This is a genomic window from Candidatus Bathyarchaeota archaeon (assembly GCA_026014465.1).
Classification (GTDB): domain Archaea; phylum Thermoproteota; class Bathyarchaeia; order Bathyarchaeales; family Bathycorpusculaceae; genus JADGNF01.
Genome location: JAOZID010000010.1, coordinates 216,288 through 273,958 on the forward strand (window position 1 = coordinate 216,288; position 57,671 = coordinate 273,958).

Below are 57,671 nucleotides of genomic sequence, written 5' to 3' on the forward strand. Positions count from 1 at the left end.
TTGGTCTCCTGTGGTTTTGGTCTCCTGTGGTTTTGGTCTCCTGTGGTTTTGGTCTCCTGTGGTTTTGGTCTGGTCAGGTTTTTTTGCGGCGCTGTTATGCCCAGTTTTTCGAAGTTGTTCGAACTTTAAATATGCGTGCTTTTGGTGTGGTTGCTGTTGAGTTGTTGTACTGAAATTATGTTTTTAGGGGCGTATTTTTTGCTGAATTTTGGCGTTTTAGCTGCCTTTTTTGCCTGGTTGGCGCGTGTTTTTTGGGGAAACCGTTTTGTGTTGAGTGTGGCTTTGCTTTTTGCTGATTTTTTGGTTCAATTTGTGCCTGGTGAGGGTGGTTCCTAAGCGGTTTTTGGCTGATTTTTCTGTTTTTTGGGTGGCTATGCCTTTCGAAATCGTGGCGTATGAAGATTTTTTACAGTAATCAGTCAAAAAGTTCTTGATGTGATGGTTGTATGTGACAAGCAAATCTAAATTTTCAGGGTATTTTGGGGTCCATTGGCAAAATTTGAGGAAATCGAATGTCGAAGTGGCATTTTTGGCGTTTGCTGTGGCTGGGGGAAGAGAAAGGCTATTGAAGGGGGTTGTATCATCAAAAAAGGGCAGTTGACGTTGCTAAAAGTTCGGGGTAGACCACAAAAACTGTGTTTGGGCGATGCTTTTGTATACGGCTTCGCCTGTAGGGGTTATCAGGGGGCTTTTTTAGCATGAAAGCGGCTGTTTATGGGGTGCAATGAGGTGTCTGTTGAGGTAAAGTTGTTTTCTTCGCTTCTGAAGTTGACCAAGGAGGGTCTGATTTTGCCTGAAGAGGTGGCTAAAGATGCCATTTTGCCTCAGTCAGTTGTGGAAGAATTGCTGGATATGCTGCAGTTGGAGGGACTGGTTTATTACGAGAGCACTCAGGTTGGCGTTACTAGCCAAAACAGGTTGCAGTTGGCGGTTCGGGCGGTGGAGTTAGGTGCTGATGTGGAGCGCGTTAGCGCTTGTTTGCGGTGGCAGGAGTTTGAGGATATGGCGGCGTTGGCTTTGGCTCGAAACGGGTATGCTGTTCGGACGAACGTTCGGTTTAAACATGTGAGTAAACGTTGGGAGATAGATGTAGTAGGTTGCAGAAAACCACTAGTGTTATGTATCGATTGCAAGCATTGGCACAGGGGGATACGGTTTAGCGCACTAAAGCAAATTGTCGCGTTGCAAGTGGAGCGTGCAAAAGTATTAGCAGAATCTTTGCCCAATCAGGCATTGCAGCTGGACTGCACTTTATGGAAACATGCACGATTTGTCCCCGTTATCGTGTCTCTTGTCCAGTCTGGTTCGCTGTTTCATAACGCCGTGCCCATTGTTCCCGTTCTCAGGCTGCAGGATTTTATACATCAACTGCCCGCACATATTGAAGCAGTACAAAGTTTTACGCGCGAATTTGCGCATTTACGATAAGATTTTCAGAAGTGGTTGCTTGGAGAATTTGACGGCGGGGTACAGGCTTAACAGGAACATAGCAGCCAAGGCTCCAAACAGCCAGCCCGTTATAGCTAAGGCAGTGAAAGCTGAAATCACGGGCGCAGTGGTTAGTATGAGTATAGTTATTATGGTTCCAAATGAGACGCCGATGCCAAAGCTGGAGAGCAGAACGGTAGCACTTTGAACCGCCAGTATCGTCAGGATTGTTCGTGGTTTTGCGCCTGTTGCTCGTAGGATGGCGAATTCTTGGTGTTGTTCGTCTATTGCAAGCATGAGGAAGCTTATCAGGCAAAGTGATGCGGAGACTACGGCGAAAGCTGGCAAAAACATGATAACCGACCACAACGAGCTTAGAAAATCGGCGTTTTGTGCGGTAACTTCGTTGAGGCTGATAACGGTTAAGTCTGGGTCTATGCTGGAGAGCATGTTTTGTATCTGGGCTGCTGCTTCGTCAACGTTGGCTTTTTCAGAGAGCTTAACTATCAAGATGTTTGGGTTTGTAAGCCCCGTGATTTTTTGCATTTGAGTTAGGGGAATATAGGTAACGTTTCCGTTGTTTAAGGGGTCTAGGCAGATGCCTGTTATCTTGAATTTGATGTCTTGGACGCTTACTCCTTGCCGCAGGGCATCAGCTTGGCGTGTTTCGACACCAACTATGGTTTGAACCTTTATGGGTTTGTAGATTGTTTGGGCTATTGAGTCGCCGACTACGGCTTGTAACTCTGAAGAATTCAAAAACTCGCCTGTTGTGAAAGGCATACTGCTCATTTTTTGCGTGTCTACCCCAATTACTATGGATTCGCATTCTCGGTTTGACCCTAACCCGATGGTGCTTCCTGTTTCAGGGTCCACACGGTAACCCGTTAGTTCTTGTATGGTTTCGTACCACATTATGCGGGGGTCGAGGTTTTCGATTTGGGGCATGGCACTTAGTTCGGCGAGGGCTGTGTCGGGTATGCCGAGTTGGGGGTTGGTGTAGTTGAAGTCTGGGGTTGCTTGGTTGCCTGAAAATGTCAGCATGAGCTGAGTGTAGTGATTTGCCAAGTTGGTATCTGCAATGAGGAGGCTGTTTTTTTCTGTGGCTTGGTATAGCCAGGATGTGGAGGTGTCGTTTGCGATTATGCCGCCTGCGATTGAAACGGTGAGCAGTAAAAAGACTGCGGACAGGAACGCTACGATGCGTGTTGTGGTGGATTTTCGGCGAAATAGGCTTCGGGTGGCGATGTGGATGGTTATGCCTGTTTTGGAGAGGGGCTGCATTTTGTTGCCTTTTCCTAATCCAAAGTACTGTACAGGTGAGAGGGCTTGGATGGGGGAGAGGCGAGCAGCGTTATACAGGGGTTTTGCCCCGAAAAACAATGCAAAAGCAAAAAACACCACAAAAACCAGCGGCACAAACCACAAATTCGGTGCACTATTGTAAACTTGAAAACCGCCAAGGTTAATCACGGCGAAATCGGTTGCCAAACCCAAAATCACGCCTAAAACACAGCCAACAAGCGTCACCGTAAGCAACTCTGTCATGAAATACCCAAAAACCAAGCCGTTACGACACCCCGTTGCCTTCATCAAACCAAAATCTTTGATGCGCTGCGCCATGGTCAAGTAAACAATAAAAGAAGTTATGACGGCTCCGACGGCGAAAATCAAAATGCCCAGCAGCCAAAGGAACTGGGAGAAAACAACTGAAGTGCCTGCGGTTAGGGTGTTTTGGGCTATAGATGAGATTCCTATGCCCATTTGTCCGCTAAAAAGCAGTAGAAAAAGGGTGGAGGCAACGCAGGTTGTTAGGCTGATGATTGTTAGGGTGGTTTGGAGTTTTCGGCGTCGTAGGTCGTTTATGGAGAAAGCTGTGTCACTCATGGGTGCTCGCCAGGTTTCCTTCATCCAAATACAGCTGCAGGTCGGCTAAAGGCAAGATTTTCTCGTCATGAGTGGAGACAATTATGGTTTTTCCCGCCGCTTTAAGGTCCTGAAGAAGTTGGATGATACGCTGCCCGTTTTTCGTATCCAAATTCCCCGTGGGTTCATCCGCCAAAAGCAGGGGCGGGTCGTTGGCTAAGGCACGTGCAAACGCTACGCGTTGCTGTTCACCCCCGCTAAGCTGCGCAGGAAAATGATTCACTCGATGCTGCAGACCCAACGTTTCCACCAGCTCTGAGACACGCTGCGTAATCTCTTCGGAGGCGGCGCCCTTCCACTCCATCGGAAAAGCCACATTCTCAGCCACCGTCAACGTCGAAACCAGATTATACGCCTGAAAAACAAAACCCACCTGGTTACAACGGTACTGCGACAACGAATCCTCATCTTGCTCGCCAAGATCCAAACCAAAAACGGCAATTTTGCCTGACGTGGCTTTGTCGATACCGCTAATTATGTTAAGCAACGTAGTTTTTCCTGCGCCCGAGGGACCATAGATGGCTATGAATTGGCCTTCCTGTACGGTTAAGTCAATGTTTTTTAGAACCGCAACGGTGAGGTCGTCGATTTGGTAGGCTTTACACAGGTTTTGGGCGCAAACTACAGCTTTGGGTTTGGGCAGCATAGTGTAAGGATGAAGTAGGGCAATTATATGCGTTGAGGTACAATCCCTTACGGCGCGGCTTCTGCTTCGGGGAGCTGTTTTTTGGCTTTAGCTGCAGCGGTTTTGGATTTGGGGTGTTTGTCGATGCTCATGTTTCCGCGGTCACGCTTAGTTATGCGCATCTTATCAGGAATTTTGTTTTTCTCCCAGTCCGCCCAGCTAATTTCCTTAAACGTCCACTTCTTGCCCAAATGCGCCACAATCACCGCGTGCTTAACCTCCTTAGGCGTTGGGATAAGCTCGTTAAGAAACCTAAACAACTTGTCAATCTGCGACCTAGGAAAATACGCGTAATACGACGCATTCTTCACCTCAAACGCATACGAATGCTCATCCTTACGCGCCATAAGATCTGGCAACGGACTCAAACTAGGATTACTAACCGGAATACGCACCGCATTGTACCCGTTCTTCTGAAGCAACTTCACCAAAACCGTCTCACTATAAAACCCCCGCTTACGCCACCTACGCAAAGCAATCTTATCAACCTCCTTCAAACCCGCTTCACCCCATACACCCCCAATTTAGCCGCCCCCCTACAAAACTATTACGCACACAGCCATGCCAAAAAACTGTGCCTTGGCGATGCTTTCGTAGACAAAGGCGCCATTTGGACTCTCTGGAGCAAGCTAGTGAACAACATTTCCAAAAGTATTACATGACCAACCAACACCACTAAACAAGAAAACGGCTTTGAACACAACCACAAAGAAACGCAAGATACAAGCCTCATAACCCAAACCAAAACAACCAGACAGACCAACCACTCCAGCAACACCAAATACAAACACAAAAAACAGCCAGCCGCACTCAAGCAGCAAACAAGTAAAACCCACAGAAAGCCCGCCATTGCAGCCCAACAAAACACGCACAAAAAACCCGAGCACAAGTCAAGTGCCCCAAAAAGGCAAAAAACACAAACACCGCATTGGCTAGCAGGTTTTGCCAAAGTTTTCTGTCGCGCGCTGATTTGACGGTTTTTTGGTCGAAGGTTTTGCGAAGGGGGGCGTGTTTTGCTTCGCATGGAGTTTTTCGTAGGTACTTATATGAGGCGTTGGTTTTTACCATGACTTGCCCCTATAGGGAGCACTAACACGCCCAAAATGAGCTTCTTTTCGGGGTTAAGGCGTTTTCAGCGGTTTTCATTTTTTGTTTTGCAGCAAAAAACCAGCGGCTTTTTTGAGCTTTTCCAGTTCGATCCGCAACCACCATGATTATGGCAGTTTAGACACAAAACGCCTTGAATTGCAGCGTTTTTTGCCTTTCCTGTGTTTTGAGGGCTCGTTTATTTGCCGTGTAAAAATCAGCAAATTTTCCTCTGTGCATCGCATTCGCTTTTTCCAAAACACCAAAGTTTTTGCCTGCCAACCCGCCGCAACCGCCATACTTGCGTACGCCCCAAAAGCAACTCTGTCTACACAAAAGAAAAAAGCAAGCCCAACACCCACACGACATATTCCCGCAGATAAAGACCCATTTTTCACCGCCAAAATGACCGCTACACAGGCCCAAAAAATGCTGCCAAACCCTAACATCACCGGACCCCACGAAAACACCCCTGCAAACTCTAGCAAATAAACAAGGTTAGCAGCGTCAATTGTCTATGGCTGTTCTTGCCCCACATCCTTGCTAAACAGTTGGTGGCCGTGGCGTATACAAAAGCATCGCCCAAACACACTTTTCAAGACCCAATCATCAACCAAAAGAAGGCTGTTTAAACAGATAATACAGAAGGTCTCCTTTTTGTCTGCAGGTTTTTTGTGCTAAATAGGGGGGTATTTACTAGTTAAAGTAGTGGGTGTGGGAGCGGGCAGTTGTGGAAGGCTGTGTTGGTGTGACGTTTAGCGTTGGTTGTGGAAGCCAGGTAGAGCGGATAAAGGTTTGTCGGCTAGTTTTTGGAGCTGTAGGGTTTGGGGCAATTGCTGCTGAGGTGAGCGGTTGAGGAAAAACATAGCCCGAAAGTCGTGAATCTTTGGTGTTTGCGTTTTCGATTTTCTGGGGTGTTGGTTGGGGGTTTGTGGGAAAAGGTTTTGTTGTTCTTTGAGGTATTGTAGTTGGGTTGATGTTATGTCTGTGTTCAAGGTGGTTAATTGGCGGTTACAGTTTTCGACCAAGTATGACTTGGAGATTATAGACCTTAACGGTCAAGTTCAAGATGCAGTGGATAAAACAGGCATCAAAAACGGCATCGTCCACGTGTTTGCGCCCCATGCCACCGGAATTTTGGTCCTAACCGAAAACGACCCCGCCCTCCTGCAAGATATCAAAGATTTCCTCGAAAGACTCATACCCAAACACGGCACCTACCACCACCCCGCAAACGCCTATTCCCACCTACGCTCCATGCTCCTGCCCCCAGACAAAACCCTCCCCGTGCAAAATGGCAAAATCCAGTTTGGCACCTGGCAATCCCTAATGTTCATAGAAACTGACGTCCACCCCCGAAACCGAACCCTCATCATCCAAATCATCGGAGAAACCACCTAACCTGACCTTCTAAACAGATTTGTTCGTAGCTCAAACGCCACGGCAAAACCAAACTGCAGAGCCCTTTAGGGAAAACCTCGATTCTTTGCGTCCCAAAATTGGGTTTTTAACGTTTTAGTGTAAAAAATAACCATACGAAAAAACTTCGCAACTTCACCGCAAATCACCCACCCCAAGCAGTCCACATGCCCTTCGGAACATCCACATTTAACCAGCAGAGACCCAAAAAACAAGAAAGTGCACCCCAACACGAAAGCAAAGACCACGCATAACTTTGAGAAAACAAATAACCATGCCAAAAAGTCCCCGTACTTGCACCTACAACAACCAAAAACCAACCCATCTTATGCTATATCAACCCAAAACCCATTTTTTACCAGCTTACCCCCCTTAGTACCCGCACTTTTAACTAACGTGGATGTCGAATTTTTACCCTAAAGTTCTTTGAGGCAACGTCCAACTCGAGGGTATATAACCTTCGCTTAGCTTCGCAAAAAGCCATCTAAATCAACGCAAACAGGCGGTCTTGACGGGGTATCCTCACCCTGCTTGATTCTTTTTGGCGGCATTCCATTGCCTCGCACTTTTTTTTGGTCGATTCGCTCAAAAAACGCTGCAAAAACGGCCAAAACTTCGACGATTTAACCTAAAACCGATAAACCCTCCTGTATGCACACAAATTTTTAACTGTTTACTGTAAAAAAGTAACATGCTAGAGTTATTCGAACTATCGAACAGGACAACCAGCAGGAAAAAATTTTATTCAGCAGGCTAAATCGCATAAAAGACTGTCTCTCGAGAACCATTTTGCCTTGCCTAACAAAGTTTTTGAAGCGGGTTAGAACCTGCAGTTGTGCATTTTTTGGACAAAACCTGTTGTGGCTGGTTGGTCGCTGAGTGTTAACGCAAATGAAAGGGGCAAAGAGGTGTTGTATGAGGGGACTTTCAAGCCAAAAGCAGGTTTTATGGAGCACATTTTGGCGGAGAATGTGGTTTTGGCGGGGCTGGCAAAGTGATTGCTGCTGGCGGCTAATTAGCGCGTTTGATGATTATATAAGGGACAGCCGTATTCGGTGTACTTCGAAGATTCGCAGGGAGAAAGCGGGAAGCGAAGGGGCGAAAGAAGACGAAAAAGTGTGTTTGGGCGATGCTTTTGTATACGAAAAGAAGATGGGGGATGAAGGTTAGCTGCGTTCTCTGCGTATGCGGTTGTGTGGACCTTTGGGTCGCATGCGGGCTTTCTTTTTTGCGTCTGTTTTGAGCAGGGTTTTGTCTGTGGTGTCTTCGGTGGTTGTGGGTTGGAGTTGTTGGGGTTCGGGGAAGTCGGCTAGGGTTGCTTGTAGGGCGCCGTTTTTGGTCATTTGGGTTAGGGCTTTGTCTACGTCGCCTTCTTTGACGTTTATGCCGCGTATGGCGTCAAGCAAAACTATGACGGTGAAGCCTTCTTTTAGTGCATCTAAGACTGAGTACATGACGCAGTAATCAGTGGCTAAACCGCCTATGAATAGCCGTTTTACGTTTTTTTCGTGTAGGGTTTGGGCTAGCTGCGTGTCGTCGAAGACCGAGTATGCTTCTTTTGCGGGGTCAGTGGCTTTGGATATAATTAGGGTGTTTTGGCGGAGTTTGAGGTCAAAGCTTAGTTCGGCGCCGTATGTGCCTTGTACGCAGTGGGGAGGCCAAGGGCCGCCCTGGCTTTTGAAGGACATATGGTCAGGAGGGTGCCAGTCTCTGGACGCACAGATTAAGGCATTGGCGTTGTGAAACAGTTTGCTATACTCGTTTAGCACGGGAATTACTTGGTCGCCATCAGGAACAGGCAGTGCGCCACCGGGGAGAAAATCGTTTTGCACGTCAGCCATTAAAAGCGCGTCGTTGCTGTTTGGGGTTACATCAAGGTTTTTCTTCAATAGATTTCACCTCGATAAGGAGCGCCCAACAGGGTCAAGCTGTTAGGCTACCTAGTATCAAGGGGTTCTGGGTGGGATAAAGTTTTGCCAAAACAAAAGGTGTTATGAAAAAAGTAATTAGCTTGGGTGTGAATGTAGTTTTGGTGAAAGCTTGTGGCATCTGTGTTGGCGTATGTTATGTTTAAGGTGAGTTCTGGCACGGAGCGTGAAGTGGCGCAGAAGCTTGCAGATTTTGATGAAGTTATACATGCCGACGTGGTGTTTGGCGAATATGATGTGCTGGCAAAGGTTTTAACGTCGGATCTTGCGGCTTTGGAGGATTTTATATCAACGCAGGTAAGAAGCGTGCCGAACGTGCTTGTAACATCTACGATTATCGTATCGCGTGAATACAAAAACCCAAATCACCCCCAAAACCAGCATTAACCCTGCAAAACCAAAAACGCAACAGGGGTTTTTGACGCAATTAGGTAGGCTTATCTCTTATCAAAACCAACACTTAGACATGGTAAAGGAGCACAAAAAATGCCTTTAGAAACCATTACCAGCCAGCAAATGCGCGCCCTAGAAACTAACGCCGAATACTACGGCATCACCCTGCTTCAGCTCATGGAAAACGCAGGGCAAAACCTCGCCAAAGAAATCAGCACCCGATTTGGCAAAAACCAGAAAGTCACAATGTTTTGCGGTTTAGGCGGCAACGGCGGGGACGGATTTGTGGCAGCACGACACCTGCTCTCTATGGGCTTCACAAACATCCAAGTATTCATAGCAGGGAAAGGCAAAAACATCAGCCACAGCGCAACCCTGCAAAACTACCAAGCCCTCCAAACGTTAAACAGCCTTATCCAAATCACCGAAATCACCGACAGCACCACCATACCCCCAATCCAAGCCGACGTTGTAGTTGACGCATTGCTTGGAACTGGAACCAAAGGCAAACTAAAAGCCCCCATCGCCCAAATCGTCGCCTGCATAAACGCCGCCCAAGCCTGCAAGATAGCAGTGGATGTTCCCACGGGCGTGGATTCCGATACGGGCGAGGTTCTGGGGGAAGCGGTTAAAGCAGATTTTACGGTGACGTTTCATAGGGCAAAGCAGGGTCTGCAAGCCGCGCAAAAGTACGCAGGTGAAGTGGTAGTCTGCAACATCGGATTGCCCGAGGTGTTGAGCGAATTTGCGGGTCCAGGAGAGGTACTTTTAGCAGTAAAAAAGCGGGGTAAAACAGCGCATAAAGGGGACTCAGGAAGGCTCTTAGTTATCGGCGGTAGTGAAACGTTTTCGGGGGCTCCTGCGTTAGCGTCTTTGGCGGCGCTGCGAACAGGAGTAGATATTGTTTACACGGCAGTTCCCCAAACAACGGGTCACGACGTCGCTGCGCTTTCGCCCGATTTGATAACCCTGAAGCTGGAGGGAGAAAATCTTCGCGTCGAGAACGTAGTAGCCCTGAAAAGCTATATTGCAGAGGCAAATGCAGTGGTTTTGGGTCCAGGGGCAGGTCAAACGGATGAGACGAAAGAGTTTATGAAAGCCTGTATCGCAGAGGTGGAAGCTGCGGGGAAGCCGTTGCTTTTGGACGCGGATGGGTTGAAAGCATTTGCAGAGTTCAAAAGAGCATTGAAGGTGCCGCTGGTGCTTACGCCGCACGCAGGAGAATTTGCCATATTAACAGGAAAGCAGTTGCCTCCAAATGTCAAAGAGCGCATAGCAGAGGTGAAACGTGCTGCAGCTGAACTGGGCGCGGTTGTTTTGCTTAAGGGCAAAACTGATGTGATCTCTGATGGCGTGAGGGTGAAGATGAATTTTTCGGGGAATCCTGCGATGACGGTTGGTGGGACAGGTGATGTTTTGTCGGGCGTGGTGGGTGCGTTGCTTGCTCAGGGTGTAGCTGCGTTTTTGGCGGCGTCTGCGGGCGCGTTTGTTAATGGTGCGGCGGGCGATTTTGCGGCGTCAGAGATGGGGTGTCATTTGTGTGCGTCGGATTTGCTGGATTATCTTGCGCAGGCGTTGGATGACCCGATGAGTCATTTGAAGGTGCAACAAAACAGTGCAAAGAGCCCTTGACATTAAAATCACGGTGTATCACGCGAACCAGTGTGACCCTAAACGCTGCACGGGCTTGAAACTAAAACGCCACGGACTAGCCCGCCTAGTCAAACGTACAAGGTTTTTGCCTAAACGCGCCTTGGTTCTAAACCCGTTTGGCGAAGTTGCACTATCACCTGCTGACCGCCAGCGCGTAGCAGATTTTGGTTTAGTCGCCCTAGACTGCAGCTGGGAGCATGCAACAAAAGTCCTCTCAGGGCACGTCCGCGGAACCTCACGCTGCCTCCCCGTTTTAATTGCAGGAAACCCAACCAACTACGCCCGATTAACCAAACTTTCAACCGCAGAAGCGTTAGCAGCGGCGCTATATATTACGGGGTTTAAAGAGGAGTCTCGGGAGGTGCTTTCGATTTTTACGTGGGGGCATACGTTTTTTGAGTTGAATATGGATTTGCTTGAAGCTTACGCGGCAGCCAAGGACAGCAGTGAAATCGTTGAGGTGATGAAGCAAAAACTCGCGGAAAGCAGAAGAAGACCCGCAGGCGACGACGCGGAAAATCAGGAGTAGACGCGGTTTGGCGGTGGTTATTTCTGATTTTGCTTTGTTTTTGGCGTCGGTTATGGTTATTTCTTTGTCGGGGATTTTGTTGCCAGGTCCTTTGTTTGCGGTGACGTTAGATAAGTCGTCGCGGCGCAGGTCGGCGGGGGTTTTGATTTCGCTGGGGCATGGTTTGGTGGAGGTTCCGTTGATGCTTTTGATTTTCTTTGTGTTAAACGAGTTTGCGTTGCCCTGGACGGTGCAGGCGGTAGTGAGCCTGATTGGGGGTTTGTTGATGATGTATCTGGGTATGCAAACGTACCTTAGGCGTAACCAAGTTGCGACCACGGCAGTTGAGTCTATGCAGGATTCTTTGCTGGCAGGCGTTTGGACAACCGCAGCTAACCCCGGCTTCATTTTGTGGTGGCTGACCGTTGGAACTGCGCTGATTATGAATGCAAAGCTGTTTGGGTTCACGGGTTTTTGCATATTTGCAGGCGTCCACTGGATGTGCGATTTCGTCTGGTACACCATCATAGCGGTTTTGATTTTTAAATCATACAAGTTCTGGACACCCAAAATCCACCAAACCATCACCTTTTTCTGCGTAACCATACTCACAGGCTTTGGCGCATGGTTCTTCACATCTGCCATATGGCAAATCATTAATGCCATCTAAACACAGTAGTAACTGTGACCAAAATGCTTGACGAGTATGAAGCAGGAACCGCAAAAGTACGTTTGATTAAAGGCGACATAATCAGCATGGAAACAGACGCGATAGTGAACGCAGCAAACAACACTTTGCTGGGCGGTGGCGGCGTAGACGGCGCAATACATAGCCGTGGGGGACCTAAAATTCTTGAAGAATGCAAGCATCTGCGTGCGGTGCAGTATCCAAAGGGGCTTCCAACTGGGCAAGCAACCATAACAGGCGCGGGGAACCTGAAAGCCAAATACGTTATTCATACGGTTGGTCCTGTTTGGCATGGTGGCAATCAGGGCGAGAAGGATTTGCTGCGTCAGGCGTATGAGAATTCGTTGTGTGTTGCGGTTGTGCAGGGGTTGCGTTCGGTGGCGTTTCCGTCGATTAGTACGGGCGCGTATGGGTATCCTCTGGATGAGGCGAGTCAGGTGGCTTTGGAGGCGGTTAAACAGTTTTTGTCCGTGAGTACGGGGATTGAGGAAGTGGTGTTTGTGTTGTTTTCAGACCGTGCCCTGCAAGCGTATCAAGCTGCAGCCAAGGCAGTATTTGGGAAGTAATCTTTTTTGCTGTAATTTGTTGCCTAACGTGTTTGGTGTACCTGATGGTTGCACATGCTTCTTTTTCCTTGTTTCTTGTGTGTTCTGTTTAACATTTTTAACATGAATGATTCATAATTTGTGAGGAGTATAGTTTTCGTGGAGAGATGTGTATGGAAAATGTTTTATGCTATAAGCATACATAACGGGTGGTGGGAGGATATAAGGATGGCTAAATGTCCAGATTGTGGAAAGGAAATAGCAGACGCGAAGAAGACCTGGAAGATGGCTGGGAAACCTGACAAAGCAGGAAAACGCACCCAGTTGACAATTGGCTTGTTCGAATGCTGCGGCAGAACTTTCCGACAAGTTTTAGACAAGAAAAAAATCTAAACCTCAAATCCTCAACCTTTTTCTTTTACACCACCCAAAACCCACGTTAAGCCCTGGCTATGAGGTTATGCTCTATAGCACTTGGGGCGGTTTTGTTTTTTGTTGCTTTTTGGGTATGTGTATAGTGAATTGGGCGCCTTGCATGTTTTGCCCTGTTTCTTGCATGGTCCAGTTGTACGCTTGGCAGATGCGGTTAACAACGTAGAGTCCGTGGCTTCGCTCGTTGGGCAGTTTTTGGGTGAAAAGGTTTTCGCGCAGGTGGTCGGGTATGCCTACGCCGTTGTCTTCGTAGACGAGTTTGATGTGATTGTCGGTGGTTTGGTAGTGTATGCGGATGTTGGTGGGGTTTCCGCCGTGTTTTAGGGTATTGTCAATTAAGTTGAAGAAGAGTTGTCTGAGCAGTGAATCGGCTAGAACGGTTAAGTCTTGGCAGTTGTTGGTTAGCTGTATGTTTTTGAGGCGGGGAAATAGGGCGAAGGCGTCGTCAACGCATTGTTTGACGTCTACGTTTTTGAGTTCTTCAACGCCGAGTTTTTCGTACAGATGCGCAAAATCTAAGAGTTCGGCTATTTGTTTGGCGGCTAATTCGACGCCGTCTATGTGGTTTGCGGCTTGTGGGTTTTCTTGTAGCTTGGTTTTTAGCAGGAAAACGTGTCCGTTAAGCGCAGAGAGTTTGTTTCGGATGTCGTGTCTTGTTAGGCTGCCTACGACGCGAAGTTTTTCGTTGAGCTCACTGATTTTTTTGGCGTCATCAAGCAGCAGGTGCCGCGTTTTTTTGCGTTCCACAATTTTGGTCAACGCGTAGCTTAGCTCGCAGTAAACCGCTTCAGGGTCACCTGTCTTGTTAATGTAGCGGTCAGCACCCAAATTCAACGCCTTCATAGCCACTTCCTCACGCCCCCGACCGGTAAACATCACAAAAGCAATCTCGTTTTTCCGCCCCCGCAGCTCCTCCAAAAACTCCAAACCGCTTTTACTGGGCATCTCATAATCCGAAATCACTGCGTCAAAAAGCTGTGTTCCAAGCAGTTTGAAGGCTTCATCCACTGAAGACGCACACGTAACCCTGAATCTGCCCTCTACCTCGAGGATCTGCTTTGAAACATCCAAAATCGTGGGGTCATCATCTACATGCAAAACGGAGATTTTCTCTGTAAACCCTGTTGTTTTTGTCTCTGTCATAGCCATCACTCACGGTTCTTGCTCATTTGCACTACAACCAACAGTATTCCTGTGCATACATCCAAACTCAGCGCAGTTCACTTAATATACGTTGTGATTTACGCGTAAATAGTAAAAATACGCCTCCACCAAACCCGCTTTTTTATGCGGTTTACCCTTCAAAACCCGGTTTTTGCTCAGACTGCTTATACCAACCAAAAACGCCAACAAACACGTTAAAGCTGTCACCGTTTTTTAGCGTTATCTTCCAACCCCATTTATCAGGGGTCTTGTCATAAGAAAAGAGGGGTTCCGATAATTCCATGTCTGGATATCGGGCTCTGATTTCTTTTAATGCTTCGGGTGGGGGTTGTTTGAAGAAGGCGGCGTCAACCCAGCTTGCGGTGTCTTTGGGTCCTGAACCAAATGTGGCGATTTTGCTTACGGAAAGGTCTTGGTTGACGTGTGCAAATCCGCAGGCTTTCTCGCTGTGCAGCATGGGGACAAGCCAGTATGCTTCTTTGCCGTCTGCATCGTGTACCGCAACAGGGTCAGCCAGCACGCCGCTTCTGACTGAATCACACTGCTCGGACTCAAGGATATGAGGCTTTTGTAATGCGCGCTTCACAGCTTCAAGTATGGCTTCGCGGTTTTGGTTCAGGAAACAAACCTCCTAGTAGACCAGGCGGGTCTTGACGAAGTTGGTTTTAGTTGGGGAATTCCAATCCTCCCAAGAGATTGTGCCAGCCAATTTGTAGTCTGCGTTCCATGGCCAGGGGTCGTAAATGTAGAGCTTGTTGGCGCCAGTTAGCAGGTTCCTTGAGTAGCCTGCGCATGCGCGTGCGTGTCCAGGAATGCCGCTCTTGAATGGGCGTAGGGCGTTGATTTCGCTTTGGGCTTCACTAAAGGTCGGGGAACTGTCAAAAGTGGCGTTGATGTGGTTGCTGCTTAGGCTTTCGTAGCCGGGGGATTGATCGGAGGGGCAACCACTGCCAGCGGAGTAGTTTAGTGCAGGGGCAATTTGATCTTGCGTGTAGTAGTATCGGTAGTAGCACAGGATCATTTGGGCGGTAGCTACGGCGCAGTAATCGTTAACCTGTTGACCATGCAGTACAAAACAGTGATGAGACCGTGACTCGGTGTAGTTATAGTGGTTGCAGTACTGCAAAAGCTTTGTCTGAACAATACGCAGTATTTCACCAACATACTTTGGGGTAAAAGCCCTCTTAAGAGTTCTAGTTTTTAGAAGAGAAACCCGTTCCGCAGAAGGAATTTCATCCAGCCTTTTCGCGACTTTGGTATATTCCGATGCGCCTTTCGTGCGTTTCTCTTTCATCGCGTCCAAAAATGACCATGCATACGCGCCTTCAATGTTAGGCATTTCCTTTTTTATCGGAACAGCCGTCAAACTAGCAACGTCAAAAACGTGTTTTGAACGAGCCCCTCTGGGGTCAACAGCTTCAAACATAACACCCATCTTGGGGTAACTGTAGCAAACGGGTCTAATTCGGCGGATTTTGAGTTTAGGATTTTCTTTGGTGAATTTTGGCCTTAGCTTAGTTGCTGCCTGACTAAAATCCCATTGGCGTGGACCTAGCTGATACGCCATAACAGGTGCGCCTAAGTCTTTGCGCGCAGCAGCCCTAACATAGCCTTCAACGCCCCCGCCGCGAAGCGCTGACTTCACGGGAAAATCGTAAAACAACAACTCGCCATTTATGTCATAAATAGCCGTCGGGCGATTTTGTACCGCCGCATCCACCCACTTTTCTGTACCAGGCAAACGCGCCGCCGCTTCAACGGTAACGGATTTTTTAACATTTTCGAGCATTTCAGTTCGGTTAATACGCAAGCTCATTCCAAAACCTCAAACCCACAGTGTTAACACTGAATTAATAAAACTTGCGAGAAAATAAGCCACCAGCAAAGCCAAATAATGCATGTTAAATCACACAAACAACCCAAAATTACTTTTAAAAAACAACGCAACCAAAAATAAGCTCTAACAAAACCGTTGCCCTAAGCCACTTCTATAATCGAAGCAACCAATTCCGCAAATCTTTTCAGTAACAAACCGAAAAACGCCAATCTAAAACACCTTTCTCCTCTTAAAGCCCGACGTTATCACTCTACAGCCTACACCAATAAAATTTTAACAATTCCACTCTAAAACCAACAAAAACCGTTAACGCGAAGATTTGTGGCGTGAGTGGAATTTACACTATTTGAGCTTTTTGAGATAAACAAAGAAAAAGGAGCAGTTGGAGTCTATCTGCTGTTGTCGTTGACTGCGACAAATGTAGGTGTTGCATCGGACCATACAAATTTTACTGTATGCCCCATGGGTACAGTTACAACACCAATTAAGGGAATACTTTCGCCGTCAACAAGAATAGATATCATATCACCGCCACTATAGTAAATTGTCATTGGAGCCATTGGGCACGAATAAGTCGTGTCATTTTGTATTGTCTCTGTGCCGCCATAGGGGATAAGTGCTGTGTCGTCTTCATAAACACAGTATTCGCCGATGTAGCCTGAGGGAATAGTCAAGAAGTCAGCGAAAGTTCCACCAGCACTTAGAAGCTGCATATTTCTTACAATGCTTCCGTGATTTTTGTAGCTTATAGCCAAAGAATTGTTTATGTTTATGTTAGTCTGCGCCACTATCTGCCAGTTCTCATAGATGTTTAGGCTATTGCTGTCAGTATTAGCGTCGTTTATTGCACAACAGTTCTGGGAACTCACTACCAACAGGAAGTTTCGAATGGTATTTGCATGTGCGTTAGCTGTAGTATCCCAAAAGACATCGCCTAATAAAGAACTCCAGTACTTGTCACCAGAAAAATCACAGTAAGAGACATGGTCAATACAGACAGGAGATTCAATGGATTCCGTGTGAATTGCTGAGAGCGTGCTATATAGCAGGTATTTTGCCCAAAGACCTGTAGTATTGCTGCAATGGTAATTTGAAAATAGACTCAATTGGTTTGAGCTGCTCATGTGATTAAGCCGTCTCCCACCAGAAACTGCTGTTTCAGAAGCATCAAACAATAATCCGATACCATTATTAGCAAAAACACCAACGATGTTGATTCCATTAAATACGCTGTCACCAAAATTATAGAGGGTGCTTGTCTGTGTTAATCGCCAACCACCTGCGCCTGTTGCTTTGAGTATGGTATTGCTGATAGTCATGCCTTCAGGATTATCAATATTCACACACCACTTTCCGGCACTTCCACCATGAATGTACACATTGCTAATAGTTGAACCATAATCAAAGGGTGTGCCTGCATAAGTTGTAGTCACATCTTGATCATCACCAACAATGCCTTCGCCGCTATTTGTTGTGGGCAAAGCAATTGCGAAATCTTCAAAATTCACTCGTGCACAATTTTTCACGGTCCAAACATCCTTTGCAGGTGCGCCATTGAAACAGGTCACGTTCATGCCTTGTCCTTTAATTGTCCAAGTAGCACCGACACTATCCCAGCTTTGCGGATAATCACCAGTTATTACAGCTGAAAAGTTGTAGAAATTACCCTTGCCAAATTCGACTATTCCGCCTGTTGACATTTGCGCTAAGACTTGTTCAACGACATCGCTTGCGTTATCTGATTCTAAAATGTATCGGTCTTGACTGTCCTGCACGAGGTAGTATCCTGCGTCATCACCAGAGCCAACACTTACCATATAACTTGAACCCTGCGCATCTGCGTCATTAATGAAATACCGGACATTAGCCCGATAATGCTCCTCAACAATTATTCCAGATGGTATAGACAAGTTTTGGTAGTCCCAAGATACATCGCCCAAATACAACGTGCCACTAGAGATGTTTCCTATTGCCATCTGTTCAACGTAGGTTTTATCTTCTGAAGTGATAAAAGTTGTCCAGTCTGAGCCATGAACAGCAAAGTAGGAGCCGTTGGTATATTCACCAACGTACGCTGATGCGATAGGCAAAGGTGTTTGAAGCGAAAAAGAGCCAGTGGTGATCAAATCTGCTTTGACCACGGGAGCGAAAGTGACCGAGCTTACTAGGATTGTAAGCAAAATTCCTGCGATTAAACCTGTTCGCGTTAGTTGCCGTTTAACTTTTGAGTAGTCAACTTGGAAACGAGACCTGAAACAGTAAAAAATCAGGACTACGCCGCCGATGACTTGGGGAATTAGCCCAAGGTAAGGCATGTTTTGACTGACGAAAACTAAATCCAAAACAGATAATTTTACGCCAAATGCAAGTAATCCGAATTCTAAAGCTTTACAAGCAATAATAGGCCCCAATGCCAACAAGAAAATAGCAGAGCTAATTGCAAGAAAAGCCTTCAAATCAAGTTTTGGGTGTTGTGCGTTAAAGGTTATCATTTCATTCACTTCCATAACTACACTTAGTCAATGCTTGACTTCTATACAATGTCCGTATTTACGCATTAAATGCATATAAGGTTATTGCAATTAGCCAATATTTCAAATCAATTCCCAAAAAACACATTATTTTTTTATCAACCAGCCGCAATTTTTCTGATAATCTGTTGCCCGCGAAATTTCTTCTTTGATAACGGTGAAGCATCGCTTATCAAAAAAGGCTAAAAGGAGAAATAATGGCGCGGGGTGGGGGATTTGAACCCCCGTGGCCTTTCGACCACAGACTTAGCAGGCCTGCCCCATACCAGGCTTGGGGAACCCCGCATCGAAGTGTTGTGTGCCAGCTTTTTTGGCGTCTCTCAATTCATTACATTGTACTTCAATTAAAGGTTTCTGAGGGCAAAACCAAACCGCATGCCGCCAACCAGCTTGAAAGGCGTCAAAGAAACGTTGGGTGCTGGGGCGTAAAAATTAAGTTGCCCTGCATCGATCATGGTGATGCCTTTTGAGTATTGAACTTCCTGAAGCGCACATACTTGCATGTCAGATGAGCAAGGAGCTTGAAGGAAAAACCGTAAACAGCTACGACCTGAAAAACTATGCAAACCTGCAGAGAATAATAACCCGTCAAGTCAGGGTTTTTTGGTTTGGAATTCGCTGCGTAGTTTCATGGCGCGGCGTTTGCGGTTGTAGCCTATGGCGAAGTCGTGGGTGGCGTCTCGGATTTGCCGTAAAAGCAACATCATGCGGCTGGTTTTTTTGAATCGGCGCGGCGCGGGGTCGTCGGGGAGGTAGATTTCTTCGTGTTCTTTGGCTAATCCAATGAGCGGCAGCTGTAGTCCCAGTGTGGTGAGGGCGGTTTGGGCGGCGTGGACTTGTCCGGGTCCTCCGTCGACGACGATGAGGTCAGGCATCTGGGCGTTTTCTTCTTGGAGGCGTTTGTATCTGCGGTGGACTACTTCGTGCATGCTGGCGAAGTCGTCTTGTTGGGTGTGGGTTTTGATGCGGAATTTGCGGTAGTTGCTTTTGTCGGGTTTGGCGTCGGTGAAGCGGGTCATGCCTGCGACGACGTGTTCTTGTCCAAGGTTGGATATGTCGAAGCATTCGATGACGTGGGGCAGTGTGGGGAGGTTGAGGTTGCTTTGCAAATCTAAAAGGGCGCTGTCTTCTTCGAGCGTGGATTCCAGATTTTTCTCAGCCAACGCGACCAGACCCTGCTTGCTGCCCCGTTGTGGTACCGTTAGCGTGACCTTGCCGCAGCGTTTAGTAGACAAAAACTCCTCCAACGCCTCCTTCTCATCCGCTCCCGTCCAGCACCGCGCATTGAGCAGGATTTCACGCGGAATCAAATTCACCCCATAAAACGCCTTGAGGAACTCTTGCTCCACCTGCTCTTGCAAATCCACAGAGAACTCTTTTTTGCCAAGCAGTACGCCTTTGCGAACGCCCATCTGAACCACCTTGACCTTCTCGCCTACGCGCCTAAAAACCATAATGTCCTGGTCAAACCAGCGTTCGTTATCGACAATTTGCCGCTGCGTCAACAGCCGAATCGAAGCAATTTGGTTACGCAGTTCCAGCGCCCGCTCGTACTGTCCCGCCTGCGAAGCCTCCTGCATCAACAAAACCAGCTCCTGCGCAGTCTGCTCATAGTCGCCCCGCAAAAAACTCCGTGCCCGCTCCACCTGCTCGCCATACTGCTCCGCTGAGACGTTTCCGATGCAGGGCGCTGTGCACAAGCCGATGTAGTGGTTTAGGCAGGCGCGTTTGGGCATTTTTTTGCAGGTGCGCAGTTTGAAGACTTTTATGACGAGTCGTTGCAGGTCTTGGCGGGTGTAGCCGTCGGTGTATGGGCCGAAGGATTCGATTTTGCGTGAGGGCTTGCGGGATGTGAAGATGCGCGGGTATGTTTCGCGGGTTAGGGCGATGTAGGCGAAGGTTTTGGCGTCTTTGAGGCTGATGTTGTATTTGGGTGTGTGTTGTTTGACGAGCTTATTCTCCAAAAGCAGGGCTTCGACTTCGTTGTTCACGACAATCCAGTCTATGCTGCGGATTTGCGAAACCAGCTTTTTGGTCTTAAGCGATTGGTCTTTGCCGCAAAAATAGCTCCTAACACGCGAACGCAACCGCTTAGCCTTGCCGATGTAAATGATTTCGCCAGCGTCATCCCTAAACAGGTAAACTCCAGGGCTAGTGGGCACCTCAGAGCCTTTGAATTCACAGGGAGCCTCTAACGGAATCATAAATTACCGCCCATAAGGGGTTATTTGTACTGTTTGGGTTTTAGCATTTTCTGCAGGAACTGTCCCGTGTACGAGTTGGGGTTTTCTGAGACTGTTTCGGGGGTGCCTTGTGCAAGTATGTTGCCGCCTGCGGCGCCGCCTTCGGGTCCTAGGTCGATGAGGTAGTCGCAGCTTTTGACGACGTCAAGGTTGTGTTCGATAACGTAGACGGTGTTGCCTTTGTCTACGAGGCGGTTTAGGACTTTGATGAGGCGTTTGGTGTCGTCGAAATGCAGTCCTGTGGTGGGTTCGTCGAGCATGTACACGACGTGTCCGCTTTTGTGTTTGCTGAGTTCGCGGGTGATTTTGATGCGTTGGCTCTCGCCGCCTGACAGAGTCGTTGAGCTTTGTCCCAGCTTGATGTACCCCAAACCTACATCCAGCAGCGTCTGCAGTTTGCGCGACAGGATGGGGATGCTTTCGAAGAATTTGGCGGCTTCTTCCACGGTCATGTCCAGAACTTCGGCGATGTTTTTGCCTTTGTAGAGGACGCTTAGGGTTTCTTTGTTGTAGCGTTTTCCTTTGCATTCGCTGCATTGCACGTAAACGTCGGGCAAGAAATTCATTTCAATACGCAGTACGCCATCGCCTTGGCAGGTTTCACATCGTCCGCCTTTGACGTTGAAGCTAAAGCGTCCTGGGTTGTATCCGCGGGCTTTGGCTTCCCTGGTGGCGGAAAAAAGCTTGCGGATTTCGTCGAAAATTTTGGTGTAGGTTGCGGGGTTGCTGCGTGGAGTTCTGCCGATTGGGTCTTGGTCGATGACTATGACGTTTCTAACCAGCTTGGGCACGGCTAAACTGTCGTGTTTGCCGATTTTGTCAACGCGTTCGCCGAACTGTTCACGTAGCTGAGGCATAACGGTTTGGTTCATCAGGGTGCTTTTGCCTGAACCTGAAACCCCTGTTACTCCACACAAAACGCCCAACGGCAGCTTGACTGTGAGGTTTTTGAGGTTGTTTTCGGTGGCGCCTGTTAAAACGAGGTAACCTGTGGGTTGTCTGCGTTTTTTGGGTACTTCGATTTGTAGTGTGCCGTTTAGGTATTTGCCTGTGAGGCTGCGTGGGTTTTGCATTATCTGTTGGGGGGTGCCTTCTGCGACTATGTGTCCGCCGTGGATGCCTGCGCCTGGTCCGATGTCTACGACGTAGTCGGCGCTTCGGATGGTTTCCTCGTCATGTTCGACCACGATGAGGGTGTTTCCTAGGTCGCGGAGCCTGTGTAGGGTGCTGATTAGTTTGGTGTTGTCGCGTTGGTGCAATCCGATGCTGGGTTCGTCGAGGATGTATAGGACGCCCATGAGGTTGCTTCCGATTTGGGTTGCTAATCGGATGCGTTGGGCTTCTCCGCCTGAGAGCGTTCTTGCCGCCCGTGACAGCGACAAATAGCCCAGCCCGACGTTTTTGAGAAAACCAAGGCGCTCGTTGATTTCTTTGAGAACCTGCTTGGCAATTGTCAACTCTTTCGCGTTTAGGCTCGCGGGCAAGTCGGCGAAGAAATCCACCGCCTGCTCTATGGACAAATCCGTAACGTCGATGATGCTTTTGTCTTTGATGAGAACCGCCAAGACGACGGGCTGGAGGCGTTTGCCGTTGCAGGTGTTGCACAGGCGCGATTTCATGAATTTTTCTATTTCAGATTTGCGGTATTCGCTTTCGGTTTGCTTGTAGAGCCGCATAGTTTGGGGAATGACGCCTTCCCAGCCATTGTGCATCCACATGCTTGCGCCATTAGACCAGTTGCCCTGCAAAGGTTCACGGTCACCATACATCAAAATATGCAGCTGCTTGGGCGTAAAGTCCTTGATGGGCGTGAAAATGTCAAAGCCGTGCTTTTTGCCAACCATCGCGAGTTGCTGGGCACGCCAGGTCAAATCCATTCGACCATAAACTGCTAATGCGCCGTCCATGATGGATTTGGTTTTGTCGGGTATTACGAGGTCTTCGGAGACTTCGCTGATTTCTCCTAGTCCGTGGCAGGTTGGGCAGGCTCCAAAGGGCGAGTTGAAGCTGAACATACGCGGTTCTAGGCTTTCAAATACGATTTCGGGGTGGTTGGGGCAGGCGCCAAAGGTGCTGTAGAGGGTTTCGCCTTGGAAGCGTTCGAGTTCACGTTTTTTGTCTGCATCCACGTCTTGCGCGTCGATGACGATTAGGGTTCCTTTGCCGATTTGAAGCGCTTGTTCGACGGCTTCGGCTATGCGGCTGCGTTCCTCATCGGTGATGGTGACGGTGTCGACGACGGCTTCTATCCAGTGCTTCTCATACCTTAGCAGTTTGACCTCGTCTTTTATGGTGTCGGAGTCGTAGATTTTTTGGTCGACGCGGATTTTGGTGAAGCCTTCCTTTTTGAGGTCGTCAAATACTTGCTCGTGCGTGCCCTTCATGCCCCGTATGACTGGCGCCAAAAACACCAAGGTCTTGCCTTTGTCTGCCATAATCAGGCTGGTGATGTTCTCTGGGCTCTGCGGGCGAATGGAGCTTCCACATTTGGGACAGTGATGTGTGCCAATGCGCGCGTATAGCAACCGCAAATAATCATAAATCTCTGTAACGGTTCCAACGGTGCTGCGTGGGTTCTTGCTGGTGCTTTTTTGCTCTATAGAAATCGCAGGCGACAACCCATCAATCGAATCCACATCAGGCTTATCCATCAAACCCAAAAACTGCCGCGCATACGCCGACAAACTCTCAACGTAACGGCGCTGACCCTCCGCGTAAATCGTATCAAACGCCAAGGTGCTCTTACCCGACCCCGACAAACCCGTAACCACGATTAGATTGTTTCGGGGTAACTCCACATCTATATTTTTTAGGTTATGTTCCCGTGCACCTTTAACGGAAATACTATCTCTCATAATTACCATAATCCAATAAACCGTTTACACGCTGAATTATCCAGTTTCAAGAGGTCTCTTTTCAACGTTTTTGCACTAAACATGCTTTTTCTTCGTGTTTAGGGGGTTTTTGGCTTGCAGGGTAGCGGCTTTTGTGAGGTCAGATACCGCGTCTCGCAGCTCGATGGCTTTCTCGAAATCAAGGCGGTGGGCGGCTTCGTGCATCTGAGCCTCTAACTCGATGATTTTGCGTTGGACGTCGGTTTTGGCTAGGTGTTTGATGCCTTTGATTTTGCCTTCTTTTTGGCTGACGCTCTTGATGATGGTCTGCGGCGTGATGTTGTGGATTTTATTGTAGCGCATTTGGAATTGGCGGCGGTACGTTGTGGTTTGTATGGCGTGTTTGATGGATTGTGTTTTTACGTCGGCGTAGAGTATGACTTTGCCGTTTACGTTTCGGGCGGCGCGTCCGATGGTTTGGATGAGGCTGCGTTCGTCGCGTAGGAAGCCTTCTTTGTCGGCGTCGAGAATGAATATGGTTGAGACTTCGGGTATATCGAGCCCTTCGCGTAGGAGGTTGATGCCAACGAGTATGTCATATTCGCCGATGCGCAGTTGCCTAACCAGTTCGATGCGGTCTAGGCTGTCTACGTCGGAGTGCATGTAACGGACGCGAAAGCCTTCTTTGACGAGGTAGTCGGTTAGGTCTTCTGCCATGCGTTTGGTGAGGGTGGTGATTAGGATGCGGTTGCCCTGTTCAATTGTTTGCTTTGCGGTGGTCATGAGGTGTTGCATTTGCCCTTCGATAGGGTGCGTTTCGATTTGCGGGTCTAAAAGCCCTGTGGGTCGTGTGATTAGCTCAACGGCTTTTCCGCTTTTTTGCAGTTCGTACTCTGCTGGGGTGGCAGAGACAAAGAGGGTTTTGCCCATTTTCTTCTCGAATTCTTCGAATTTTAGGGGGCGGTTGTCAAAGGCGCTGGGCAATCGGAAGCCGTAGTCGACGAGGTTTTTTTTGCGGGAGTAGTCGCCGTTGTACATGGCGCGGGATTGCGGGATGGTTTGGTGGCTCTCATCGATAATGAGCAGGTAATCTTTGGGGAAGTAGTCCATTAGGACAAATGGGGGTTCGCCTGGTGCGCGTTCGTCGAAGTGGCGGCTGTAGTTCTCGATGCCGGCGCAGTAACCCAGCTCTTTTATCATTTCAAGATCGTAGTTGGTGCGCTGTTTGAGACGTTGAGCCTCTAGCGGGGGCAGCTGGGGCAGGCGTTCTGCTAATTCGTCGCGTATATGCTGGAAGGCTCGCTGCATTTTCTCTTCTGGAACTACGTACTGGCGCGCAGGATAAACCGTAATCTGGTCAATAGAGAGCTTGACGTCGCCTGTTACGGCGTTGACTTCACGGATTTTTTTGACTTTGCCTGCTTCGAGTTCTATACGCAGGATTTCTTTTTCATAAGCGGGAATTATGTCAATCACATCGCCGCGTACCCGAAAACGTCCAGGTTCTAGGGCGGTGTTGTTTCTTTCGTACTGCATGTCGATTAACGCGTTTATGAGGCGTTGGCGTGTGAAGGGTTCGCCGATTTTGAGGGTGACTGCCATGTTTTTGAAGTCTTCGGGGTTTCCCAAGCTGTAGATGCAGCTTATGCTGGCGACAACTATGGTGTCGTTGCGGCTTAGGAGGCTGGAGACGGCGTGCATGCGCATTTTCTCGATCTGCTCGTTCACGCTCGAGTCCTTCTCGATGTACATATCCGTCGTGGGTATGTAGGATTCAGGCTGGTAATAATCATAAAAACTAATGAAGTACTCAACGCGGTTGTTGGGGAAAAACTCTTTGAGCTCCGCATAAAGCTGCGCCGCCAACGTCTTATTATGCGCGATGATCAATGTGGGTTTTTGCAGTCGCTCAATCACGTTCGCCATAACAAAAGTCTTGCCGCTACCCGTAATACCCAACAGCGTCTGCTTATCCTTAACCGAAAAATTCGCAACCAACTTCGACACCGCTTCCTCCTGACCCGGAGAAGGCACAAACGGCGCTTTCAACTCAAACTGCAAACAAAGCTCCCCAAACACCATACAAAAACAAAAACCACCTTTAAAGTGTATTTAACCAAACCACGCAAAAACCAAGAAACACCAACCTATTAGGATGCTATTTTTTAATTGTATGCAAAAACGATAGGGGGAGGGGGTCTATATTTTGAAGGTTGCTCGGCAGGGGGTGGGTGGCTTGTGTGGTGGCGGATTCATAAGGTTCTAATATTCTGCAGGCTAGTTGGAAGGTAGGTAATTGGTTGCTATGGGTGCACCTATTTCTTATCGGCTTGATACGGAGATTCCGCCAGCGTATTTTGGGAAACTGTTTGAGTTCATTTACGGGCAGTATTTAGCAACTCAAAAGCAACGGTTCTCAGGCATAGTCAAACGCATTTCACCTGAGGGGAACCAGCTTTCCTACAAGGTTTTAGACAAACAAGGCAAAGGAATTATTGCAGTAGAGGTTTCGGGAACCAAAACCGTGGATATTACGGTGACGCCGTTGAATGCACAGGTTTTAGAGGACGCTGTGGTTGAGGCGCGTCAGGACGTGGTCATTGCGACGCAGTTGTTTGAGGAGAAAGCGCGTAAGGCGACGTGGTATTTTGCGTGGCGTGAGGGGGAGGAGATTGTTCCTGAGAAGGTTAAGACGTCGGAGAAGAGTTTTCAGCGGCTGTTTTTGGAGACGCAGATGTTGTTGTTTGCGGTTTTCATCGTTTTTGGCATGGGCTTCTTTTTTGTGGTTTACACGTTTCTGCCGCAGTGGTTTTGGGTTGCCCCCATAGCGCTCATAGCAGCCCAGTTCGTATTTGTCTTCTACTCCAGCAAAGTCATATCCAAAACAAGCGACTGGACCATAACCAAAGAAAACCCCTACATACACATCCTCGAATACCACCTGCCGCTGGGCACCATCGACCAATCCAAACCGCGTCTTGACCCCAAGCAAACCGCCGACCTAAAAAGGCAGGTCTACCGCGAAATCATCGCAAAACACGGCGCCATAAACTGCAGTGACGCCCAAAAAGTCTTTGGCAAATACGATGTCACCTGCCAAGCGGATAAGCTGGTAGCCAAAAAAATTAACGTGTACGAACTGGTGAAACGGGTCGCGGACAAGTTTGGTTATCCTGTGCCAAAAATCGTGGTCTCGAACACGTTGGTTCCTAATGCGGCGGCTTCAGGTCCCAGCCCCAGCCGAGGTATTGTGCTTATAACTACGGGGCTACTGGTGCAGCTTGAAGAACCCGAAATCATCAGCGTACTGGGGCACGAATTTGGACACCTCAAAGGCAAAGACCCCCTCATACTATACGGCTTAACAAGCGCCGAATTCCTGTTCCGCTTCTACATCCTCATCGCACTATTCCCTGGACTCTTCTTGTTCTTAGTGTACTTCTGGGCAGTCATGACCTTCATCTTCTTCATAGCCAAATTCTTCGAAGCCCGCGCCGACATAACCTCCGCCATCATCATGGGGCAACCCAAAGTCTTGGCTTCAGCATTAGAAAAAATAGGCTTTCAACGGCTACTGTTTGAACGCGCACCCGCGTTTCGTATTCAGGAATGGGTAGGTTTGGATTCGCATCCGCCGATTTATTTCAGGGTGAAACGCCTAGAGCAGCTTGAAGAACCAGTAAACATCAAACATCCCCTGATTGCATCGATAAAAGCGGTCGTGCAAGGTTTTCGTCAAACCCTAAACCTCTAACCCTTTTTCGCACAGTCAAAAACGGGCACAACAGAAATAAAGCATAAACGCTCAATAAGCCCCCAGACTCGACCCAGAAAAAGGAGAAACTCCGTCTTGAAGCTGCTATACATAGTCATAGACGGCATGGGTGACCTGCCGATAAAAGAATTATCAGATAAAACCCCCCTTGAAGCCGCATCTACCCCAAACATGGATTCTCTTGCCAAAAACGGGAACGTTGGCTTGATGTATACCGTGAAAAAAGGCGTCGCTCCTGAAAGTGACGTGGCTGTTATTTCTTTGCTTGGTTATGACCCGTTCCAGTACAGTCCAGGCAGAGGCGTAATTGAAGCGGTCGGCGCGGGAATTGACATGAAAACGGGTGATTTGGCTTTGCGCTGCAATTTTGGCACATTAGGCGAGGGCAAAACACTCATTGATAGGCGCGTGAAACGCACTTTGTCCACCGAAGAAGCCACCGAGTTGACCAAAGCAGCAAACACGCAGGTCAAGCTTGAATCGCACCCTGCAACTTTTGAGTTCTCAAACACTCTGGGGCACCGTGCAGTATTAGTAATCAAACACCAAGACAAACCGTTTTCCAGTGAAATCTCCAACAGCGACCCCGCCTACTCCATAGTCAACGGGTTAGGCGTTGCTGAAGCTGACCCCGAAATGGTTCTCAAAACCTGCGAACCCCTAAACGGCACACCCGAAGCTCAAGCCTCAGCAGATTTAGTTAACGAATTCATCGAAAAAAGCCATGACCTGTGGGAAAATCACCCCATAAACCAGCAACGCGCTTCCCAAGGCAAGCTAAAAGCAAACGTCGTGCTCACCCGCGATGCAGGCAACACGCTACCCAGCTTCTTTAGCATCAATGAACGCTACGGCGTAGACTTTGCCGCCCTTGCAGACATGCACGCAGAAAACGGCATAGCCAAACTCGCAGGCATGCAATCCTCCCTACTCCCACCACCCTCAGGCGACCTCAAAAAAGACTGTGAAATCCGCGTCAAACGCCTCCTTGACATCATGCCCAAACACGACTGCTTCTACATCCACCTCAAAGGACCCGACGAACCCGGACACGACGGCAACTGCCACAAAAAAACCGACATAATCTCCGCCATCGACAAGTACTTCTTTGGCGAGTTGCTGCCCCAAATAGACCTCAAAGATACCCTGTTTTGCATAACCGCCGACCACGCAACCCCCTGCGGCTTAAAAGTACACAGCGACACCCCCGTACCCCTACTCATCTCAGGTGGCAGCGTCACAGACGAAGACATCCAAAAATTCGGCGAAACCGCATGCAAAAACGGCAAACTCGGCACCATCAACCAAGGCTACGAACTCATGCCCAAACTCATGGCACTGCTCAAAAAAGCCTAACTGTCTAAAAACTGCCCCTTCTTGGGCAAAACGCTTTCTTTTTCTCTGTTTTGCATCGGGTTTTCTGTAAACCTTATATGCGTTTTTTGTTGTATATCGGTTTTAGGGGTTTCTGGGTATTTATGGCGTTTAGGGGTTGGTCTAAGAAGGCGGGTTCTCCTCCGGGGACTGTTGTTTATGTTGGGGAGCAGGTGCCTCAGGAGAGTCGTGTGCGGGTTATGGGTTATTCGGAGCGGTTTTTTGAGGAGAAAGAGGTTTCGGTGGTTGAGGATGTGTTTGCGGCTGCGGATAAGGCGGCGGTTTCTTGGATAAATGTGGATGGCTTGCAGGGAATTGATGTTATTGAACGGTTGGGGCGGCAGTTTAATGTTCATCCGCTGGTTTTGGAGGACATTGTCAACACGAATCAGCGCCCAAAAATCGAGGACTTCACCGACCACCTCTACATCGTGCTTAGGATGCTGCGTTACGACAAAGAAGCAAACGAGGTAATTTCTGAACAACTCAGCTTGCTTTTAGGCGCCAACTGGGTCATCTCGTTCCAGGAAACCGAAGGCGACGTATTCGACAACATCAGAGACCGCATAAAAAACAGCAAAGGTAAAATCCGCAAATCAGGCGCAGACTACCTCGCCTACGCCCTCATCGACGCCGTAGTAGACAACTACTTTTCAATCCTTGAAAACATCGGCGAAACTGTCGAAGACATCGAAGACGAACTGCTCACAAACCCCCAGCCCACAACCCTCAAAAAAATCCACGGACTAAAACGGCAGATTCTGCTACTGCGCAAATCCATCTGGCCCCTGCGCGAAGTCGCAAACGCAATGGAACGCGGCGAATCCAAGTTAATCAACAAAACAACAAGCATCTACCTGCGCGACGTGTACGACCACACCATACAAGTCATCGACGCCGTAGAGACGTTTCGCGACATGCTCTCAGGCATGCTTGACATCTACCTATCTAGCGTAAGCAACAAAATGAACGAAGTCATGAAAGTCCTAACCATAATCGCAACCATATTCATACCCCTCACATTCATAGCAGGAATCTACGGCATGAACTTCCAAAACATGCCCGAACTAACCCACCCCTTAGGGTACCCCCTAGTCCTAGCTGCCATGCTTGCCATAGCCGTTTTAATGCTGCTGTACTTTAGAAAGAAAAAATGGATACTCTAACCCGACGTTCACGGGTAAAAAGCCTGCTATGGCTTTTCTTTGGGTTCCATGTATTCTTTGCGAATGGCACCTGGTATGGGTGGCAGGATTTTTTGTTGCGCGAGTTTCTTGTTTGCGAGTTGGGTTATTTCGGATTTGATGAATTCCTCGTTTTCGGCGTGGTCTATCCAAAAGAGCGCTTCGATTTCGGTTGCCCACTCTTTGGTTCGGACAAGGAAGCGGATTTCGCGGCGTCGCTCTTCATTTACGATTACGGATTTGTGTTGCAGTAGCGCTTCGCGGATTGCGTTTTTGGCTTGTTCGACATTGTAGATGTAGTCGATGGCAAAAGTTATGGAGGCTACGGTTTCTTGTCCGCCGCCTGTGAGGTTGATTATGCGTTCTTTGAGCAGGGTGGAGTTGGGGATGATGATTTCGTTGCGGTCGTAGGTTTTTAGGGTAGTGGTTCGCAGGCTGAGTTCAGTTACGACGCCTTTGAGGTCGCCGACTTGTATGACATCGCCGATTTTGAATGTCTTGCCCGATAGTATGAGAAAGCCTGAAACCCAGTTTTCAATAACCTCTTTTAGGGCAAACCCGATAACCAAGGCGCTAACGCCAAGACCCGCAATCAAACCCGTAACGTCAACGTTAAATGCCCACAGAATCAAAACCACTGCAACAGCGTAGATAATAAACTGGAAGAACCGCTGCATGTTCTCGATGACCCGTTTTTTGTCGGCGGTTTTTGCATCCGCGGTTCTAAGTATTAGGCGGTTGATGAATTTGACTAAAACAAATGCTACCACAAATATGATTACTGCTTGAACAATCTGAACGATAAGTTCGGGGTCAATCAAATCCGCCATTTACAGGGTTCACTTCACTGCTGTTTAAGCTGCAACCTAACATGTGGGTTGTGCTCAAAAAATAGAAGAGAGGTAGGATTTAGGCTTTTCCTGAACTGCCAAATAGCTGCATTTTGCTCTTGGCAACTTCTTTCATGGCAGCACGGGCAGGACCCAAAATCTTGCGGGGGTCAAAATTCTGCGGCGCCGTCATGAGGGATTCGCGCACAGCACCAGTAAAAGCAAGGCGCAGGTCGGTGTCGACGTTAACTTTTGCTATGCCTAGGCTGATGGCTTTTTTGATTTCTTCTTCAGGTATGCCTTTTGCGTTGCCTAGTTGTGCGCCGTATTTGGCGGCTTTGTCGATGAGCCATTGGGGTACGCTGGATGCACCATGCAATACGAGGGGGATGCTGGTTTTTTCGCCTATTTTTTTGAGGCGTTCATGGTCAAGTTTGGCTTGGCTTTTGAATTTGTAGGCGCCATGGGAGGTGCCAATTGCTACGGCAAGGGTGTCTACGCCTGTTTGTTCTACGAAGTCTTTGGCGGTTTCGGGGTCGGTTAGTATGGCATCTTTTTCTTCTACACTGCGCTCTTCTACGCCTGCAAGCCTACCCAACTCCGCCTCAACAGAGACGCCTTTGGGATGCGCCATATCAACGACTTTTTTGGTTAACGCAATGTTTTCTTCCAGCTTCAAAAACGAGCCGTCAATCATAATCGAAGTAAAACCCGCTTCTACACATTTGGATGCAACCTCAAAATCTTCGCCATGATCCAAATGAATACTCATAGGAACCGCGGATAACTGCGCCGCTGTCTTTGCCAACCCTGAAATATAGGGCAAACCAGCATATTTTACCACACTGGGGCTAACAGCCAAAATCACAGGCGACTTCTCCTCAACCGCAGCTTCAGCAACCGCAGTCAAACTCTCAAGATTCTGAACATTCAAAGCAGGAATAGCATAACCGCCTTCCATAGCAGGAACCATCAAATCCTTATTCGTTACAAGCATAACCCTTCACTTCGACACAAATTTCTGTGAGAACTATTCGACAAACTCACACTATTTAATACTTCTGGCACTCAAATACAGACAAAACCTCCATCCCTAAAAACCCAAACACCAAACTCAACAGAAACCTCACAGCATTAAGTGCAATATACACTCTTGAGAGTTAAATGTCGAGAGTCCCGTAATAATATTCAATTCATTTTTTGCTTCTCAGTTTAGTTTAACAAAAGATAAAGGCGGCATTATGTTTACTCTAAAAAGTTAAATACTGCCTGGTTGGTAATTTGGTTATGGAGATAAAAATGGAGAAGCTAACCAAGAAAACTCTAATTGGAGTAACAATAATTTTGCTTTTGCTCTCGCCAGTAGTATCCACTGCTTTGGCAGAGCTTACGCCAAAAACGTTAACAGCAACCCTAGCCCCAGGAGAGTCAGTTTCCGAGTCTAAATCAGTCTTTTTGCCCAGCCAAATCCCGCAAGCGGACATACTCTTCGCTTTTGACCTCACAGGCAGCATGGGCAGCAGCATAGGTCAAGCAAAAGCAGAATCAATCGCAATCATGAATTCGCTTGACGCATTAATCAGCGATGCACAATACGGCGTTGCATCCTTCATGGATTACCCCGGCTCATATGACTCATACGGTTACAGTGACATGTATGGTTCTTCTGATTCGGGCGACTACGCCTACAAACTTGACCTGCCAATCACTAACGACCGCAGCGCAGTATCATCAGCAATTAACAACCTATACTTAGCCTGGGGAGCAGATGGACCTGAAGACTACTCAAGAGTCATCTATGAAAGCTACTCAGACAACTCAATCGCATGGAGACCAAACGCAAAGCACGTACTAGTTCTATTCGGCGACAACATACCTCATGACAACGACCTAAATGAAGGCGTACCCGGCATGACAGGAGGTTATTCCACTGGCGGCGACCCCGGCAGAGACGAAATAATGTTCACCACAGACGACATTGATTTACAAACCGCCCTCAACGGCATGAAAAACAACGGTGTTACCCTCATGTTTGTTGACTTTAGCTATAACTCTTACACAGATTACTGGAATTATTGGGCAAGTATCACTGGCGGTCAAAATTTTGACTCTGCAAACACTGACGGCATCGCAGTAGCCATTCAATCCCTGATAGGTAGCGCTGCAGGCCACGTTGACAAACTAACTCTAGAACCCCAGTCTGGATACGAAAGCTGGCTTACCGCATGCTCCCCAACAGAATACACAGATATCGACATCCCCCCAGAAGGCGTCACCCTACCCTTTGACATCACCATAACCGTACCCGCAGATGCTGTAGGTGGAAATTACAGCTTTGCAATAGCCGCCCAAGGCGACGGAGCAGGATATGGTCAGCAATGGGTAACATTGAACGTTGAAAGCGACATTACTGTGGGTCCAATTGAATCTGCAAATGGCAGCTTGCCTGTTGTTTACTGGAACACGCCAATTACATTTACCTACAATGACCCTGCCGCAACATCTGTAGATATCAGCATTCACCTCGATGATGGAGGCGCAGACATAATGGATTCAATGACTGGTCCAGCACCAACATGGACTTACACCACCACCATCTACCCCAGATCCGGCTACACCACAGTAACCTTCACTGCCCACTACGCATCAGGCGCAACTGCTGAGGAAAGCATAAACCTATACGTTGACCCCTCCGGCTACATCTATGACACTTTTACCCTTGAGCCAATCCTAGGTGCGAAAGTGACCCTTCAGATGTGGGATGGATCAACTTGGATAAACGTGCCCGATGGTTCCACAATCATGTCTGCAACAAACCGCAACAACCCTGACTACACAGACGCAAACGGTCACTACGGTTGGGATGTAATCCCTGGCACGTACCGAGTCTACGCTGAAAAAGTCGAATACACCTCCGAATACAGCATCGTCGTTAACGTACCTCCTCCAGTCCTTGACCTCAACATTGGTTTGACACCGCTCAATCCACCCGAACTAGCAAACGCAGCATTCGTCTGGACCACTGACAACACAGGAAACGAACAAAACAACTTCGGCATCGGACAAACCGTATTCATCCACTGGAATACAGCCCCCAAAGGCGCAATAGTTGACATACAAGTAGTTGATGAAACAGGCGCAGTTGTACTAGGACCCCTCTACAACAAACCAGAAAGCAGCTCACCCATAGCATTTTCCCCACCACAACCAGGCTATTACACAGTACTAGTTGACGGCAAACCCGTCTTCTCTATTGCAGTCGCAACCTTCTTTGTCATACCCGAAAGCGCACTAGGCACACTCATCACGATAATTGCATCCTTCGCAGCCCTCGCATCCTTCCGCTACATCACCGCGAAACGCAAGCACTAAACCAAAAACCAACCCCTTTCCTTTCTTTTTTATTTCTACAATTTCAACATTTTACTGAATCATTCTACGATGACATGTTTTAGCCTCAAAATAACACGCAAACATTGGAGTACACACACCACAGCACCCAAGCAAACAGGCAGATAGACCCCCTCCCCCTATTGTTTCTGCATACAATTAAAAACAGCATCCAAATAGGCGGCTAATAGGTTGGCGTCTGTGGTTTTTTGGTAAGGTTTATGTTTGCGGTGGCGCCTTGGTTTTGTGGTGTTTGTTGTGACTTGTTATTTTAGGCATTTGGGCGAGGTTTTTCGTGGAGCAGGCATTGAGGTTTCAGCGCATAATAAGAAGCAGCTTGACCGCGTGATTCATGATTTGGTACAGGTTGAATACAAGAATTGCCCGGCTACGTGGCGGGAAGTCAAGAAACGGTTAGCTGAAGACGCACAGGGCTTTGTTGAGCAGTTAAAATCGGCGTGGAACAGCCAAAACACCGCCTAACATGCCAGGTTCTTTGAGGGATAAATGTGCAGTTAAAGAGTTACTCGGATGGCGGCGCGAGAGGCAACCCTGGACCTGCAGCTATGGCGTATTTGCTTTTGGACGAAAAAGGCGCCGTGGTGAAGTCTGAGGCGCGTTTTTTGGGTAGGCGGACGAATAATCAGGCTGAGTATGAGGGCGTGATTGCTGCGTTGCGGTCTGCTGCATCGTTGGGGGCGCAGGAGCTTGTGTGTGTTTTGGATAGCCAGCTTGTTTGCAGGCAGCTTACAGGCGAGTATAGGGTGAAGAACGCGGAGCTTTTTGAGCTTTGGAAGGTAGTGCGTGAGTTACAGCGGGGCTTTAGGGCAGTGCGGTTTATGCAGGTTCCCCGAACAAACAGGTTTATTCAACAAGCCGACCATATGCTTAACAAATGTCTAGACCAAGAAGCTCCATAAACGGTTTAGCTGCAGAGTTAATTTTGCACAAATAGTTTGTGTTATCCTTAAATATTGGGACTTTTCAATATTGAGACGTGATTTCCATGACACAGAATAGTACGTATGCCGTTGAATTGAAAAACGTGGTTAAAAGATACAATGAACTTACAGCTGTAAACAACGTTAGTTTGAATATACAGCAGGGAGAGATTTTTGGTTTACTAGGACCAAACGGGTCAGGGAAATCCACCACTCTTAAAATGATCTTGGGACTGCTTCAGCCCACACAGGGCGACGTAGTCGTACTAGGTTTGAACACCCAAAAAGACGCCGTAGAAATCAAAAGTTTAGTAGGCTACGCGCCTGAAGCCCCCCGAATCTACGAGTTCCTCACGGGAATTGAATTTTTGGATTTCATAGGAGACATCTACGGCATGTCCCCCGAAGAGAAAAGCAGCCGAATCAGCGAGTACCTAAAAGCCCTGCAACTCGAGGGCAGGGAAGGCGACATGATAAGCGGCTACTCTGAGGGTATGAAGCAGAAAATCGCGCTTATAGCCGCGTTCATTCACCGCCCCAAACTCCTCATCTTAGATGAACCTCTTAACGCTTTAGACCCCCGCTCTGCACGCATCGTCAAAGACACCATCCACCAGCTAAAACAGCAAGGCGTAACCACCATCATGTCCACACATATTTTGGAGATAGCCCAAGCAGTATGTGACCGCATCGGTATCATGTACAAAGGCGACCTCTTAGCTCTTGGCAACATGGAAGAACTGCAGAAAATGGCGTCGCTACCTGGCTCAGGCTTGGAGGACATATTCCTAAAACTCACGGGCACAGGCGACGTTAAAGCTGTGGTTGAGGCACTTGTGAAATGAACTGGAAAACCGTCCGCCACCTCATCAGCGTAGAAAGAAAATCAGGCAGGCTACTACGCGGCAAAAAAACAACCAACTACAACGTACGCCGCAACCGCATCTTTAGCTACCTAGGATACATCCTAGCCATAGCCATTGGCATAGCCGCGGGCGCAATTGTGATTTTCGCGTACGGACAAATAGTGACCACTGCCGAGTTGGCGATTTTGTTCAAGGAGGCTTTTGCTAATTTCCAGTTTTCGTTGCCGACGTTGATTTTGATTTTCACGTTCGTCTTTTCGATGATGCAGCAAATCCAACGTAGCGGTGTATCAGCTTCGCGGCAATCGCCGTATTGGCTTCCAATTACGTGGCAAGAACACACGCTAGCTTCAATTATAGCTGACGTTTCAGGTCTCCCACTGTATGCTATAGCCATTTTCTCGCCCGCTGTCCTGATAACCTCCGTAATTACTGGGCAGGTAGCTATTGCGGTAGGCGCAGTTTTAGCGATGCTTGGAGCCGCGTTCATGGCAAGCGCCACCACCGAAATCTTCCGCATCTTGCAGGTACGCTTCACAGGAGCCGTTTACAAATCAACAGGACGCGCAGCTGTCTGGGTACGTTTCATCAGCTCGATTGGTTTCTTCGTAGTCTTCTACATTATCTACTTCTCGTTAATCACAGGGTCAAACGCCATCAACTTCATCCAGACAGTAGCTTCTGTTCAAAGCGCCATCTGGTTTGTCCCGTTTGTCTGGCTGGGTATGACTTTGTACTCGCTGGTTAACGGGCTACTGTTGCAGGGCATCGCGTTTTTGGCTGCTTCGGTTCTGTTCATCTACGGCTTGTTCTACTTGGGCACTGTCCTCAACAAGCGCTTTGGACTCTACGAGCCTCCAACCATCAAAATCTCCCAAGGAACCTACGTCCCCAAAACTGGGCTGCTGGGCAAAATGGGTTTTAGCTCCGCCGAAGCCGCGCTGCTACGCAAAGACATCCGAGCATTCACCCGCCGCCGAGAACTAATCTCAGCGTTCATCATACCCATCGTGTTCCTCATACTGCCCATAATGAACTCTGTAAACGGTGTAGGCTCAGAAGTTGGGTTCCTTTCGCTGTTTTGGATAGCGTTAATCACAGTGTTTCCAGTAGTTCTCATGGCAAGCAGCGTAGGCAGCTTCATGACAGGCGAAGAAGGACAAAACATCTGGAGAATCTACGTCTCCCCCATATCAGCCAAAACCTACGTCAAAAGCAAATACACCTTCATCTTGGTGTTCTCGCTTATCGTGCTGCCCGTCACAGGCACCATCGGCTTCATTGTCTACCAACCCACACTGCAAGCAATGTTAACCCTCGTAGCAGAAGCAGTAATCATCGCCTTCGCAGTCAGCGCACTCTCCCTAGGAAACGGCATCAAAGGAGCAGACTTCACCGAAATCCCAAGACCACGCATGATACGCGGAGAATGGAGCCTCATTAACATGCTCACCTGCGGCGGCGTCGCCCTAGCCATAATGGCGCCCCTGATCCCACGCATGCTAAACATCATGGGACTACCCATACCACCGATTCTAGAAGTCTACCAAGCAGTAATAATCAGCGCAGTCATAGGCGCAATCATGACAGTAGTTTTCCACCGCATCGCAGTAGACAACGCCAAAGAACTAATCACCAAAGCCGAAGTCTAAGCACCCTTCTACTTTTTTTCTTTCTTTTTCAGGGCAGGCGGCGCGCGTCGTCCGTCCCAAACATGATGCAACGCCAACGCGGGATGATACAAAAGCATGCGTGGTCCCGAGTACCGCATAACGGTCTTGACTTTTTCGAGCATATCAGGCTTGTAGCAGTGCACCGTGCATTTTCCGCAGGTGCTTTTCTTTTCCTGAAACGGACACTTATCCAAACGCGCAAAAGCATACGACAAAAACTCGCTACACTCCACGCAAAGCTCCCCACCTGCACCGTGATGATGTGCCCGACAGTAAATCTGCACCATAGCCTCAATGGTTTTCTTCTCACGCCTCATCCGCGGATGCTCAACAGCCATTTATCTTCACACGTTAAGGGTAGGATGCAACAGGCAAATACGTTGTGACTAGCTAATGCGGGATTTTCGTTTTGAGCGGGTTGGGAGGCGGCAACATTTAAAGCATGCCCTCGCCGACTAGACTTGATTAGCTATGATTGAGATTTTTGATGCGCAAGAGTTAACCCAGCAGCTACAAAAGAACCCAAACGCAGTTGTTTTGTTCTATGCGTCATGGTGCCCGTTTTGCAGGAATTTTCTGCCCGTCTTTGAGGAATACGCAAAAACCAGCTCTCCCGCCGTTTACATGCGCGTAAAACTTGACGAGGACGAAAACCCGCTGTGGGAAAGGTACTCTTTGGATGCTGTGCCGTCGGTTCTGCTTTTTGAAAACGGAGAGGTAAAACGGCGCCTTGACTGCCAACGCGGCATAGGATTAACCAAGCAGCTTTTTAGCAACTGGCTCCAAACAGCATAAAACCCCTCTGGCTTAAACGAAAAAAGGAAACGGGTTGCGTGGGTTAGGCAACCTTTCTTTTCTTTTGGTTACTGTGTGACGCTGTGGTACCAGCTGATTATGTATTCTGGAAGTTTTAGTCCGCGCAGGGCTAGGCGTTCTGCAAATCTGACGGGCAAGGGGCTAAGGACGAAAGCGGCGCGGGTGTAGAAGCGGCGCGGGGAACCAGGTTTGTCTTCTTCGGGCAAAATGATTTTGAGGTCGGCTTTTTTGGCTAAGGGCGAGTTTTCGTTTCCCGTTATAGCCAGCACGGTGCCGTTGAATTTCTGCAGCACATCACACCACAAAAGGACGGATTTGGTTTCGCCCGTGTAGGACAGCAAAATTTCTAGGTCGCCTGCTCGGGGTCGTGGAGTATTGACGCCGCGGGTCATGAAGACGTTATCGCCCAGGACGGTTTTGATGTGGAAAAGCCGTACGCCAGTCATTTTGGCGATTTCGTTAGCGGTTCCTTTTCCGCCTAGGTAAACGTTGGTTCGCTTCTCCATCAAATCTACTAGCTGCGCGTATGTTTCAGAGTTTATGTTGTTGTCTATCATGTCGCCGATGATTTCGAATTCTTCTTCGCAGAGCGTGTAGACGTCATCTACTTCCAAGTTGCGGAAAATCGCTTCAGTCATCATGCACAAAAGCTGCAGCGTACCCAACTCAAAAATGTCACCCATCATGCCTGTCTCGCTGTACTCAAAAGACGGCTTCATCTTTCCGCGTCCCTTGATTTGAACCACATGACCATGCTTGCTAGTTATCTTCGCCAAAGGCGAATTCATGCCCGACGTGAATAGGCCCATGCTGAATTTTTTGCTCTGTTTCTCTTCGATGTAACATGCTAAATCCTGTGCCATGCCAAGGGGGTCGTCTGAGTAGCCGCTACCGCTGTTCATAAGCAACAGCACCTTCTTGTACCTGCGCTCTAAATCCTCGGCAGCTTCATACATGTTCCGTCCAGGAAAACCAGGGTCATCAGGAGTCAGAACAACCTTGTTTCTCCACCCCGCCTTACTAAGCGCAAACTGGCTCATAGCAGCATTCAATGAATGCAAAGACCTGCCCGAACCACCACAAACCACACAATCCGCCGCCTTCAAATCCTCATACAAAGGCGCAAGCATACTCTTGCGTACACACAAAACGTTATCGCGGATTTTATTCGTGAAACCAATGCTGCTAATCTTGCTTTTGATTTAACTAGCCCCCAATTCCAACATCATGTTTCCTAATTGCTATATTATTGTTACGCTTTCCAACGTAGCGTTTGGTTATGCAAGCGGGGTTTTTGCCAAATGTTTATATCATATAGCAGGGTCAATGCTGAATTCAGGTAGAACAGTGATGTCTAATCAGATTGACTTGGGAAAGTTTGATTTTCTAAAGAAGCGCGCTTTGGAGTTGGGGGCTTCGGATGCGAAGCTTTTTCCTGCTGACCAGGTTGTAGTGGAAGACCGCGTTGTGCTTAAGTGCAAGGTCGGCTGCAACAACTACGGGAAAACCTTGGCTTGTCCGCCTTTTACTCCTACGCCTGCCGAGTTTAGGCGCATCGTGAGCGAGTACAGCACGGCTATGTTCATGAAGTTTACCTCAAACGCCCAAGCCGACAAAGAACTACAAAAGAACCTGTCAAAAACTGACGATAAAACCCTGGATGCAGATGTAAAAGCAAAAGTGGATGATTTCTGGGCGACCTGGAAGGCTGACAAGAACAAGATGCTTGCTTCTGTTGTTGAACTAGAAAAAGAAGCCATGCGCAAAGGCTACCCCCTCGCCGTAAGCTTTGTCTCAGGCGCCTGCTACCTGTGCGAAAAATGCAACATCGAAACAGGAATATGCGCCCACCCAACCATGGCACGCTACTCCGAAGACGCACTAGGCGTAAACGTCAAAAAAACCGCTCAAAACGCAGGCATACCCGTCACGTTCCCCTTCCCCAAGAACCCCGAATCCTTCGCGCTGCTCCTAATAGACTAAAATCTTATCAATACCTAATGTCCATATACCTGTCTGACGGGATGCGTGGTGAAACAAATGGATGTTTTTGACGCCATACAAAACCGAAAATCCAGCCGTTCATATAAGCCAACTCCAGTGCCTAAAGCAGTTTTGGAGAAGCTTTTGGATGCCGCTAGGCTTTCGCCTTCAGCTAAGAACCTGCAGCCGTGGCATTTTATTGTTGTAACCGACAAGGCTAAACGCAAAGCACTCTCAGGGGGCATGTTCGCCAGGTTCCTTGGGAAGGTGCCTGCGGTTATTGTGTTGTGTGGGGACGAGCAAGCTTCACCTGACTGGTACGTTGTTGACGTCGCTTTGGCGGGGGAAAACATGGTTTTGGCAGCAACTTCTGAGGGACTGGGAACCTGCTGGGTAGGCAGCTTCGACGAAAAACAAGTCCAACAACTGCTAAAAATCCCAGAACACATGCGCGTCGTAGCGTTACTCGCTGTTGGTTACGCCGAAGAAAAAATAAGTCTCACAGAAAAAATCATACACTTAATCCGCCGCCGCAAACCCCTAACAGAAATCTCCAGCTGGGAAATGTACGGACAAAACCCCGACGGCAGCCCCAACGGAGGCGCACCAAATTAAGCTGCTGCTCGACGAAATGTACGCAGGACTAAAAGAGTACTTTGAAACATTAGGCTACGAAGTAGAAACCGCCCAAGAAGCAGGGCTAAACGGCGCAAAAGACATGACCGTCGTCCAATACGCCGCCAAACACAACCTACTCCTCGTAACCCAAGACCTCAAACCCTCTGAACTCGCCCAAATGACAGGCACCAAATACCTACTCATCAGCAACGCCCTCATCGCCCAAGCCGCACACCAAGCCATTCAAAACAAATACCTAAAATAAACAGCCAACAACACAAACAAAACAACCTCTGCACTGCAACAGGTCAAAGAAAATAAAAAAGAAAAGAAGGGCGGTTTTATTTTTGGCGTTTTCTAAGTGCCACCACGCTTAAGGCTGCAAAATTGCCGAAAAACTGCAGGCAGGTCAAGCAAGAGGTTGTTTGCTGTTAGACATGTTGGGTGCAATAACGCTTTTTATGGCGGCGTGGTTGGGTAGTTTTGGGTCTTAGAGCTTCAAGAGTGCCGTGAAGTGTATGCGTCAGGTTGGACGATTTATTTTTCATTTGGATATGGATCATTTTTTTACGGCGGTTGAGGTTCGGGAGCGTCCTGAGCTTTTGGGTAAGCCTGTGGTGGTTGGAGCTGACCCTAAAGGCGGCAAAGGCAGGGGCGTGGTTAGCACGAGCAGTTATGAAGCGCGCAGGGCTGGGGTATATTCGGGTATACCGATTTCGCAGGCGTGGCAGCTTTGCCCCGAAGCGGTGTATTTGCGTCCGAATTACCCGTTGTACAAGCGGGTTTCAAAAGAGATTATGGCGGTTGTGCAAGGTTACGCAGATGGTTTTGAGCAGTGGGGGTTGGATGAGGCATTTTTGGATGTTTCTTCGCGCGTTGCAGATTTTGGGGAAGCGGAGGCGTTGGCGAGGCAAATTAAACTGGAGATTTTGCGGCGGCAGCGTTTGACGTGTTCGGTGGGAGTAGGAGCAAACAAGCTCGTCGCCAAGGTCGCCAGTGACTACCAAAAACCCGACGGGTTAACCGTGGTTAGGCAGGAGGAGGCGGAGGCGTTTTTGGCGCCGTTGCCTGTTCGCAAGCTGCTGTGGGTGGGACGCAAAACCGAAGCAAAACTCAAAACGTTGGGTGTAGAAACCATCGGTGACCTCGCAGGCTACGACCCCACCGCGTTAACGGACATGTTTGGCGTTACGGGCAAGCAGATTTATCTCATGGCACAGGGCATAGACCGCAGCGAAATCCAAGTACGCAGCGAAGCCAAATCCATAAGCCACGAAACCACCTTTGAAGAAGACACCGCAGACCCACAAATCCTACAAGAAGCCCTCTACGCCCTAAACACCGAAGTTGCCCAGGAAGCCACAGGACAGCACCTGTTTTTTAAGACCATAACCGTGAAAGTGCGTTACCAGAACTTTGAAACCCACACCAAAAGCAAAACCCTGCCGTTTATGACTAACCGCCCTCAAGACCTCCAAAAAACCGCCCAGACGCTGCTACAACCATACCTGCATACGGGTCGCAAAATCAGGCTCATAGGCGTACGCGTATCCAGCTTGGTTTCAGGCAAAAAACAGCAAACCCTGTTTTAGGCGGGTTTAGGGTAGGTTTTTGTTCGGGGTCGCAGGGCTTCTATGAGGAAAAGCGCCGCGGCGGCTACAGTAACGATGGTGAGCAACATAAAGGAGTCGTCGATGGGGGAGCCCGCGGCTAAGTGGTAAATTAGTATGATGCTAAACGAGATGGTTAGGGCGGCGAAGCATAGGAAAAACAGTTTGGACGTCGCAACTAGGTATTTGCCAACCCAGATGTAACCCTTAAAGCTGACCTTGCGTGTCACAGCGTAGCGTCCATAAGCGTCCTTGCCAACTAAATCCATATCCGCAAGCTTCTGCAAATGCCTGTGCACTACGCCAGGGCTGCTAATACCTAAAGCCCGCATAACATCGCGTGGACCCTCAGGCTGCCCCACCCTCACCAGATACACGTAAATTTGAAACGTCGTCGCAGAAAACTCGTCCTCAAACTCCACCCAATGTTCCCCAAACAAACCACTTAGTCATTCAACCTAAAAAATTCTACCATATTAACAGAAGCTGCTTTGCACACCCAAACACAGAGGCGTTGGTGGAATCTATAAATAGCGGGGTACAGTCACCACAGCTAAACAGGACTGAGGATAAGCGATTTGCATTTGGAAGAGATGAAACAGGAAATTGAAAAGCTCGTCGTAAAGAAGGGATTCTACAATAAACCCGAGGATATTCCTAAGAAGCTGCTTTTTGCGTTTGTTGAACTGGGCGAGGCTAGTGATGCATGGAAGAAAGGGCAGCCGCAAGAAAAAATTGCTGAGGAGTTAATTGACGTGGTTTTTTATTTGCTGGATGCGAGCCGTTTAGCTTGCCCCGAAGTGAACATGGATGAAATGTTTAGGTGGAAGCTCGCGAAAAACCTGGGCAGACCCTACCAGTACGGCGAAGGACACCGCAACAAATAACCCGCGCCGCCTCAATATCAAATGAGGAAATAGCTTGGCGTTTCGTTACCCCGAAAACCTGCGTTTCACATGCACCAGATGCGGCTTATGCTGCGGCGACACACCCACAAAAACCCGCCATATCCTACTTTTGCCCTCGGATGTGCGGCGCATCTCCCAGAGTACAAAGCAGCCCCTAAACAGCTTTGCCCACCGAATCACAGGAAAAACCCCCTACCTCTACGAAATGCATAAACAAAACAGCGGCAAATGCCTTTTTCTTAAAGAAAACCAATGCAGCATATACCAAAACCGACCCTTAATTTGCAGGTTCTACCCCTTCGAGCTAAAAACCGACGAAAACCAAACGCCTGTCTTCACCGCCACCAACGAGTGCCCCTCCATATCCAGCGCTGATCCAATGCAGGAAACGGTTTTGGATGCCAAATATTTTGAGCGGCTGTTGGCTTTGGCGCGTGCCGAGCTATCTTGCTCCTGTGAATAGCCGTTGTGCGGGTTAGAATTGGCGGAGTATGTCTTGTTTTTCTTGGATGTAGCCGCAGTAGTGGCATTTTAGGATGAGGGGTTCTTGGGTTTCTAGGTAGAATTTTGTGCCTACGGGTTCGTGGCTGTTGCTTATGCACATGGGGTTTATGCAGCATATGATGTCTTCGATGGCGTTGGGTAGTTTGACTTCGACTTTGTCGACGACCTCGTAGTTTTTGATGATGTTTATGGTGGCGTTTGGCGCAATAAGCGCTATGCGGTTAACTTCTTGGCTGCTCAAAGATTTACCCTCAATCTTCACGATATCTTTAACGCCAAAACGTTTACTGGGCACATTAATTCCAATAGTCACCACCTGCTTCTCATGCCCAGTCACACCCAAAATCCTAACCACATCCAAAGCGTAACCACCCCGAATATGATCAATAACCGTGCCATCCTTGATTTTAGAAACCCTAACTTCCCGGTCAACACCCATCTAAACTTCGCCTGCATAAACTCTTCAGCAGACGTAAATAACACTTACGATTACCCACTCGGCGCCGCCAAAACCTCAAAAGACGGTTTAGTTTGGGGGTTGGGTTTTTTTGCAGGTGTTTGACATGGTGCGTAGTATGGAGGGTATGGTGAAGACGCTAAAGACGCGGGTGTATTTTGGGGCGCCTGCTTTGCGTATGGTGTTGATTTCGCCGCCTGCTTGTAAGTACCCGTCTATGAATGCTTGTGAGATTTTTTGGGCTTTGTTTTCGCTGTTTGCTGGCAGGTAGTGTCCTGAAAAATACAGGAACTCGGCTATGTCCCAGGATTTGTTGCCGCCGCGGGTTGCCTGCTCAAAATCCAGCAGGTACAGGGTGCCTTGTTTGGTGACCATGATGTTTTCGGGTTTGGTGTCGCCTAATGCTACGTTGAGGCTGTGGATTTTTGCGTAGACTTCGCCGACTTGCTTTATGACTTCAAGGTCTTTTTCCATGTCTTGGCTGTTTTGGGCGTTGGCGATGCGTTTTATGCCGTTGTTTAGGGTTTCGCCGTCAATGAACTCCATGAAAACCAGCCGTTCTTTGGTGCTTACGTACAGGACCTTGGGCACGTTGAAGCCTTTTCGTTCTAAAAGCTCGCCGATGGCGCATTCTTTTGCAAGCCGCGACCTGCCAAGAACAGCAAAACTGCGGGCTCCGATGCTCCAAACCGACAACGGGAACCACTTAAAACTCGACCAGTCCTTAAACCGCTTCACCAAAATCTTCTTCTCCACACCAACATCATTGAACGCCCGAATAAGATAGACATCATTTAGGACGCCGCCGAAGTCTTCAATTTTGATTTTGCTGTAGCTACCGTCTAGGAGCACTTTTTGGGCGAATGTTTGGATATCGACTTTGTCGGCTAAGGAGACTAAGCCCTGCGCGGTTGGGGCGTAAACGTATCGTTGGGGGTTGATGAATTGGCGGTTGGAGTTGAATTCGGTTTTCCATGGGGGTATTTGGAGTTTGAGGAGGGCTTCGGTGTTTTGGGTAAAAAAGTTTAGCATCTGTGGGAAGAGCCCGAATATGGAGGAGAATAGGGCGCGGGGCATGTTTTTTGAGGCTTGTATGAGGTAGGTTTTGGGTGTTGTGTGTTCTGACAGGAATTTTTTGGAGATTAAGATGTAGTCTTGTTTGAAGCGTATTTGCTCTTCGGATTCTAAGAGTTGTAGGGCTTTTAGGTAACCTTGCAGGACGGTTAGGACTTTTTGGTTTTCTACGTTGCCGCTTAGGAACTCGGATATGCCATAAGAGAGAGGTGGGAAGATGCGAACGCGGTTGAGCAGGGCTTCGTACATGAAGTATTCGGGTTTGATGTGGATTTGGTAGGATAGTTCGGGGTAGCTAATTACTAGGTTCTCTAAAAGTTCAAGAATCAACCTTTTTTTCAGCACGATTTCATGCTGTTCAAGGTACGGCGCGTTCACCAAACTGTCATACGGGAAAAGCAGAAAACTGGCAAAAGCCTCTCCTAAAAAGCCGCGGTCAACATCACGCTCAAAAATCCACTGGTCCACCGCGAAAACCAGCACGTTTTTTCCAGTCATGATTTTGGGGTAATTCATCAGCCGTGATTGGAAATCATGAATAACCAGCAGAACCTGAAGAGTGCCTTTTACGTTTAATGTGCCTGCGGAGCTGTCTGACACAGCGATGGCGGTTATAGGGTTAGAACCTGCTATGTGCTTGGAGAACTCTTGAATCTGCTGGTTTAAACTTTGACTTGTAATAGCAGAATCCTGCACATCATCACCCATCACCATTAACCGCTGACACTACTATATTATGGAAGAAGTTCTATATTTGATGCATGCTGCCAAGCGATTTTGAAACAGTTTTTGTGGCTTGCAGCAAAGCAGAATTTACGTGATGATTGGTTGGAGTGTTTAGCTTGGCAGGGTGCCCATGGCTTGGTTGGGTATGCTTGAGGGGGACCTTGTTTGCATAGCCAGTTTTTTGCAGAGCTGGTTGAGCGAGACTTCTGCCAGGTATAGGACGTTTTGTCCTTCGGTGGTTAGCTGGTAGGTTTTGCGAGGGCGTTCTTTGGTGGTGTTCCATTCACTTTGAATGTAACCCTTTTTTTCTAAATTGTTGAGCATGGGGTAGATGCTGCTTGGTCCAAAGCATATTCCAAAATCCTTGCGGATGCTGCTTATGATTTGGTATCCGTGCATGGGTTCATTATTTAGAATTTCCAATATTATGATGTCTAAAAGTCCTTTCATTAGTCTGCTTTCGACTTCTTTTTTGTTTGGCACTTTCTTTCCTTTCTCCTCGCGTTTTTGTGTTGAACACAACTACAATATGTACAAATGCAGACATATTGCAACATTTCTTATATCCATCAAACCCAAATATAAATATTGATAGAACATACCTCCAACACAGTTTCCCGCAAAACAGCACATCTAAATACGAAAACAAACAACCCTAGAAGTATCAACTCAGCCAGAGATTGCAGCCATGGAAGACTACAAACAACAACTTCTCGAACGCATAACCAAAAACCTCCTTGACATCCAACTACTACGCTTCATCCAAAAAGAACCCATGTGGGGCTATAAAATCAAAAAAACCGTAGAGGAAAACCTGGGCATCAAACTCCGACACGGCGCACTATACCCCACGCTTAACCTGCTAGAACGGGAAGGCTTCATAGCCAGCGAAATACAGCCGCAAGGTGGACGGGCCCGAAAAATCTACACGCTGACCTCAAACGGAAAAGCCTACCTTGAAGCATATTACGCAGTATTAAAAGAGCAGCTAAACAGCACATAAACATGTCTACAACGCGGTTTTTTCTTACTGAACCTGCACGTTAACCTGCGTAGCAACAGCAAGGCTTTTATTCTTAAACCCTGAAACGGAATCAGCAGGAGGAAATAAAATTGGAATTTAACACAATTAAAACATTGGGCGGCGTAGGCGCACTATTGATGTTCATCTCTTCACTTGTCTCATCTGCTGCTGGCTTTGCACCTGGATTCATCGGACTCATCGGCTTTATCCTTTTGATAATCGCAGTTCATGGTTTGGCAAAACATTACAGTACACCGGGCATTTTCCAGAATTTCTTGTATGGAACTCTTGCGGGCGTAGTAGGAGTAGTTGCTCTTGCAGTGACTGCAGTAACGGTTATACTTACTTCGTTCGAGGAGATTTTCTATGACCTGTTTCCAGCGTGGAACGGGGACTGGACATCACTGAGCCAATACACTGCCGCAGACATAAACACTGACATAGCCATGAGCTCTATTGGAACGTTGCTGGCTGCTCTTCTAATAGCGTTCGTAATCATGTTCGTCTTCCTTCTCATCGTTGCAATCTTCTACAGGCGCTCTTTGAATCTTCTACGCGACAGGTCTGAAGTTGGGCTCTTTGGCACCACTGGAACCTTGCTGCTCGTCGGCGCAGTTCTTGTCATAGTCTTTGGAATCGGCTTGTTCATAGTCTGGATTTCGACACTGCTACTTGCTATAGCCTTCTTCCAACTACAACCCAAACAACCCCAACCCACAACCACCACCGACTACACACCCCAACCCCAATACTAAACCATCCCCTCCAACCTTTTTTCTTTTAACCGCAATATGTCACAAACGGTTTTGTCTATCGGTTATCTGGAGAAAAGGGTTTTTGCGAGGCGAAAAATATATTTTTGTTTGTTGATGTTTAGAATTGCAGCCAAGAGGCGGATACCCTTATGAAAGATAATTTAAAGGAAGGCAAAGCTCATGCCGACTTTGAAGCACAGTTAGTTGAAGAGAAGAAACGCAGTGAAGAGTACCTGAACTGCATTAAGTATTTGCAAGCTGATTGTGAGAACATGACGCGTCGTTTTGACCGCCAGTTAGAGCAGGCAGTGAAGTGCGCTAATGAACGTTTGGTTATGCAGTTGCTTGAAGTCATTGACGAGTTGGAGATGGCAGTGAAGAACGCTCAGGACTCTGGTTCTGCGCAGCTGCTCGTAGAGGGCGTACAGATGACACTAAAGAAGTTGCGAAAAGTTCTTGAGCAAGAAGGTGTCTTTCCAATAGAATGCGAAGGACAGCCTTTTGACCCCTCAAAACACAACGCAGTAGCTACTGTCGAACGCCCCGACGTCGAGGGCTGCATAGTAGTAGAGGATATCCGAAAAGGCTACGCATTAAAAGACAAAATCATCAGACCCAGCATAGTAAAGGTCTCGGTTAACCCCTCTTCACAGTCAAAAACGAAGGAGGAAAACGAAACATGAGCAATGTTCAAAGTGGAGAAAAAGTTATAGGAATAGATTTAGGAACAACCAACAGCGCCGCAGCTATTTTTGAAGGTGGACGCGCCAGCGTAATCCCAAGCGCTGAAGGACCAACCATGGCGGGAAAAATGTTCCCATCCGTAGTTGCCTTCACAAAAGACGGACAACTACTAATAGGTGAACCCGCCAAACGCCAAGCTACGGCAAACCCCCAAGGAACAATTTTTGAAGTAAAACGCAAAATGGGCACCAAAGAAAAACTTTCCGTAAACGGGAAAGAGTACAGCCCCCAGCAGATCAGCGCGTTTATTTTGCAGAAAATCAAAAAAGACGCTGAAACCTACTTGGGCACGCCCGTCAAAAAAGCGGTCATAACAGTTCCCGCGCACTTTGACGACAACCAGCGACAAGCCACCAAAGACGCAGGCGAAATCGCAGGTTTTGAAGTCATGCGCATCATCAACGAACCCACCGCCGCGTGCCTCGCGTATGGAATCGACAAGCTTGATAAGGACATGAAAATTTTGGTGTTCAGCTTCGGAGGCGGCACCCACGACGTTACGGTCATGGACTTTGGCAAAGGCGTCTTCCAAGTTCTAAGCACCAGCGGCGACACGCAACTGGGCGGAACCGACGTAGACAAAGCAGTCATGGGCTACATCATCGAAGAGTTCAAACGCCAAACAGGCATCGACCTCTCAGGCGACCAAATGGCACAAGCCAGACTAAAAGAAGCCGCCGAGAAAGCCAAAATCGAACTCACCACACTCATGACCACCGACATCGACCTGCCCTTCATCACCTCCGACGCATCAGGACCCAAACACCTGCACCTCACCATAACCCGAACAAAACTCGAATCCCTTGCCCAACCCATCGTGAAGCAAACCGAAAAAACCATCCTCAAAGCCCTTGAAGATGCCAAACTCACCCCCCAAGGCGTGGACAAAATCATCTTGATGGGCGGTATGACCCGTATGCCTTTGGTGCAACGTTTTGTCGAGCAAATTCTAAATAAGGCTCCTGAGCGCGGTATTGACCCCATGGAGTGTGTTGCGATTGGCGCATCAATTCAGGGCGCAGTTCTAACAGGCGAAGTCAAAGACATCCTGCTGCTTGACGTCACGCCCTTATCATTGGGTGTTGAAACCATGGGCGGCGTATTCACCAAGGTCATTGAGAAGAACACTACCATACCCACCAAGAGAAGCCAAGTCTTCACCACCGCCGCGGACTCCCAAACCGCCGTAACCATCCACGTCCTCCAAGGCGAACGCCAAATGGCATCAGACAACGTCTCGCTGGGCATGTTCAACTTAGAAGGCATCCCACCCGCGCCCCGAGGAGTCCCCCAAATCGAAGTCACCTTCGACATCGACGCCAACGGCATACTCAACGTTAGCGCCAAAGACCGCGGCACAGGCAAGGAAACTAAAATCCGCATCACCGCTTCAAGCAAACTCTCTAACGAAGACAAGGAACGCATGGTCAAAGAAGCCGAGCAATTCTCCGATCAAGACAAGAAGAAACGCGAAGAAGCCGAACTGCGAAACAACGCCGACAGCCTAATTTACACCGCAGAGAAAACCAAAACCGACCTTGCAGACAAAATAAAAGACGACCAAAAAGGCAAAATCGACACCGCCGTCGCTGCGCTCAAAGACGCAATGGCAAGCAATGACATGGCAAAAGTCAAGGAAACCTCTGACGCATTAAGCAAGGTTCTGCAGGAAGTCGGCACCGTCGTCTACCAGCAAGCAGCCGAGCAAGCAAAACAACAGCAAGCCCAAACAGGGCCTCAAGCAGGCGATACAGGACCAGAGTCGGGACAGCAAAACCAAAACTCCTCTGACGACGACAAAGTAGTTGACTCTGAAGACTATAACGTCAAGTAGACAGCGAAACAGTTTTCTCCCACCTTTTCTACTCTTTTCTTTTTAACGGTTGTCGCTTATGTCTGAAAAACCTGACTATTATGAGGTTCTTGGTGTATCCAAAGAAGCCAGTAAGGACGAGATTAAAGATTCGTACCGCAAGTTGGCGATGCAGTATCACCCAGACCGAAACAAGACGCCTGAAGCTGAAGAAAAATTCAAGGCAATCAGCGAAGCCTACGCAGTGTTATCTGACGACCAAAAACGCCGACAATACGACACCTTAGGACACGCAGGTTTTGACCAACGCTACAGCGAAGAAGACATCTTCCGAGGCGCAGACTTCGACACCATATTCCGCGACATAGGCGGCGGCGGATTTGGCGACATATTCCGAACCATCTTTGGCGGCGGCGGATTTGGAGGCTTTGGCGGCTACGGACAACAACCCAACCGTGGACAAGACCTACTCTACGAAATGAACATAACCCTAGAAGAAGCCTACACGGGAACCCAAAAAGCCATAGAAATTCCCCGAACCGAAAGCTGCGATGTCTGCGGTGGCTCAGGCGCGGAAGCTGGAACCCAACCTAAAATCTGTCAACATTGCGGCGGCTCAGGCAGAATCCAGCAGACAAGGCAAAGCATGTTTGGCATGTTCATGCAAGTAACCGCCTGTCCAGAATGCCGCGGAAAAGGCAAAATCATCGAAAAACCCTGCAAAACCTGCCGCGGGTCAGGATTAACCAGAAAACGCCGCAGTATTACCGTAACCATCCCCGCAGGCATCGACGAGGGTTATCAGCTGCGGTTGCGTGGCGAAGGAGACAGAGCAAACAACGGCGGCGAACCAGGCGATTTGTACGTGATGGTTCATGTTGTTCCCCACAAAGAGTTTGTCCGAAACGGCGATAACCTGCATTACTTATTGATGCTGGGGTATCCGCAGCTTGCGTTAGGAACCGAAGTTGAAGTGCCCACATTGGAGGAGCCCGCGAAGCTAAAAATCAACCCTGGAACACAGGTTGGCGAAGTCTTGAAAGTCAGAGGCAAAGGCATGCCCCGATTCAGAAGCTACGGCAAAGGAGACCTACTCGTACAAGTCGGCATCGAAATTCCCAAAAAAATCTCAACCCAAGAACGCAAACTCCTCGAACAACTAGCCCAAGAAACAGACCAAAAAGTCAAAAACAAAGGACACAAATTCATCTTCTAAACCACACCCACATCTATCCGCTAACTTCCAGCTTGCACGTTGTTGGTTTTTGCAGTTTCTTGTATCCAGCAGCCAACGTAGCTGTTGTTGTTTCACAAGTTTTTTAAACTAACACAGGCATAACTATTGTTAACTTTTAAAGGAGGAAAAATTTGTATGGTAGATACTGTTGCAATACTTGTAGGTTTAATTGCGAACGTTATTGTGTTGTCTCCTGTTTTGTGGCTGTCAGGGCGGGCGCTGGTTGGCACTGATAAAGCAAAATTCATGGATGCCATATGGATTGTTGTTTTAGGCTCGGTTATCGGCGCGGTTTTCCAGTTTGCTGCGCTGGGGCTGGTCGGCACAATCATTATGGTCATTGTTTGGCTAGCGCTGATTAAGCACTTCTTTGACTCAAGCTGGCTAATGGCACTTGCAATAGCAATCATAGCCATAATCATCTACATCGTAATCGTCGCTGTCCTTGCCGTGCTGTTTGGCGTCGCCTTACTCGGAGCAGGCTTCTTCCTGTAAACCTAAACCCTTCGAACCCAACCCCCTTCTTTTTTATTTTGCTCAACCCACCACAACCGGATGGACGCAAAGCTTAAATTTTCAACATTTGAACCCTTTTTCTGTGACCACTATGGCTTATTGTAGCGCCTGTGGCGTCCAACTCCCCGAAGACGCCCTATTCTGCCCTAAATGCGGCAAAAAAGTAACCCCCACACCCGAAAACACAGCCACCCCCTCAGACGAAATGCGCGAAGCCCTAACCAAAATGAGCGCCGAAATGGAGAAAGCCTTCAACATAGCAGCCAAACAAATCCAAGACGCCTTCAAAACCGCCAAAGAAAACGTCCAAAAAAACATAAAAGAACCCCAAATCTGCCCCAACTGCCAACAAAAAAACCTCTCCACCGCCCTATACTGTGCTAAATGCGGACAAAGACTCCCCGAAAAACAAACCCGCACAACTAAAACAAAAGACAACAACACCGACAAAACAAAAGACAACAACACAACCTAAACATCAACCACAAGCCCCTCCTCACCAACCTATTAGCTGCCTATTAGTCGGCAAATTTTAATTGTATGCAGAAACGATAGGGGGAGGGGGGTCTACTCAGCTTTTTCTGTGTTGGTTTTGTGCAAGGGGGTTAGAGGTGTAGTTTTTTGTAGGCTTGTTTTTGGTTTTCGTGGGTTTTTTGCGTGACTTGGGCGAATAGGCTGTTTTTGTGGGTGTCCATGGCGACGGTTAGGGGACCAAACTCATGGGTTTGCAGTATCCACAGGGCTTCGGGCATTCCTAAATCCAGCCATTTTACGGCTTTGACCTGTTTTATGGCTTGAGCCGCCAGAACCGCCGCGCCCCCAGTAAATGCACAGTAAATTGCGCCGACCCGACTTAGCGCCTGCAAGGTCTGCTCTCCCATGCCGCCTTTTCCGATAATGACGCGGGGCTTGAAAGTGTCAAGGAATTGGGGTTCCACGCTTTCTAGTCGGGTGCTAGTTGTTGGACCCGCAGCCACCGCCTCCCAGCCCTCACCAACCCGACGCATAACCGGACCACAATGAAAAACCGCCGCCCCCCGCAAATCCACAGGCAACAACTTCCCAGCATCAGCCCAAGCTAAAGCACGCCTATGCGCCTGGTCACGAGCCGTAACAACCAACCCCGACAAATACACAACATCATTAACCCGTAGCTTGCGCACGTCAGCTTCAGAAACAGGCGTCCTAAACCGAAAAACCGCCATTTACCGCGCACCCACCTGTTTATGTGTTAGGTATTCTACGGTGCCGTCGGGGTTTATGTGTGCGGTTGCGCGTCTGCAAGCCCAGCAGCTAAACGCCACTGCCACAGGATACGACGCAGGATGCCTAAACGCGTAATCCACGTGCACTCCCAAAACGGTGGTTTTGCCGCCTAAACCCATGGGACCAACGCCAAGAAGATTAACCGCCTCGAGGAGTTCTTTTTCTAATGCTGCCGCCTGCGGATTCGTGGAAACTGTGTCGAGGGGTCGTAGCAGCGTTTTTTTGGCGAGTTCCATTGCCGTGTCTGCGGCGCCGCCAAATGCCACGCCTAAAATCGTGGGGGGACAAGGTTTAGCGCCTGCGTTAACTACAGCGTCGATTACGAAACGTTTTACGCCGTTTATGCCTTCGCGGGGGTTAAGCATGCCCAAGACGCAGACGTTTTCAGAGCCGCCGCCCTTTGGCATAACTGTAACCTCCAAGCCATCGCCTGGAACGATTTCCCAGTGAATTAACGGCAATCCCCGCCCTGTGTTGTCGCCGCTGTTTTTCTGAGTAAACGGCTCTACTGCGTTAGGACGCAAAGGAACCTGCACGGTAGCTTTTTGCACCGCCCGCTCAAGCGCTGCCTTTACTTGGCTCAAATCCGCAACACCTTCGCCTGCGCGAACATAAAACGTCAACGTACCCGTATCCTGACAAATCGGCGCCCCACGCGCCTTCGCCAACTCCACATTATCCAAAATCGCCTTCAACTGCACCATAGCAACCTCACTGGTTTCCTTCGCGTAAGCTTTCTTCAAAGCCGCCAAAACATCATCAGGCAAACAAACAACCGCCTGCCTAATCAACTCAAAAGCAACAGACTCCAACAACTCACAAACAATCCCCAACACAACAACCTCATTCATGCAGCCTAACAACCTTCTCTATAGCAAATTGTACTTATACCTTAGCATACCCCCAGGCAACAAAGAAGCGGTTCACTTCAACAGTACTCTCTCCCCGCATCAGAGGATTCTGATTTAGAAGTCTTTTAAATACGGCTTGTTACAATGCTACCAAGAGAACGTGAATAGTCATGACTGAAGATGCAGAACAATTCGACGAAACCGAAGAAGTCGAAGAAGAGGAAGAAGAAATCGAAGAGGAAACCAAACCAAAGTACCAGTTCATTGAGGATATACCTGGTGTTGGTCCTGCTACTTCGAAGAAACTCAGTGATTTAGGCTACCACACCGTTGAGTCCTTGGCTATGGCGACCATCCGCGAATTAGGACCCGTGGGAGTTAGCGAGAAGAAGGCGTTTCAGATTATTGAAGCCGCCCGCTCGGCAATGGGCATCAATTTCATACGTGCAGACGAGCTCTACAAGATGCGCAAAAAAGTGTTGCGGCTAACGTCGGGCAGCAAAGCCATAGACCGCATGATAGCTGGGGGCTTGGAAACCCAGACCATAACCGAGTTCTACGGCGAATACGGCAGCGGCAAAAGCCAGTTCTGCCATCAGCTTTGCGTAAACGTCCAGTTACCCCCGGAACGCGGAGGTCTTGGCGGCGGCGCACTCTATATAGATACCGAGAACACTTTTCGATTAGAGCGTATCATCCAGATGTCGGAGCATTTAGATCTTGACCCTGAAGAAGCCGTCAAAAAAATCATATACGCCGAAGCATTCACCTCGGATCATCAGATGTTTTTGCTGGAAAACGCCGACCAAATCATCAAAGACAACAACATCAAGCTCATCGTAATTGACTCGCTAACGTCACATTTTCGCAGCGAATACGTAGGACGCGAAATGCTCGCATCTAGGCAACAAAAACTCAACAAACACATGCACAAACTCACGTCGCTGTCGCGCGCGTTTAACGCAGTAGCCGTAGTAACCAATCAGGTCATGGCAAAACCCGACGTGTTCTTCGGAGACGCAATACACCCAATCGGCGGGCACATTGTAGGTCACACCAGCCAAACCCGCATTTACCTGCGCAAAGCCTCGCATGGACCCATACGCATCGCACGACTCGTCTCCAGCCCGTACCTGCCTGAGGGAGAGGAAATCCTTAAAGTCACGGAAAACGGTATAGAAGATGTGACTGAGGAGGAAAAAGCCTCCAAACGTGGTCGTTAAACATGCCTGTACCCCAAACTTTAGTAACACGGTACTTCCAGCTCCTTGTGGGCAGACAATTCACCGAAGCCGAACGCGAACTAGAACGCCTCAAACAGAAAATGCAACGTACCGAATGGAACCGCGGTTACTACCGCGCCCTTAAGGGCATATACCTCTCACGTAAAAGCAGCAACGACAACTACTCCTTTTTATCTAAACTTGACTTCACCGACAAGCCTGCCCTGCACGAGTACAGACGCGAGTTCTTTGACGAAACACACAGCAGCTTGCACGCAGATTTTGACCGCGGCTTTTTCTCTGCGTGGGCGGATTGCATGCGGGTTATTTCCCGAATGGAAATTGAAGCGCCTGCGCCAAAGGTCAAGGCACCCGCGAAAGCGGCTCAGAAAGATGAAGAGGCTCCGCTGCTGGAAACAACTAAAGATGACAAAAGCCAAGTGACCATGGCGAATTTTGTGAAAAAGAAAGCTAAAGCCTAAAGCCACTTTTTTTGTGAGAGCTTTAGATTATTGCTGCTGGTGCGGCTTCTATGGGTCCGATGCCTATTGTCAGCGTCAACACCCACACTAGAAGCCATGTGAAGAAGTAAATGAAAATGCCCATAGTCATAATTTTTGATTGCTTCTCTATCTTTGAAGCGTAACGCGCTTTCATCAAGTAGTAGCCTACAAGGTAAATGAGCAACGCTACGGTTATGCCGTTAAGAAGCGTGTTAGTTGACCCCTCGCCCAGCACCTGCTCTTGGATGGTTACACCACTCATCATTTCCCAAACATAAGAAACAGCCGTGCTAACCAAACCTGCCGCTGCACCCAATCCAACTCTAGTCCAGTAAATCTTTGTCAACACATTCAACTTGGTTCCGTCCTATTAACGCTGCTTTAGCATCTAAATTAACCTGTCTACCTAATAAATTGTTGCCAACTTCTAACGCTGAACCACAAAAACACGCACACTTCAACTTAAAAACAACCCCCAAACAAGCTACATGCAAGCCGTCGAAAAACAAAAGCAGAGATTATGGCAGGGTTTTTATAAATACGGCAAAGTACATTACTCAGACGCACTGATTTAGGCAAAGGGAACAGCTGATGGTGGATCTTAGGGAAAACGAAGTTCGGATACTTACGGCTCTTGCAGAGTTGGGCGGCAAGGTTTCTGTGGAGCAGCTTATGGCGAAATGTGAGCTTTCAGATGCCGCGGTTATGCGTTCAGCATTAATTTTACAGGAAAACAACCTTGCACAAATCCACGCCAACCCCCAAACCAAACTTAAACTAACCAGCGAAGGCACCCTCCACGCACAAAACGGCTTACCCGAACGCCGCATAATCAAAGCTGTCCTTGAGTCAGGCGGCAACGCAACACTTGAGCAGGCTGCAGAGAAGGTGGGGCTGGAGCAGCAGTTTGCCAAAATCGCTTTAGGTTGGACGCAACGCAAAAAATGGGCAACCTTTGACTCGAAGACCTCAACGTTGCAGGTAACGGTCGACCCCGAAGAGGGCACCGACGAAAAACTCCTCAAGTTACTGTGCAGCCAAGAGGAAACCGACCTGAATCAGCTTGACCCCGCAATGCAGTCAGCTGTTGAGGCGCTAAAAAAGCGCAAAGCCTTAACCGTAGAAGAGAAAACCCAACGCACCCTCGAAATCACCTCTGAAGGCAAAACCGCCCTCGAAACAGGTGCCATAAACTTGGCGGCAGGGCAAAAAGAAATCACCCAGCTGACCCCCGAGCTTATCATCAAAGGCGAATGGAAAAACGCCAAATTCCAAACTTACAACATCCAAGCGCCCGTAGCACGAATCTGGCCTGGCAAGAAGCATCCGTACCTGAGCTTTTTAGATGAGGTTCGCGAGAAACTGGTGCAGCTTGGCTTCAACGAAATGGTCGGCACCAGCGTGGAGCTATCATTCTTCAATTTCGACGCACTCTACACGCCGCAGGATCATCCCGCCCGCGAATTAGACGGCATTTACCGCATTAAGCAGCCTGAGCATGGCGACATTTCAGCGTACACGGAGGCGGTGCAGCGGGTCAAGCAGACCCATGAGAACGGCGGCGACACAGGGTCAATTGGCTGGGGCTCCACATACACTACACAAGAAGCGCAGCGGCTCATACTCCGTGGACACGGCACCTGCCTAAGCGCCCGCACCCTGCTAACCAAGAACCCCAAAATCCCAAGCAAACATTTCAGCATTGCCCGC

At 48.4% G+C, this 57,671-nt stretch carries 56 protein-coding genes, 1 tRNA gene and 1 pseudogene (1 of these 58 only partly in view); 35 read left to right on the forward strand and 23 right to left on the reverse strand.

Annotated elements, in window-relative coordinates; genetic code table 11:
- Positions 1-156: 156 nt before the first annotated feature.
- Both NWF04_03220 and NWF04_03225 read left to right on the forward strand, forming a co-directional pair.
- Complete coding sequence (locus NWF04_03220) at positions 157-336, forward strand: hypothetical protein (protein ID MCW4005595.1); 180 nt, start codon at positions 157-159, stop codon at positions 334-336.
- Positions 337-729: 393 nt separating this feature from the next.
- On the forward strand, positions 730-1,428 hold the full coding sequence (locus NWF04_03225) for a hypothetical protein (protein ID MCW4005596.1): 699 nt from the start codon (positions 730-732) through the stop codon (positions 1,426-1,428).
- On the opposite strand, the gene NWF04_03230 is transcribed toward NWF04_03225, so the two are convergent.
- The 3 genes from NWF04_03230 to NWF04_03240 are packed head-to-tail and all read right to left on the reverse strand — an operon-like array spanning position 1,420 to position 4,536.
- A complete protein-coding gene (locus tag NWF04_03230; GenBank protein ID MCW4005597.1) occupies positions 1,420-3,315 on the reverse strand; it encodes an ABC transporter permease in 1,896 nt (631 codons plus the stop codon). The two genes, NWF04_03225 and NWF04_03230, sit on opposite strands and share 9 nt — an antisense overlap.
- On the reverse strand, positions 3,308-4,000 hold the full coding sequence (locus tag NWF04_03235; protein ID MCW4005598.1) for an ABC transporter ATP-binding protein: 693 nt from the start codon (positions 3,998-4,000) through the stop codon (positions 3,308-3,310). Before NWF04_03235 ends, NWF04_03230 begins: the two co-directional genes overlap by 8 nt.
- A 47-nt stretch (positions 4,001-4,047) precedes the next feature.
- A complete protein-coding gene (locus NWF04_03240) occupies positions 4,048-4,536 on the reverse strand; it encodes a hypothetical protein (GenBank protein MCW4005599.1) in 489 nt (162 codons plus the stop codon).
- Positions 4,537-5,359: 823 nt separating this feature from the next.
- On the opposite strand from NWF04_03240, the gene NWF04_03245 reads away from it, so the two are divergent.
- Together NWF04_03245 and NWF04_03250 are read left to right on the forward strand one after the other, a co-directional pair.
- A complete protein-coding gene (locus NWF04_03245) occupies positions 5,360-5,617 on the forward strand; it encodes a hypothetical protein (GenBank protein MCW4005600.1) in 258 nt (85 codons plus the stop codon).
- A 489-nt stretch (positions 5,618-6,106) separates the two neighbouring features.
- Positions 6,107-6,526: a secondary thiamine-phosphate synthase enzyme YjbQ gene (locus NWF04_03250; protein ID MCW4005601.1), complete on the forward strand. Its 420-nt coding sequence runs from the start codon at positions 6,107-6,109 to the stop codon at positions 6,524-6,526.
- 1,328 nt (positions 6,527-7,854) lie between these two features.
- Here NWF04_03250 and NWF04_03255 read toward each other — a convergent pair.
- A pseudogene (locus NWF04_03255) lies at positions 7,855-8,385 on the reverse strand (nicotinamidase).
- Positions 8,386-8,586: 201 nt separating this feature from the next.
- On the opposite strand from NWF04_03255, the gene NWF04_03260 reads away from it, so the two are divergent.
- The 6 genes from NWF04_03260 to NWF04_03285 all read left to right on the forward strand — a co-directional run bounded on the left by NWF04_03260 (position 8,587) and on the right by NWF04_03285 (position 12,652).
- Complete coding sequence (locus NWF04_03260; protein ID MCW4005602.1) at positions 8,587-8,859, forward strand: Lrp/AsnC ligand binding domain-containing protein; 273 nt, start codon at positions 8,587-8,589, stop codon at positions 8,857-8,859.
- Positions 8,860-8,958: 99 nt separating this feature from the next.
- Positions 8,959-10,497 (forward strand): NAD(P)H-hydrate dehydratase, encoded by a 1,539-nt coding sequence (locus NWF04_03265; GenBank protein ID MCW4005603.1) that lies wholly within the window; start codon positions 8,959-8,961, stop codon positions 10,495-10,497.
- Complete coding sequence (locus NWF04_03270) at positions 10,481-11,047, forward strand: DUF367 family protein (protein ID MCW4005604.1); 567 nt, start codon at positions 10,481-10,483, stop codon at positions 11,045-11,047. The genes NWF04_03265 and NWF04_03270 overlap by 17 nt, the downstream gene beginning before the upstream one ends.
- Positions 11,048-11,060: 13 nt before the next feature.
- Positions 11,061-11,696 carry a LysE family translocator gene (locus NWF04_03275; GenBank protein MCW4005605.1) on the forward strand — a complete coding sequence of 212 codons (636 nt, stop codon included), beginning with the start codon at positions 11,061-11,063 and terminating at the stop codon, positions 11,694-11,696.
- Between the two features lie 23 nt (positions 11,697-11,719).
- Complete coding sequence (locus NWF04_03280; protein ID MCW4005606.1) at positions 11,720-12,280, forward strand: O-acetyl-ADP-ribose deacetylase; 561 nt, start codon at positions 11,720-11,722, stop codon at positions 12,278-12,280.
- A gap of 207 nt (positions 12,281-12,487) precedes the next feature.
- A complete protein-coding gene (locus NWF04_03285; protein ID MCW4005607.1) occupies positions 12,488-12,652 on the forward strand; it encodes a chorismate-binding protein in 165 nt (54 codons plus the stop codon).
- A gap of 72 nt (positions 12,653-12,724) precedes the next feature.
- On the opposite strand, the gene NWF04_03290 is transcribed toward NWF04_03285, so the two are convergent.
- The 8 genes from NWF04_03290 to uvrB form a co-directional block, all read right to left on the reverse strand.
- Positions 12,725-13,834, reverse strand: a complete 1,110-nt coding sequence (locus tag NWF04_03290; GenBank protein MCW4005608.1) for a hybrid sensor histidine kinase/response regulator — start codon at positions 13,832-13,834, stop codon at positions 12,725-12,727.
- A 151-nt stretch (positions 13,835-13,985) separates the two neighbouring features.
- Positions 13,986-14,441: a hypothetical protein gene (locus tag NWF04_03295; protein MCW4005609.1), complete on the reverse strand. Its 456-nt coding sequence runs from the start codon at positions 14,439-14,441 to the stop codon at positions 13,986-13,988.
- A gap of 45 nt (positions 14,442-14,486) precedes the next feature.
- The gene (locus NWF04_03300) at positions 14,487-15,671 is read right to left on the reverse strand and encodes a C39 family peptidase (protein MCW4005610.1); all 1,185 of its coding nucleotides are present in this window, start codon (positions 15,669-15,671) and stop codon (positions 14,487-14,489) included.
- A 410-nt stretch (positions 15,672-16,081) separates the two neighbouring features.
- Positions 16,082-18,199, reverse strand: coding sequence for a hypothetical protein (locus tag NWF04_03305; protein ID MCW4005611.1), 2,118 nt, complete (start codon positions 18,197-18,199; stop codon positions 16,082-16,084).
- Between the two features lie 222 nt (positions 18,200-18,421).
- Positions 18,422-18,508 (reverse strand) — tRNA-Ser (locus NWF04_03310).
- Between the two features lie 308 nt (positions 18,509-18,816).
- Positions 18,817-20,427, reverse strand: coding sequence for an excinuclease ABC subunit UvrC (gene uvrC / locus NWF04_03315; protein ID MCW4005612.1), 1,611 nt, complete (start codon positions 20,425-20,427; stop codon positions 18,817-18,819).
- 20 nt (positions 20,428-20,447) lie between these two features.
- Positions 20,448-23,321, reverse strand: a complete 2,874-nt coding sequence (uvrA, locus tag NWF04_03320; GenBank protein ID MCW4005613.1) for an excinuclease ABC subunit UvrA — start codon at positions 23,319-23,321, stop codon at positions 20,448-20,450.
- A gap of 75 nt (positions 23,322-23,396) precedes the next feature.
- Positions 23,397-25,382 (reverse strand): excinuclease ABC subunit UvrB, encoded by a 1,986-nt coding sequence (gene uvrB, locus NWF04_03325; GenBank protein ID MCW4005614.1) that lies wholly within the window; start codon positions 25,380-25,382, stop codon positions 23,397-23,399.
- A 223-nt stretch (positions 25,383-25,605) separates the two neighbouring features.
- On the opposite strand from uvrB, the gene NWF04_03330 reads away from it, so the two are divergent.
- The 3 genes from NWF04_03330 (at position 25,606) to corA (ending at position 29,615) form a co-directional block, all read left to right on the forward strand.
- A complete protein-coding gene (locus NWF04_03330) occupies positions 25,606-27,054 on the forward strand; it encodes a M56 family metallopeptidase (protein ID MCW4005615.1) in 1,449 nt (482 codons plus the stop codon).
- Positions 27,055-27,150: 96 nt separating this feature from the next.
- On the forward strand, positions 27,151-28,431 hold the full coding sequence (locus NWF04_03335; protein ID MCW4005616.1) for an alkaline phosphatase family protein: 1,281 nt from the start codon (positions 27,151-27,153) through the stop codon (positions 28,429-28,431).
- Between the two features lie 122 nt (positions 28,432-28,553).
- Positions 28,554-29,615 (forward strand): magnesium/cobalt transporter CorA, encoded by a 1,062-nt coding sequence (gene corA / locus NWF04_03340; GenBank protein ID MCW4005617.1) that lies wholly within the window; start codon positions 28,554-28,556, stop codon positions 29,613-29,615.
- A 26-nt stretch (positions 29,616-29,641) separates the two neighbouring features.
- Here corA and NWF04_03345 read toward each other — a convergent pair whose 3' ends face one another.
- Both NWF04_03345 and fba read right to left on the reverse strand, forming a co-directional pair.
- Entirely contained in the window at positions 29,642-30,463 is an 822-nt protein-coding gene (locus NWF04_03345) for a mechanosensitive ion channel family protein (GenBank protein ID MCW4005618.1), read from the reverse strand.
- Between the two features lie 79 nt (positions 30,464-30,542).
- Positions 30,543-31,460 carry a class II fructose-1,6-bisphosphate aldolase gene (gene fba, locus NWF04_03350; GenBank protein ID MCW4005619.1) on the reverse strand — a complete coding sequence of 306 codons (918 nt, stop codon included), beginning with the start codon at positions 31,458-31,460 and terminating at the stop codon, positions 30,543-30,545.
- Between the two features lie 290 nt (positions 31,461-31,750).
- Here fba and NWF04_03355 point away from each other — a divergent pair, with 290 nt between their 5' ends.
- The 5 genes from NWF04_03355 (at position 31,751) to NWF04_03375 (ending at position 37,312) form a co-directional block, all read left to right on the forward strand.
- The gene (locus NWF04_03355) at positions 31,751-33,835 is read left to right on the forward strand and encodes a VWA domain-containing protein (protein ID MCW4005620.1); all 2,085 of its coding nucleotides are present in this window, start codon (positions 31,751-31,753) and stop codon (positions 33,833-33,835) included.
- 276 nt (positions 33,836-34,111) lie between these two features.
- Positions 34,112-34,336 carry a hypothetical protein gene (locus NWF04_03360; protein ID MCW4005621.1) on the forward strand — a complete coding sequence of 75 codons (225 nt, stop codon included), beginning with the start codon at positions 34,112-34,114 and terminating at the stop codon, positions 34,334-34,336.
- Positions 34,337-34,362: 26 nt separating this feature from the next.
- The gene (locus tag NWF04_03365; protein MCW4005622.1) at positions 34,363-34,773 is read left to right on the forward strand and encodes a ribonuclease HI family protein; all 411 of its coding nucleotides are present in this window, start codon (positions 34,363-34,365) and stop codon (positions 34,771-34,773) included.
- An 86-nt stretch (positions 34,774-34,859) separates the two neighbouring features.
- A complete protein-coding gene (locus NWF04_03370; protein MCW4005623.1) occupies positions 34,860-35,639 on the forward strand; it encodes an ABC transporter ATP-binding protein in 780 nt (259 codons plus the stop codon).
- On the forward strand, positions 35,636-37,312 hold the full coding sequence (locus NWF04_03375; protein MCW4005624.1) for a hypothetical protein: 1,677 nt from the start codon (positions 35,636-35,638) through the stop codon (positions 37,310-37,312). The genes NWF04_03370 and NWF04_03375 overlap by 4 nt, the downstream gene beginning before the upstream one ends.
- An 8-nt stretch (positions 37,313-37,320) precedes the next feature.
- Here NWF04_03375 and NWF04_03380 read toward each other — a convergent pair whose 3' ends face one another.
- On the reverse strand, positions 37,321-37,671 hold the full coding sequence (locus NWF04_03380; protein MCW4005625.1) for a nitrous oxide-stimulated promoter family protein: 351 nt from the start codon (positions 37,669-37,671) through the stop codon (positions 37,321-37,323).
- 133 nt (positions 37,672-37,804) lie between these two features.
- Here NWF04_03380 and NWF04_03385 point away from each other — a divergent pair, with 133 nt between their 5' ends.
- Entirely contained in the window at positions 37,805-38,128 is a 324-nt protein-coding gene (locus NWF04_03385; protein ID MCW4005626.1) for a thioredoxin family protein, read from the forward strand.
- A gap of 68 nt (positions 38,129-38,196) precedes the next feature.
- Here NWF04_03385 and NWF04_03390 read toward each other — a convergent pair whose 3' ends face one another.
- Positions 38,197-39,279, reverse strand: coding sequence for an SIS domain-containing protein (locus tag NWF04_03390; protein MCW4005627.1), 1,083 nt, complete (start codon positions 39,277-39,279; stop codon positions 38,197-38,199).
- Positions 39,280-39,499: 220 nt separating this feature from the next.
- Between NWF04_03390 and NWF04_03395 the strand changes: the two genes are divergently transcribed.
- The 4 genes from NWF04_03395 to dinB all read left to right on the forward strand — a co-directional run bounded on the left by NWF04_03395 (position 39,500) and on the right by dinB (position 42,342).
- Positions 39,500-40,132 (forward strand): DUF2284 domain-containing protein, encoded by a 633-nt coding sequence (locus NWF04_03395; GenBank protein MCW4005628.1) that lies wholly within the window; start codon positions 39,500-39,502, stop codon positions 40,130-40,132.
- Positions 40,133-40,189: 57 nt separating this feature from the next.
- Complete coding sequence (locus NWF04_03400; protein ID MCW4005629.1) at positions 40,190-40,747, forward strand: nitroreductase family protein; 558 nt, start codon at positions 40,190-40,192, stop codon at positions 40,745-40,747.
- A gap of 4 nt (positions 40,748-40,751) precedes the next feature.
- Positions 40,752-41,015, forward strand: coding sequence for a DUF5615 family PIN-like protein (locus tag NWF04_03405; GenBank protein ID MCW4005630.1), 264 nt, complete (start codon positions 40,752-40,754; stop codon positions 41,013-41,015).
- Between the two features lie 253 nt (positions 41,016-41,268).
- Positions 41,269-42,342 (forward strand): DNA polymerase IV, encoded by a 1,074-nt coding sequence (gene dinB / locus NWF04_03410; GenBank protein ID MCW4005631.1) that lies wholly within the window; start codon positions 41,269-41,271, stop codon positions 42,340-42,342.
- On the opposite strand, the gene NWF04_03415 is transcribed toward dinB, so the two are convergent.
- Positions 42,339-42,782, reverse strand: coding sequence for a hypothetical protein (locus NWF04_03415; protein MCW4005632.1), 444 nt, complete (start codon positions 42,780-42,782; stop codon positions 42,339-42,341). The two genes, dinB and NWF04_03415, sit on opposite strands and share 4 nt — an antisense overlap.
- A gap of 162 nt (positions 42,783-42,944) precedes the next feature.
- Between NWF04_03415 and NWF04_03420 the strand changes: the two genes are divergently transcribed.
- Both NWF04_03420 and NWF04_03425 read left to right on the forward strand, forming a co-directional pair.
- Positions 42,945-43,247 (forward strand): hypothetical protein, encoded by a 303-nt coding sequence (locus NWF04_03420; protein ID MCW4005633.1) that lies wholly within the window; start codon positions 42,945-42,947, stop codon positions 43,245-43,247.
- Positions 43,248-43,281: 34 nt separating this feature from the next.
- Positions 43,282-43,731, forward strand: a complete 450-nt coding sequence (locus NWF04_03425; protein ID MCW4005634.1) for a YkgJ family cysteine cluster protein — start codon at positions 43,282-43,284, stop codon at positions 43,729-43,731.
- Between the two features lie 12 nt (positions 43,732-43,743).
- On the opposite strand, the gene pyrI is transcribed toward NWF04_03425, so the two are convergent.
- The 3 genes from pyrI to NWF04_03440 form a co-directional block, all read right to left on the reverse strand.
- Positions 43,744-44,211 (reverse strand): aspartate carbamoyltransferase regulatory subunit, encoded by a 468-nt coding sequence (gene pyrI / locus NWF04_03430; protein ID MCW4005635.1) that lies wholly within the window; start codon positions 44,209-44,211, stop codon positions 43,744-43,746.
- Between the two features lie 87 nt (positions 44,212-44,298).
- On the reverse strand, positions 44,299-46,017 hold the full coding sequence (locus tag NWF04_03435; GenBank protein MCW4005636.1) for an AarF/UbiB family protein: 1,719 nt from the start codon (positions 46,015-46,017) through the stop codon (positions 44,299-44,301).
- A gap of 123 nt (positions 46,018-46,140) precedes the next feature.
- On the reverse strand, positions 46,141-46,512 hold the full coding sequence (locus tag NWF04_03440; protein ID MCW4005637.1) for a PadR family transcriptional regulator: 372 nt from the start codon (positions 46,510-46,512) through the stop codon (positions 46,141-46,143).
- A gap of 205 nt (positions 46,513-46,717) precedes the next feature.
- Here NWF04_03440 and NWF04_03445 point away from each other — a divergent pair, with 205 nt between their 5' ends.
- The 7 genes from NWF04_03445 to NWF04_03475 all read left to right on the forward strand — a co-directional run bounded on the left by NWF04_03445 (position 46,718) and on the right by NWF04_03475 (position 52,593).
- On the forward strand, positions 46,718-47,032 hold the full coding sequence (locus NWF04_03445; GenBank protein ID MCW4005638.1) for a PadR family transcriptional regulator: 315 nt from the start codon (positions 46,718-46,720) through the stop codon (positions 47,030-47,032).
- 110 nt (positions 47,033-47,142) lie between these two features.
- On the forward strand, positions 47,143-47,808 hold the full coding sequence (locus tag NWF04_03450; GenBank protein ID MCW4005639.1) for a DUF996 domain-containing protein: 666 nt from the start codon (positions 47,143-47,145) through the stop codon (positions 47,806-47,808).
- A gap of 149 nt (positions 47,809-47,957) precedes the next feature.
- Positions 47,958-48,491 (forward strand): nucleotide exchange factor GrpE, encoded by a 534-nt coding sequence (locus NWF04_03455; protein MCW4005640.1) that lies wholly within the window; start codon positions 47,958-47,960, stop codon positions 48,489-48,491.
- Positions 48,488-50,386 (forward strand): molecular chaperone DnaK, encoded by a 1,899-nt coding sequence (dnaK, locus tag NWF04_03460; GenBank protein ID MCW4005641.1) that lies wholly within the window; start codon positions 48,488-48,490, stop codon positions 50,384-50,386. Before NWF04_03455 ends, dnaK begins: the two co-directional genes overlap by 4 nt.
- Before the next feature lie 58 nt (positions 50,387-50,444).
- Complete coding sequence (gene dnaJ, locus NWF04_03465; GenBank protein MCW4005642.1) at positions 50,445-51,581, forward strand: molecular chaperone DnaJ; 1,137 nt, start codon at positions 50,445-50,447, stop codon at positions 51,579-51,581.
- 156 nt (positions 51,582-51,737) lie between these two features.
- On the forward strand, positions 51,738-52,097 hold the full coding sequence (locus tag NWF04_03470) for a hypothetical protein (GenBank protein ID MCW4005643.1): 360 nt from the start codon (positions 51,738-51,740) through the stop codon (positions 52,095-52,097).
- Positions 52,098-52,209: 112 nt separating this feature from the next.
- Positions 52,210-52,593, forward strand: a complete 384-nt coding sequence (locus NWF04_03475) for a zinc-ribbon domain-containing protein (GenBank protein MCW4005644.1) — start codon at positions 52,210-52,212, stop codon at positions 52,591-52,593.
- A 130-nt stretch (positions 52,594-52,723) separates the two neighbouring features.
- Here NWF04_03475 and NWF04_03480 read toward each other — a convergent pair whose 3' ends face one another.
- Both NWF04_03480 and NWF04_03485 read right to left on the reverse strand, forming a co-directional pair.
- The gene (locus NWF04_03480; GenBank protein MCW4005645.1) at positions 52,724-53,323 is read right to left on the reverse strand and encodes a FumA C-terminus/TtdB family hydratase beta subunit; all 600 of its coding nucleotides are present in this window, start codon (positions 53,321-53,323) and stop codon (positions 52,724-52,726) included.
- Positions 53,324-54,235: a fumarate hydratase gene (locus tag NWF04_03485; GenBank protein MCW4005646.1), complete on the reverse strand. Its 912-nt coding sequence runs from the start codon at positions 54,233-54,235 to the stop codon at positions 53,324-53,326. It abuts the gene before it with no gap.
- Positions 54,236-54,405: 170 nt separating this feature from the next.
- On the opposite strand from NWF04_03485, the gene radA reads away from it, so the two are divergent.
- On the forward strand, positions 54,406-55,458 hold the full coding sequence (gene radA, locus NWF04_03490; protein ID MCW4005647.1) for a DNA repair and recombination protein RadA: 1,053 nt from the start codon (positions 54,406-54,408) through the stop codon (positions 55,456-55,458).
- Between the two features lie 2 nt (positions 55,459-55,460).
- Positions 55,461-55,940, forward strand: coding sequence for a hypothetical protein (locus tag NWF04_03495; protein MCW4005648.1), 480 nt, complete (start codon positions 55,461-55,463; stop codon positions 55,938-55,940).
- A 22-nt stretch (positions 55,941-55,962) separates the two neighbouring features.
- On the opposite strand, the gene NWF04_03500 is transcribed toward NWF04_03495, so the two are convergent.
- Positions 55,963-56,316, reverse strand: coding sequence for a hypothetical protein (locus NWF04_03500; protein ID MCW4005649.1), 354 nt, complete (start codon positions 56,314-56,316; stop codon positions 55,963-55,965).
- Positions 56,317-56,552: 236 nt separating this feature from the next.
- Here NWF04_03500 and NWF04_03505 point away from each other — a divergent pair, with 236 nt between their 5' ends.
- Positions 56,553-57,671: the 5' portion of a phenylalanine--tRNA ligase subunit alpha gene (locus tag NWF04_03505; GenBank protein ID MCW4005650.1), read on the forward strand. Its footprint extends 405 nt past the window's final position; 1,119 of the gene's 1,524 nt are visible here — the first part of the coding sequence; it begins with the start codon at positions 56,553-56,555; the stop codon falls past the right edge of the window.

Excerpts from the sequence above, each read along its gene's own strand:
- NWF04_03230 (MCW4005597.1), bottom strand. The coding sequence starts at position 3,315 with ATGAGTGACACAGCTTTCTCCATAAACGACCTACGACGCCGAAAACTC.
- NWF04_03235 (MCW4005598.1), bottom strand. The coding sequence starts at position 4,000 with ATGCTGCCCAAACCCAAAGCTGTAGTTTGCGCCCAAAACCTGTGTAAA.
- NWF04_03250 (MCW4005601.1), top strand. The coding sequence starts at position 6,107 with ATGTCTGTGTTCAAGGTGGTTAATTGGCGGTTACAGTTTTCGACCAAG.
- NWF04_03265 (MCW4005603.1), top strand. The coding sequence starts at position 8,959 with ATGCCTTTAGAAACCATTACCAGCCAGCAAATGCGCGCCCTAGAAACT.
- NWF04_03280 (MCW4005606.1), top strand. The coding sequence starts at position 11,720 with ATGCTTGACGAGTATGAAGCAGGAACCGCAAAAGTACGTTTGATTAAA.
- NWF04_03285 (MCW4005607.1), top strand. The coding sequence starts at position 12,488 with ATGGCTAAATGTCCAGATTGTGGAAAGGAAATAGCAGACGCGAAGAAG.
- NWF04_03290 (MCW4005608.1), bottom strand. The coding sequence starts at position 13,834 with ATGACAGAGACAAAAACAACAGGGTTTACAGAGAAAATCTCCGTTTTG.
- NWF04_03300 (MCW4005610.1), bottom strand. The coding sequence starts at position 15,671 with ATGAGCTTGCGTATTAACCGAACTGAAATGCTCGAAAATGTTAAAAAA.
- NWF04_03305 (MCW4005611.1), bottom strand. The coding sequence starts at position 18,199 with ATGGAAGTGAATGAAATGATAACCTTTAACGCACAACACCCAAAACTT.
- uvrC (MCW4005612.1), bottom strand. The coding sequence starts at position 20,427 with ATGATTCCGTTAGAGGCTCCCTGTGAATTCAAAGGCTCTGAGGTGCCC.
- uvrA (MCW4005613.1), bottom strand. The coding sequence starts at position 23,321 with ATGAGAGATAGTATTTCCGTTAAAGGTGCACGGGAACATAACCTAAAA.
- uvrB (MCW4005614.1), bottom strand. The coding sequence starts at position 25,382 with ATGGTGTTTGGGGAGCTTTGTTTGCAGTTTGAGTTGAAAGCGCCGTTT.
- NWF04_03330 (MCW4005615.1), top strand. The coding sequence starts at position 25,606 with ATGGGTGCACCTATTTCTTATCGGCTTGATACGGAGATTCCGCCAGCG.
- corA (MCW4005617.1), top strand. The coding sequence starts at position 28,554 with ATGGCGTTTAGGGGTTGGTCTAAGAAGGCGGGTTCTCCTCCGGGGACT.
- NWF04_03345 (MCW4005618.1), bottom strand. The coding sequence starts at position 30,463 with ATGGCGGATTTGATTGACCCCGAACTTATCGTTCAGATTGTTCAAGCA.
- fba (MCW4005619.1), bottom strand. The coding sequence starts at position 31,460 with ATGCTTGTAACGAATAAGGATTTGATGGTTCCTGCTATGGAAGGCGGT.
- NWF04_03355 (MCW4005620.1), top strand. The coding sequence starts at position 31,751 with ATGGAGATAAAAATGGAGAAGCTAACCAAGAAAACTCTAATTGGAGTA.
- NWF04_03370 (MCW4005623.1), top strand. The coding sequence starts at position 34,860 with ATGACACAGAATAGTACGTATGCCGTTGAATTGAAAAACGTGGTTAAA.
- NWF04_03375 (MCW4005624.1), top strand. The coding sequence starts at position 35,636 with ATGAACTGGAAAACCGTCCGCCACCTCATCAGCGTAGAAAGAAAATCA.
- NWF04_03380 (MCW4005625.1), bottom strand. The coding sequence starts at position 37,671 with ATGGCTGTTGAGCATCCGCGGATGAGGCGTGAGAAGAAAACCATTGAG.
- NWF04_03385 (MCW4005626.1), top strand. The coding sequence starts at position 37,805 with ATGATTGAGATTTTTGATGCGCAAGAGTTAACCCAGCAGCTACAAAAG.
- NWF04_03390 (MCW4005627.1), bottom strand. The coding sequence starts at position 39,279 with ATGCTTGCGCCTTTGTATGAGGATTTGAAGGCGGCGGATTGTGTGGTT.
- NWF04_03395 (MCW4005628.1), top strand. The coding sequence starts at position 39,500 with ATGTCTAATCAGATTGACTTGGGAAAGTTTGATTTTCTAAAGAAGCGC.
- NWF04_03400 (MCW4005629.1), top strand. The coding sequence starts at position 40,190 with ATGGATGTTTTTGACGCCATACAAAACCGAAAATCCAGCCGTTCATAT.
- dinB (MCW4005631.1), top strand. The coding sequence starts at position 41,269 with ATGCGTCAGGTTGGACGATTTATTTTTCATTTGGATATGGATCATTTT.
- pyrI (MCW4005635.1), bottom strand. The coding sequence starts at position 44,211 with ATGGGTGTTGACCGGGAAGTTAGGGTTTCTAAAATCAAGGATGGCACG.
- NWF04_03435 (MCW4005636.1), bottom strand. The coding sequence starts at position 46,017 with ATGGTGATGGGTGATGATGTGCAGGATTCTGCTATTACAAGTCAAAGT.
- NWF04_03445 (MCW4005638.1), top strand. The coding sequence starts at position 46,718 with ATGGAAGACTACAAACAACAACTTCTCGAACGCATAACCAAAAACCTC.
- NWF04_03455 (MCW4005640.1), top strand. The coding sequence starts at position 47,958 with ATGAAAGATAATTTAAAGGAAGGCAAAGCTCATGCCGACTTTGAAGCA.
- dnaK (MCW4005641.1), top strand. The coding sequence starts at position 48,488 with ATGAGCAATGTTCAAAGTGGAGAAAAAGTTATAGGAATAGATTTAGGA.
- dnaJ (MCW4005642.1), top strand. The coding sequence starts at position 50,445 with ATGTCTGAAAAACCTGACTATTATGAGGTTCTTGGTGTATCCAAAGAA.
- NWF04_03470 (MCW4005643.1), top strand. The coding sequence starts at position 51,738 with ATGGTAGATACTGTTGCAATACTTGTAGGTTTAATTGCGAACGTTATT.
- NWF04_03475 (MCW4005644.1), top strand. The coding sequence starts at position 52,210 with ATGGCTTATTGTAGCGCCTGTGGCGTCCAACTCCCCGAAGACGCCCTA.
- NWF04_03480 (MCW4005645.1), bottom strand. The coding sequence starts at position 53,323 with ATGGCGGTTTTTCGGTTTAGGACGCCTGTTTCTGAAGCTGACGTGCGC.
- NWF04_03485 (MCW4005646.1), bottom strand. The coding sequence starts at position 54,235 with ATGAATGAGGTTGTTGTGTTGGGGATTGTTTGTGAGTTGTTGGAGTCT.
- radA (MCW4005647.1), top strand. The coding sequence starts at position 54,406 with ATGACTGAAGATGCAGAACAATTCGACGAAACCGAAGAAGTCGAAGAA.
- NWF04_03495 (MCW4005648.1), top strand. The coding sequence starts at position 55,461 with ATGCCTGTACCCCAAACTTTAGTAACACGGTACTTCCAGCTCCTTGTG.